The following is a 57065-nucleotide window of genomic DNA, read 5'->3' as shown; positions in this document are numbered from 1 at the left end:
CCAGACCCAGCGCCATTGCGGCGCTTGCCAAAAGTGTAGTGAATTTCATGTGTTACTCCCCAAGTTGGTTCAGTTGGCCTCGCCTAGTGCGAGGCATGGAAGGTCCGGCCCAATGCGGCAGGTGCGCTGCTCTTGTCGGCCGAAAGGATCACAAGCACAAGGATCGTGATGATGTAGGGCGACATTGCCAGATACTCGACAGGAATGGCAACGCCCGCTGCCTGCAAATTAAGCTGCAACACAGTGATGCCGCCGAACAAATAGGCGCCCAGCAAGACACGCCATGGTTTCCAGCTGGCAAAAACCACCAGCGCCAAGGCAATCCAGCCGACACCGGCAGTCATGCCCTCGGTCCACTGCGGCACGCGGATCAGGCTGATGTAGGCGCCGCCCAAGCCAGCGCAAGCACCACCAAACAGGATCGCCATGATGCGAATCTTGATGACTTTGTAGCCCAGCGCATGCGCCGCATCGTGGTTTTCGCCAACGGCGCGCAATATCAGGCCGATGCGTGTGTATTTCAGCGTGGCCCAGACGGCGGCCGTCAGGGCAATTCCGACGTAGAGGATCGGGTCGTGCTGAAACAGGATTGGTCCAATAACAGGGATATCGCTGATCACCGGGATATGGATTTCACCCATGCTGGGCGGCTTGATTCCTACGTAGCTCTGCCCCATCAGCGCGCTGAACCCGAGGCCGAACAATGTTAGGGCCAGGCCACTGGCAACTTGATTGGCCAGCGCCACCTGCGTCAGCAGCACAAACAACAGCGATAGCACCGCGCCACCGATTGCTGCCGCAATAAAGCCCAGCCAGGGCGAACCGGTCTCGACTGAGATTGCGAAGCCGCTGATTGCGCCCACGATCATCATGCCCTCGACACCGAGGTTCAGGACGCCTGCTTTTTCGACCACCAATTCTCCGATTGCGGCCAACAAAAGTGGGGTTGCGGCCACCATTAGCGAGGCGACCAGAAGGACGGGGTTAATTTCACCAAGGTCCATATCACGCTACCTCGCTACGGGCCGCACGGATGCGGTAGTTTGTCAGAAGATCGAATGCCAGCAGGAAGAACAGAAGCATCCCTTGGAATACCTGAATGGCTGCGGCGGGCAGACCCAGCTGAGATTGGGCGATTTCACCGCCAATATAAGTCAACGCCATCAGGCCTCCGGCCAGCAGGATGCCCACTGGATGCAAACGGCCAAGGAAAGCCACAATGATCGCGGTAAAGCCGTAACCGACGTTGAAATCGATGCTGACCACGCCAGCAGGGCCCGAGACTTCGAACATCCCCGCAAGACCGGCCAGCGCGCCGGCCAGACCCAAACAGAACAGGATCAGGCGGGCAGGGTTTACACCGGCGAACTTCGCCGCACGCGGGGCCTCACCTGTCAGGCGGATGTGGAAGCCCAGCATGTGCCGGTTCAGCAAGACATATGCAAAGATAACAGCGATCAGGGCAGTGACTACGCCCCAGTGCATGCCTGAACCCGCAATCAGCTCGGCATTATACGCGCTGTCGTAGGATTGCAGATTGCGCGAACCCGGAAAGCCGAACCCTTCGGGATTCTTCAGCAGGCCTAGCGAGACCGAGGCCAGCATCTGTTCGGCCACATAGACTAACATCAACGACACAAGGATTTCATTGGTACCGAAGCGCACTTTCAGGAAGGCTGGGATCATTGCCCATAGCCAGCCGCCAAACGCGCCTGCAATCACCATGATCGGAAAGATGTAGAATGCATCCAGCGGATAGAATGCCAGACCAGCGCCCGCACCGAAAATGGCCCCCATAATGTACTGACCCTCGGCCCCGATATTCCAGATACCGGCGCGGAAGCCCAAAGACAGGCCGATGGCGATCAAAACCAGCGGCGCCCCTTTAACCAGCAATTGCGGCCGATAATAGAAGGCGAACTCGCCAAACAGGGGTTCCCAGAAAATGGTTCCAATAGCCTCGACCGGGTTTTTGCCCAGAATGGCGAACAGGATGCCACCAAAAACCATCGTCGCCAGGACCGCGACCAGAGGGGTGGCATAAGACCACGCCTTGGACGGCTGAGGCCGTTTCTCCAACACAATCATTTGCTCATACCCCCGCGTTTCTCTTTTCTTTTAACTGTTTAGACATGGGCCACCTCCATGCCATGCGCGCCGCCCATCATCAGGCCGATCTCATCGACCGTCAGACCCGTAGTTTCACGCGGGGCGCTTAGTCGTCCTTCGTTCAAGGCGGCAAAGCTGTCTGAGATTTCCATCAGTTCATCGAGGTCTTGCGAGATACAGATGACCGCAGTTCCCTTGGCCGCCAGATCCAGAATGGCCTGCCGGATCGAGGCCGCCGCCGCTGCATCCACGCCCCAAGTCGGCTGGTTCACGACCAGAACATCCGGGTTTTGCAGCACTTCGCGACCAATCACGAACTTCTGCAGGTTCCCGCCCGACAGCGACCGGGCGGCATTTTCAGGACCCGGCGTACGCACGTCAAAGGCGCTAATGATCTTTTCGGCAAAGCTCTTGGTCTCGGACCACTTCAGAAAGCCGTTATTCTCTAGCCCCTCGCGGACCGACCCAGTCAGCAGAGCGTTTTCGGTCAGGCTCATATCAGGGGCAGCCGCGTGGCCCAGCCGTTCTTCGGGCGCGGTCAACACGCCCAGCTTACGCCGCGCGGTCGGGCCGAGTTTGCCGATGGGTTGACCGCTGAATTTGATCGCATCTGCGGTGGTCGGAATTTCGCCAGAAAGCACACCCAGCAATTCATCCTGACCGTTCCCCGCGACACCCCCGATCCCCAGAACCTCGCCCTTGCGGACGGTCATGTGGACGTTGCGAAGCGCGGTTCCGAATTCCGACGGCGACGGCACTGACAATCCGCTGACATCCAGCGCAACGTCACCGAACTCCCGGCCGGAACGTTCAGGTGTCTGCAGGGTCGAGCCCACCATCATCTCAGCCATATCGCGCGCTGAGGTTTCAGCTGGTACACATTCGCCCACATTCTTACCCAGCCGCAGAATCGTGGCGTGGTCGCATAGCGTTCGAATCTCTTCCAGCTTGTGCGAGATATACAGGATCGATGTCCCTTCCGAGCGCAATTTGTTCAGCGTTTTGAAAAGGATTTCAACCTCTTGCGGCGTCAGAACCGAGGTCGGCTCGTCCATGATCAGCAACTTTGGGTCCTGCAGTAAGCAGCGGATGATTTCGACCCGCTGACGCTCACCCGCAGACAGATCACCCACCGTACGGAAAGGATCCAAGGGCAAGCCGTAGGTTTCGGATACTTCGCGAATACGCGACGCCAGATCTCCCATCGGGGGTGGGTTCTCCATCCCCAGAGCGATATTCTCGGCGACGTTCAATGCATCGAACAGCGAAAAATGCTGGAACACCATCGCGATCCCGTCCGCACGTGCGGCGCGCGGTTCAGGCGGTGCATAGGGCTGCCCTCGCAGCAGCATCGTGCCGCTGTCGGGCTTCACCAGCCCGTAGATCATTTTGACAAGCGTGGATTTGCCTGCGCCGTTCTCGCCCAACAGTGCGTGAACTTCGCCTTCACCGATGTCAAAGGACACCTGATCATTGGCCACGACGCCGGGATAGGCTTTGGTCAGCCCTTGCAAGCTCAGAAGTGGAGTGGTCACGCGCTCAGGTCCTTCTTCAATTCGTTCTGTCGGGCGGGGCGTAACAGTTGCGCTGCCACCCCAACGGCGATCATCTGCGGGTGTTTGCCCAAGCCCGGATCGCCGATCGGACAGGTGATCCGGCTGATCCGCTCGGGCGGATGTCCAAGGGCCGCAAGCCGCGACCGGAATCGCGCCCATTTCGTAGCCGAGCCGATAAGCCCCGCAAAGAGGAAATTGTGCGAAAGCAGCCGGTTGCACAGTTCCAGATCCAGATTGTGCGAATAGGTCAGCACCAGATGCTCGGCATCGGTTGGCGCGTGGCGAACCAGCTCGGCGGGTTTTGCGGTCGGAACCGGGGTTACACCGGTTGGAACCACATCGGGAAACCGCTTGGGTCCGGTATCGACCCAGGTGATTGCCAGATCGGGTAGGGGGGACAAAACTTCCACCAGCGCTCGGCCTACATGGCCTGCGCCCCAGATCCACAGATTACGCGTCGGTTTGTGAACGGGTTCGACCATCCAACCTTCGATCAGTTGGGGCTTGGGTGCGACACCCTGTCCTCGCGCTGCCGCCAGCAGACGTTTGACCGATAGCGGCATCTCTCCGCCCGAGGCCGAACGCGCGATGACGGTATCGTCCAGTGCATTCAGCGTTTCATGATCAAATACTTCACTCAGCAATGAAACTGCACCACCGCAGCATTGCCCCATGTCGGGGCCAAGAGCGTGATGCGTTAGTCGGGTGGCGGTGGTTTGGGATCGCGCAGCTTCGGCTGCCTGATACTCCAACGTGCCTCCACCGATGGTGCCACTTTGCCCGTCCTTCCAGACTAGCATCGCGGCCCCCACTTCACGTGGAGACGACCCTTTGATGCCGGCGATGACCACCCGGACCACTGTTCCGTGGGTTTTGACCGCCTCCCTCAAAGCCTCCAAGTCAAATCCCATCAGATGCCTCCCTTCATCTTTTGGACGCCGCGCCAAACTTCTTCAGCCGTGGCTGGTGCATCAAGAGCGGGGTAGACCTCTCCACAGGCCGCGACCGCATTCGACAAGGCCAGCCATGCTGAAATACCCAGCATGAACGGAGGTTCGCCCACCGCTTTCGAACGATAGATCGTGTCCTCACGGTTTTCGGCATCCCAGAGTGCGACGTTGAATACGTCGGGTCGATCTGAGCAGGCGGGAATCTTGTAGGTCGAGGGTGCGTGTGTGCGCAGGTTGCCCGTGCCGTCCCAGACCAGTTCCTCGGTCGTTAGCCAGCCCGCGCCTTGCACATAACCTCCTTCGACCTGCCCGATATCCAACGCCGGGTTCAAGGAAGCACCGGCATCATGCAGGATATCGGTACGCAGAATGCGGTTCTCACCAGTCAGAGTGTCGACGGCCACTTCGGTGACCGACGCTCCGTAGGCGAAGTAGAAGAACGGACGGCCTCGTCCGGCGATCCGGTCCCATTCGATCTTGGGTGTCTTGTAAAAACCGGTCGCCGACAGGCTGATCCGACCCTGATAGACCAGCGCTGCAGCTTCAGCGAAGGTGTAGCGTTCTGCGCCAACCGAAACATGGCCATCAGAGAAGGTGACAGACGACGGATCGGCCTGATGCCGCTCGGCCAGATAGTCCGCCATTCGATCGCGGATCGTATCGCAGGCCGCCTTCACGGCCATACCATTCAGGTCACTGCCCGAGGATGCTGCCGTGGCCGAAGTGTTCGGTACCTTGGCCGTGTCTGTGGCGGTGATTTTGACCATCTCCAGCGGGATGCCAAAGCGCGAAGCCGCCACCTGCGCCACCTTTTGGAACAGGCCCTGACCCATCTCGGTACCGCCGTGGTTCAGATGGACCGAGCCATCCTGATACACATGCACCAAAGCGCCTGCCTGATTCAGGTGGGTCAGCGTGAAGGAAATCCCGAACTTGACCGGAGAAAAGGCAATGCCCTTCTTGATCACGCTGTTCTCGGCGTTCCATTTCGCAATGGCGGCCTTGCGCGTTTCGTAATCGCTGGATTTCAGTAGCGCCTGAGTCATCCCGTGTAATTCGAAATCGCTGACCTCCATTCCGTAGGGCGTGGTATTGCCGCCAGCGGGCAGAGGGCGCACGGGGGCGTCCCCGGTTTCGACCGCGCCGCGGCTTGTTAGGTCCTCATGCGGGTCGGGATGACCCAAAGGCCTCTCGGACGGCGTGATCTCGGCAATCGCATGGGCCGGTTCGTAATAGTTTCGGCGGCGCAGTTCCACCGGGTCCAGACCCAGCTCATACGCGGCGTGGTCCATCACGCGTTCGATGCCAACCATGCCCTGCGGGCCGCCGAAGCCGCGATAAGCGGTGGCGGATTGGGTGTTGGTCTTCAGCCGGTGGCTTTCGATCCGTGCATTTGGCAACAGATAGGCATTGTCCGAATGCAGCATCGCGCGGTCGGCGACGGGCAGGGACAAGTCCTGCGCCCAGCCGCAGATGGCGTAGTGGTGGAACGAGACGCCCTGAATATGGCCGTTTTCGTCAAATCCGGCCTTATAGGCGATGCGGAACGCGTGGCGTTTGCCGGTGATGTTCATATCATCGTCGCGGTCATAACGCATCTTGCACGCCTTGCCAGTTGCGCAAGCGGCGACCGCGCAAGCAACGGCCAGCGCATTGCCCTGGCTTTCCTTGCCGCCAAAACCGCCGCCCATACGGCGCGTCTCGACCCTGACGGCGTGCATCGGAACGCCTAACGCATCGGCCACCTTGTGTTGGATCTCGGTCGGGTGCTGGGTCGAGCTGTGAACCAGCATATCCGCGCCTTCATTCGGCACGGCCAAAGCGGCCTGACCTTCCAGATAGAAATGCTCCTGCCCGCCAAGCTCGAATGACCCTTCGATCACATGGGCGGATCCTGCAATAGCCGCATCAGCATTACCTTTGGCATAGATGCGCGGGCCGTCTTCGAACCGACTGTCGGCGGCCAGAGCCTCTTCGACGGTTAGGATCGGGGTTTCCTCGGCATAGTCGATCTTGCCCAAACGGGCCGCCTTGCGGGCGGCCAGATGGCTGCTGGCGATGACCAGAAACACCGGTTGACCGATATAGTGAACCGTGCCGTCCGACAGTAGCGGTTCATCATGGATCGAAGGCGATACGTCGTTGGCGAAGGGCAGATCATCCGCGGCCATAACCATCACGACGCCCTCGGCAGCCTTCACCGCAGACAGGTCCATTGCGGTGATCTTGCCTTTGGCAATCGGGCTGAGGCCAAAAGCCAGATGCAAACTGTCCCTGGGTGTTGGGATATCGTCCACATACCGCGCGGTTCCTGAAACGTGCAGCGGTGCTGCGTCGTGGGGGAGGGGTTTGGTCACGCTCATGCCGATACCTCCAGCACATTGGTCACTTCGCCCTGATCTTCCAGGAAGTATCTTTCGAGCATCGCTTTGGCGGTTTCCAGTCGATAGGTGGCCGAGGCGCGCATGTCCGTAAGTGGTGAATAATCGTCAGCAAAGGCAGGCAGCGCGGCGTCAATCGTCTCGCGCGCCCAAGGTTTACCGACCAATGCGGCCTCGACATGGGTTGCCCGTTTCGGGATGCCGGCCATGCCGCCGAACGCGATGCGCGCCTGCGTGACGATGCCGACCGAGACGGTGATGTTGAAACACCCGCAGACGGCCGAGATGTCCTGATCGAACCGCTTGCTGAGTTTATAGGCCTTCAGGCGATCCAGCTGACGTGGGAAACTGACAGCTTCGACGAATTCACCGGGAACGCGGTCCTGTTTGCCATAGTCGATAAAGAACTCTTCCAGCGGAACGGACCGGCGGGTGTCGCCTTTGCGCAGATGAAGGGTTGCGTCCAGAGCAATCAGCGCAGGCGGGTTGTCCCCAATGGGCGAGCCATTGGCGATGTTGCCGCCCACCGTTGCAGCATGGCGCACCTGAACACTGGCGTAGCGGCGGATCATTTCGGCGTAAGAGGGGTGAAGATCGGCCAGAGCCTCACCCATCCGATTCATGTCGACCATTGCGCCAAAGCGAATTTCGTCGTCGGTGATGGTGATTTGTTTGAGATCATCGCAACGGTTGAGGAAGATTACTGGATCCAGGTCGCGCAGTTGCTTTGTCACCCACAGGCCGACATCTGTTGCTCCGGCAACCAGCGTGGCATTCGGGTTTTCAGCATAAACAGCTGCCAGTTCATCGGAAGATTCAGGCAGCATGCGCGACGCAGCAGAAGATGCGAGTGGCTTGTCTTTGACCCAGACTGGCACGGGACGGTCCTCGACCGCTTTCGCAGCGCGAATAATCGGTGCATAGCCAGTGCAGCGGCAAAGGTTTCCGGCAAGCTGGGTGTCATGATCCGTGGCGCCCGTCGCATGACTGGCGACCATCGACATGACAAAACCCGGAGTGCAAAAACCGCATTGCGAACCGTGCAGGTCAACCATTGCCTGTTGAACGGGATGTGCTTCGCCATCCGGGCCGCTTGCCCCTTCGACTGTACGAACCGCTTTGCCATGCAGCTGGGGCAAGAACAGGATGCAGGAGTTCAGAGCTTTCGCACCCTCTTCGTCCGTCACCATGACCGTGCACGCGCCGCAATCGCCTTCGTTGCAGCCTTCTTTGGTGCCTGTCAGACCGCGATCTTCACGCAGCCAGTCCAGTAGGGTGGCCGTCGGATCGACATCCGGCAGCTCCACTGTCTCTCCGTTCAGAAGAAACGTGATGTTCATTCGAGAAACCCGTCGCGTTACCCGGTTGCGCCCGTTCGGCCCTCCTTCGATGCGACGTAGAAAGAGTGGCGGGCGGTAGCTTGCCGTCAGATGTTAGAAACAGCGCACCTTATCTGGCAAGAAAAACTGCCTATATGATACACCATTGCACCCGAGCGGCCCATGATTGTAGTGTATGTGTGAAACTTAATAAATTGAAAATAAACACTTTTTGGGAAGGTGTGCGTTCCTGCGCCCGAAGCACCTTCTGAAAAAGCCGAATAATCACCGATGATTTTTTCGGCATTCGATGGTGCCGGTTCCCGCTTTTGCAACGTCGCTGGCTGAGATAGCTTAGCCTGTATGAGCAGTTCCCCCCGATTCATTCACCTCCGCGTTCACACTGAATATTCGTTGCTGGAAGGCGCCGTGCGGCTGAAGAAGCTGCCGGACCTGTGCCAGAAGATGGAGATGCCCGCCGTCGCGGTGACGGATACCAATTCAATGTTCTCGGCCTTAGAGTTTTCGGTCACCGCCAGCGGGGCGGGTGTGCAACCGATCATGGGCTGTCAGGTCGATCTCAGTTACGTTCAGGCGCAGCCGGGAGAAAAGCCAAAAGCACCCGCGCCGCTGGTGCTGCTGGCACAATCCGAGGTGGGATATGAGAATCTGATGAAGCTCAGTTCCTGCCTGTATGTAGACAAAAGCGGGCAGTTGCCGCAGGTCACTTTGGACGAATTGGCGGAACGATCAGATGATTTGATCTGCTTAACCGGCGGTCCAGACGGGCCCGTAGGGTTGCTGTTACAGCAAGGTCAGCGCCCTGCTGCCGAGGCTTTGGTGGATCGTTTGTCCGCGATTTTCCCGGATCGCCTTTATGTTGAGTTGCAGCGTCACCCTGGCGAAGGAGGTCAACCTGAGGCCGAGCGCTTGACCGAGCGCGGTCATGTCGAGATGGCGTATGACAAGAACCTGCCGCTGGTGGCCACCAATGACGTCTATTTTCCGACTTCGGACATGTACGAGGCCCACGACGCGCTGATCTGTATCGCCGAGGGGGCTTATGTCGACCAGCAGGACGGTCGCCGACGTCTGACCGCGCAGCACTATTTCAAGTCGCAGCAGGAGATGGTGACGCTGTTCGCCGATCTGCCCGAAGCCGTCGAGAATACGGTTGAAATCGCGCAACGCTGCGCCTTCATGGCCTATCGCCGCGACCCGATCCTGCCGAAGTTTGCAGATGATGAGGTCGCCGAACTGCGTCGCATCGCCAACGAGGGTCTGCAAAAACGTCTGGCCGTGATCCCGCACGCCGTGACACCTGAAGAATATCAGGAACGGCTGGATTTCGAACTTGGCATCATCGAAGGGATGGGCTTCCCAGGCTATTTCCTGATCGTTGCCGACTTTATCCAATGGGCCAAGGATCATGACATTCCGGTGGGTCCGGGGCGAGGCTCGGGTGCGGGATCACTGGTGGCTTATGCGCTGACGATTACCGACCTTGATCCGCTGCGGTATTCGCTTCTGTTTGAACGGTTTCTGAACCCCGAGCGGGTTTCTATGCCCGACTTCGATATCGACTTCTGCATGGATCGCCGTGAAGAGGTTATCCGCTACGTGCAGCAGAAATACGGGCGCGACAAAGTGGGGCAGATCATCACCTTCGGTGCCTTGCTGTCGAAGGCGGCTGTGCGCGATATTGGGCGTGTATTGCAGATGCCATACGGGCAGGTTGATCGCCTGTCCAAGATGATCCCAGTCGAAGGCGTCAAACCCGTTTCCATCGAAAAGGCACTGAAGGATGAGCCGCGCCTGAGGGAAGAGGCACGCAATGAAGAGGTCGTTGACCGTCTGCTCACATATGGCCAGCAAGTCGAGGGGCTGCTGCGCAACGCCTCGACACACGCTGCCGGCGTGGTGATCGGAGATCGGCCGCTGGATGCACTGGTTCCAATATACCAGGACCCGCGTTCGGACATGCCTGCGACCCAATTCAACATGAAATGGGTTGAACAGGCCGGGCTCGTAAAGTTCGATTTTCTGGGTCTGAAAACACTGACCGTAATCCAGAACGCAATGGATTTGATCTTTAAGTCAGGCCGTGACCTTCACATAGCTCCCGATGGCACGGAACTCTATGAACCCGCCGAAGGGGCAATAAATCAGATCAACGCCATCCCGCTGGATGACGAGGCGACGTACAAACTCTATTCGGCGGCCAAGACGGTGGCGGTGTTCCAGGTGGAATCCTCGGGCATGATGGATGCGCTCAAGCGGATGAAGCCGGATTGTATCGAGGATATCATCGCCCTCGTCGCGCTTTATCGACCCGGCCCGATGGAGAACATCCCCAAGTTCTGCGAAGTCAAGAACAAGCTTAGCGAACGCGACACGCTGCACCCGTCCATCGACCATATCTTGGATGAGACGCAGGGCATCATCGTCTATCAGGAACAGGTGATGCAGATCGCGCAGGAAATGGCGGGTTACAGCCTTGGGGGCGCGGACTTGCTGCGCCGCGCGATGGGTAAGAAAATTCAGGAGGCGATGGATGCAGAGCGGCCCAAGTTCCTCAAAGGTGCTGCCGAAAACAATGTGGATGAGGCCAAGGCGACTGAAGTCTGGAACCTGCTGGACAAGTTCGCCAACTATGGCTTCAACAAATCCCACGCCGCCGCCTATGCGGTGGTCAGCTATCAAACCGGCTGGCTAAAGGCGAACCACCCGGTCGAGTTCATGGCAGGTGTCATGAACTGCGATATCCATCTGACCGACAAGCTCGCGATCTATTTTGAGGAAGTCCGCAAGGGACTGCAGCTGCCCTATGTTCCGCCGTGCGTGAATCGATCCCAAGCGACCTTTGATGTGGCCGATGGGCATTTGGTCTATGCGCTGGGCGCGCTCAAGAACGTAGGCGTCGAGGCAATGAATCTTGTGGTTGAGGGGCGTGGCGAAAAGCCTTTCGTAAACCTGTTCGACTTCGCCCGCCGTGTTGACCTGAAGAAGGTCGGCAAACGCCCGCTTGAGATGCTGGCTCGCGCCGGTGCCTTTGACGAGCTCGATAAAAATCGTCGCCGTGTGTTTGAAAGCCTTGATCCGTTGGTTCAGTATTCGGCGGCGATTCACGAGCAGAAGAATTCCAACCAAGTTTCCCTGTTTGGCGAGGCAGGCGATGACCTGCCCGAACCGCGTCTGTCCCCTTCGCCTGATTGGCTACCTGCCGAACGCCTGAGCGAGGAATTCAAGGCCATCGGATTCTACCTGTCCGGCCATCCGCTGGATGACTATATGCCGGCCCTGAAGCGCAAACAGGTACTGACACTGGATCAGGTGACTGAAAAGGCGCGCTCTGGCCCATTTATTGCCAAGATGGCAGGCGTCGTTGCCGGACGGCAAGAAAGGAAATCAGCGCGCGGCAATCGGTTCGCATTTGCCCAGCTCTCTGACCCCACCGGAGCATTCGAGGTCACGTTATTCTCGGAAACACTGGAGAAATCCCGAGAGTTTCTGGAAACCGGCGCACAGGTGGTACTGACGGCCGAAGCGACCATGGAGGCCGATCAGCTGAAACTGCTGGGCCGTTCCGTTGGTCCGGTTGATACAGTTGTGGCCGATGCGGGTGCAACGGGTTTGCGTGTGTTTGTCGAGGATTCGAAGGTTTTGCCGAACATGGCCACGGTACTGGAAGGCGCAGAGGCTTCAGCTAAAAGGGTGGCCAAGGGACCTGTTTATGTTTGTCTGTTCGATCCCGGACTGCCAGGCGAGGTCGAGATGGATCTGGGCCGGGAATTTCCGATCAACCCAGAAATCAAAGGCGCGCTGAAGTCGCTCGAGGGGATATCGGAGATCGAAGAAATCTGATCCCGAACCGTAATGTTGCCACACGCGATGGACCCCGCTAGGCTGGGTGAAGATCCTCAAAGGTCATTTCACAGGAGGGTACCGAAATGGCAAGTTCAGGCAATGTTTTCAGGATATTTACACTCGCTGCGGCATGTTCACTGGCATTGGCCACTGCGGTACATGCAGACGACAAAAAGAAGAAAAACACTCTTACCGGGGCCTTGGTCGGCGCGGGCGTTGGCGCGCTGGTAGGCGATGGTAAAGGGGCTGCGGTCGGTGGGGTGGCCGGTGCGATTATCGGACATAACTGGAAGTGATCATGATGTTGAAAAATCCCATCAAATCTTCCTTCTGCGCCATGCTGTTTGTTCTTCCGACGTTTGCTTTCGCGGATGAGGCTGCTGAGCAGATGGTGCAAGACGTCCTGCCTATGATGCACTATACATGCGCCTCGATCGCCGAAGAGGCCGACGGGGACGAAGCCTTTGTTGTCGAAGTCGTAGGAAAGATGACGGCCCTGTCACTTTACAACCGCCAGATTAATATCCAGGATCATGCAGCCTCTGACGAGGAAAAGGCCCAACTGCGCGAAGCCTTCATCGCCGCGCTGTCTGAAGGTTGTGCCGCAGATAAGAACGCCCTTCTGGGCGGGGTGGTCGACAATGCAGTGAAGTCGACGCTGGGGTTGTAAGCGAGCGCTTGGTCTTGCGAGCGCTAAAGCCTGCCCACTGGACAACGCACAAGGCCCCAGCCTCTGTCCATTTGGGCGTCTTTCAGGCCTGAGACGAGACGGTCGGACAAAAAGAGAAGGTTCGGAACTTTCGGGTCCAGCCAGATGTCCGGTCCACCAAGCGCTTCAGGTATGACTACCAGTTTAGATTCCTGATTGCTTCTAGGAAGGTAGCAGATTCCCTTGCCGATGTTGTCCAGCGGTGAACGGATATCGCCCTCTGGCCCCAAAACATCGTAGTTGCCCATGGATCGCTTGTTGCACACGTTCAGAAAATAATACCGCTCGGACGTGGTCAGGTGGTTTTCAGTCGAATCCATCAACGTCAGCGGATGAAATACCGTGCTCCCCAGATCGAACTGTTCCAGAACGGATTTGGCCGCTTCTGAAACCAGAGGATAGCCGCCGCCGCTGATAAACGGCGCAGTGTAGTATTCGGCTTTTGAGTTGTAGTACCACAGACTACCAATATGCGCTTTGGTCAGCAGCTCACCGCGTTTCCAGCCCAAGTCAGATTCCTGAACCATTCGCTTGGACCACTCAACATCCTCGGGCGACTGCCTTTCACGCCATTGAGGGGTGTATTCCTTTCGGATTACCGCTGAGATGACGTTGATGTTGTTCACCGTCGTGGCAATCCACACGCATTGCGCGTTGCTGTCCTCACTCGCCATCAGCTTGCCCTCAGTAATGCGGCGGGCGTTCGTCGCCGAACACAACGCCACCTGAGCCGTCCTGTGCGCGCTCTGCCTCGCGCTGCAGCAACATCTCAACACGGCGGGTCAGGCGGTCGATCTCGCTCTGTTGGTTTGTGACGACCGAGTTCAGCTCTTCAACCGTGCGGGTCAGATGGGCGATCTGCTCTTCCAGATGCTGCATGGGGCTCTCCTTATAGGCGTCTCATAGCGACCCTGTGACGCCCTGGCCAGAGAAACCCCGCCTTGCCCCGAAACAGACCATGGGATAGACCGCGCGCGGAACACTAAATCCCAAGGACGCCCCACATGGCCAAGCCCAAGAAACAGCCCCGCCCCAAGGCCGTAACGCCGAAAGGGTTCCGTGACTATTTCGGCGAGGAAGTCACGCAGCGCACCGAGATGCTGCGGACGATTGCAGGCGTCTATCATCGTTACGGGTTCGATGCCTTGGAGAGCAGCGCGGTTGAAACGGTTGAGGCGTTGGGCAAGTTCCTGCCCGACGTGGACCGCCCGAACGAGGGCGTATTTGCATGGCAGGAATTTGACGAAGGCGGCAATGGCGACTGGATGGCGCTGCGCTATGACCTGACTGCGCCTCTGGCCCGTGTCTATGCGCAGCACCGCAACGATCTGCCGACGCCTTATCGCCGCTATGCGATGGGTCCGGTCTGGCGGAACGAGAAGCCGGGGCCGGGGCGGTATCGCCAGTTTTATCAGTGCGATGCGGATACGGTGGGCACGGCCTCAATGGCTGCGGATGCCGAGATTTGCGCTATGCTGTCGGACACGCTGGAAACCGTTGGAATCCCGCGCGGTGACTATCTGGTGCGGGTCAACAACCGTAAGGTTCTGAATGGTGTGCTCGAAGCGATGGGTTTGGGTGAAGACGCCGCCGCCCGAGATAATGTTCTGCGCACGATCGACAAGTTCGACAAGGTGGGCGAGGCTGGTGTGCGTGAGCTTTTGACCAAAGGCCGATTGGATGCCTCTGGCGCTTTTATCGATGGTGTTGGTCTTAGCGGTGATCAGGCCGAGCCGGTGATTGCCTTCCTGACTTCTAAAGCTGCAGATACCGCCGGAACGCTGGCCAACCTGCGCGCCGCTGTGGGTGACAGCAAGATCGGTGCGGACGGGATCGCTGAGTTGGAGCAGATTGGTGCGCTGCTGGATGCAGGCGGGTATGGTTCGGACCGGATCGAGATTGATCCTTCGGTCGTGCGTGGCCTCGGCTATTACACCGGGCCGGTCTATGAGGCCGAACTGACCTTCGAAATATACGACGAGAAGGGCCGCAAGCGGCAATTCGGGTCGGTCTCGGGTGGTGGTCGTTATGACGATCTGGTCAAGCGGTTTACCGGACAGGAAGTACCCGCGACCGGCATCTCCATCGGTGTTGACCGATTGCTGGCCGCTTTGCGTGAAAAGGGGCGGATCGCGGCGCAAGCGACTGGCCCGGTGGTTGTGACAGTCATGGATCGCGACCGCATGGCGGATTACCAGACGATGGTCGCTGAACTGAGGAATGCAGGAGTCCGGGCCGAGGTCTACTTGGGCAACCCTAAGAACTTTGGAAATCAGCTGAAATATGCGGACAAGCGGAACTCTCCGATTGCGGTGATCGAAGGCGGTGACGAAAAGGCAAATGGGATCGTGCAGATCAAGGACCTGATCCTTGGCGCCAAGATTGCCGAAAGCGCCACGCTTGAGGAATGGAAAGAACGGCCCAGCCAGTTCGAAGTGCCCCGCGGAGATCTGGTTGCTAAGGTGCGCGAGATTCTGGACAATCGGGACTGACCCATGCCGAACCGTTCCCAAATACAGGCCCGCGCCGCCATGATGCGTGTCCGGTTCGAGGCGGCGGGCGCGCAGGTGGTTGATACGCCTCTGCTGCAGCCAGCCGGGACGCTGTTGGACCTCTATGGAGAAGATATCCGCGCCCGTGCTTACGTAACCTCGGACGCGCTGCGGGGTGAGCAGATGCTGCGCCCGGATTTCACCCTGCCGGTGGTGCAGATGCACATGTCCGACGGGGCTGAACCAGCAAGATACACCTATTCCGGCGAAGTGTTCCGCCGTCAGGAACACGATCCGGATCGTGCTAATGAGTATATCCAAGTCGGCTACGAAGTATTTGATCGCGAAGACCCCGCCGGAGCCGATGCCGAGGTGTTTTCGTTATTTGCCCTGCAATTGCGCGGGCTGCCTTTGCGGGCAGCGACAGGTGATATCGGTATTCTGATCGCCGCGGTCGGGGGTCTCAAGACCACTAGTCGTCGTAAGGCTGCATTGATGCGGCATCTCTGGCGGCCTCGCCGGTTCCGCGTTTTGCTGGACCGATATGCCGGACGCAAAGCTAGTCTCGAGGGGCGCGATGCTCTGCTTGACGCGGTCGACCCATTGGCGATTGACGTGCCCATGATAGGCAAGCGCCGCACGCCCGAAATTCTCGAACGGATTGATGCCCTGCGCGAAGACCGCGCTGCGCCGCCGATCTCGGACAATGAACTGGCCGGTTTGGAGACGCTACTTAATGTGCGAGAAACCATGCCTTTCGCGCTGGAACAACTGCGTGACATTGCGGTTGATCTGCCACAGATCACATCTGCTTTGGATCGTTTGGAGGCTCGTATCGCAGCCCTGCAAGCGCGGGGCGTAGATGTGGATACACTGGATTTTGAGGCGTCTTATGGCAGGACCTCGATGGAGTACTACGACGGGTTTGTATTCGGCTTTTATGCCGAAGGCCGCCCTGATCTGCCACCGGTTGCAACCGGTGGGCGCTATGATGCGCTGACCAGGCAATTGGGTGGTGGGGCCGAGATTCCGGCAATTGGCGGCGTGATCCGCCCGGACCTGATGCTCGAAATCGAGGAGGCTGCGCAATGAGCCTGAAACTCGGTGTGCCTTCGAAGGGCCGGTTGATGGACAAGACCTTCGCATGGTTTGAAAAGCGCGGCATTACACTGTCGCGCAGCGGATCAGACCGGGAATACGCGGGCAAGGTTGATGGGATTGGTGGCGTCTCGCTGATCCTATTGTCTGCAGGAGAGATTCCGCGCGAGCTGGCGGCGGGACGCATTCATTTGGGCGTGACCGGCATCGATCTTGTGCATGAAAAGCTGCCGCGCTGGGAACAGCAGGTGGAAGAGGTTGCACCTTTGGGGTTCGGCAAGGCGGACCTTATCATCGCAACCCCAGCCTGCTGGGTCGACGTGGACACTCTGGATGATTTGGATGCAGCGGCGGCAGGTTTTCGCAGGGCGCATGGCCATCGGCTGCGGATCGCTACCAAGTACCACCGTCTGGTCCGCGAATTCCTGACCGAAGCGGGGGTGGCCGATTACACGCTGGTCGACAGCCAGGGTGCAACCGAGGGGACGGTGGTGAATGAGACAGCCGAGGCGATTGCCGATATCACCTCGACCGGGGAAACACTGCGGGCGAACCACCTGAAAATCCTGTCGGATGGGCTGATCCTGCAATCGCAGGCCACGCTGTGGCGCAGCCGCGTGGCCAAATACGATGCGGCTGAAAAGACGGCTTTGAATGAGCTGCTGGACAGGTTGGCCTAAAGCACCCCAATTTCCGCTAATGCGCGGTTCAGATCGTCGGGCAGGGCATCGTCCTGCTCGCGATTTTTAGGCAAGTCGGCAGGGGTGTCCTCAGGCTTGAGATACCGCCAGCCCTGGAATGGACGCTTCAGAGCGTTCTGCGTTCTGTGTACCTCGGGGTCCAGGACGATGGCGCAGCGGCGGATGCCATCCTCACCACGGACTTCATCCAGCCGCAGGATGCGCTGGCGGCACTGGACCACACCTTTGATCACCCAATAGATCGACCCGCCATTCAGAATTTCAGCGTCGCGCTTGGGCCACATGCGGGTGACGTGGCGCGGGTATCCGTCCTCATAGAGTGGTTTGCGGCTGTCTTGCCATGCCATCAACGTGTCGACGCTTTCTGACCCAACCGAAAGTTTGATGAGGTTTACGTACTTATCCACAGCTTTCCCACAGAGTCGTCCCAAGGGTGATCCCTATATTGTAGCCCTCATGCGCTTGTCATCAAGGTGTTGTGGTTTAGATGTGATCTGGGCTAATCTGAATGCCTCTTTCAGTACAGGGAATCACCAATGAGCCGCTTTGCCGCCCCCATCGCCGAGCAGATCTGGGATATGAAATACCGCTTCAAACAGGCGGATGGTACGCCCATCGATCAGACAGTCGAGGACAGCTGGCGGCGCATAGCTCGTGATCTGGCGCGTGTGGAAGAAGACCCGGCGCATTGGGAAAAAAAATTCTATGAGGCGCTAGAGGATTTCAAATACCTTCCTGCTGGCCGCATCACCGCAGGGGCGGGCACCGCGCGACAGGTAACCCTATTCAACTGCTTTGTGATGGGGACGATCCCCGACAGCATGGGCGGTATCTTCGACATGCTGAAAGAGGCCGCGCTGACCATGCAGCAGGGCGGGGGGATCGGTTACGATTTCTCAACCATCCGTCCGCGCGGCGCCGATGTGAAAGGGGTCGCAGCGGATGCCTCGGGCCCGCTAAGCTTTATGGACGTCTGGGACGCCATGTGCCGCACGATCATGTCTGCAGGCTCGCGTCGTGGTGCGATGATGGCGACCATGCGCTGCGACCATCCGGATATCGAACAGTTCATCACCGCGAAATCCGACCCGGCGCGTTTGCGCATGTTCAACATGTCGGTTCTGGTCACCGATCCATTCATGGAGGCCGTCAAGGCCGATGGACCGTGGGATCTGGTATTTGACGGAAAGGTCTATCACACCGTTCAGGCGCGCGATCTTTGGAATAAGATCATGCAGGCCACCTATGATTATGCCGAGCCGGGCGTGATCTTTATCGACCGGATCAATCAGGCGAACAATCTGAATTACGTCGAGACGATCTCGGCGACCAACCCGTGCGGAGAACAACCTCTACCGCCTTATGGTGCCTGTTTGCTGGGCTCGATCAATCTGGCACGGTTGGTTGCCGAGCCGTTCGAGGATGCCGCGCATCTGGACGAGGAGGCCTTGCAAGAGCTGGTGGCCACCGCCGTTCGCATGATGGACAACGTGGTGGACGCGTCGAAATTCCCGCTGGCCGAACAAGAAGCCGAGGCGCAAGACAAGCGCCGCATCGGGCTGGGCGTGACTGGTCTGGCCGATGCGCTGTTGATGTTGGGTCTGCGCTACGGCTCGGACGAGGCGGCGCGTCAGACCGAGCGCTGGTTGCACGCAATCGCGCGCGCCGCGTATCTGGCTTCGGTCGATTTGGCGAGGGAAAAGGGCGCTTTCCCACTGTTTGACGCCGAGAAATATCTGGCCAGCGGCACCATGCAACAGATGGATGACGATGTGCGCGACGCAATCCGCGAACACGGCATCCGCAACGCGCTGCTGACCTCGATCGCGCCGACGGGTACGATTTCGCTGTATGCGGGCAACGTGTCTTCGGGGATCGAGCCGGTTTTTGCCTATGCCTATACGCGCAAGGTGCTGCAAAAGGACGGTTCGCGCACCGAAGAAGAGGTTGTGGACTATGCGGTGCAGATGTGGCGCGACAAGTTTGGCGACGCCGAATTGCCCGAGTATTTCGTGAATGCGCAAACACTAAGCCCGTCCCATCACGTGAAAATGCAGGCGGCGGCGCAAAAGTGGATCGATAGTTCGATATCGAAGACAATCAATTGCCCCGAAGATATCAGCTTTGATGCCTTCAAAGACGTCTACATGCAGGCCTGGGATCAGGGATGCAAAGGCTGCACAACCTATCGCCCCAATGATATCACCGGTTCGGTTCTGAGCGTATCGGAAAGCGACGACAAAGCGCCGGGTGAAAGCGCGGATGCCCCGCATGAGGTTGACGGGGGCGAGGTCGTTTATATGTCCGAACCGCTTGATCGCCCACAATCGCTTGAAGGGTCGACTTACAAGCTGAAATGGCCGGACAGCGAGCACGCAATTTATCTGACAATCAACGATATCGTCATTGGCGGACGCCGCCGTCCCTTCGAGGTGTTCATTAACTCGAAGAATATGGAGCATTATGCTTGGACGCTGGCTTTGACCCGGATGATATCGGCCGTGTTCCGACGCGGTGGCGATGTGTCCTTTGTGGTCGAGGAACTGAAAGCTGTGTTCGACCCGCGCGGCGGGGCCTGGGTCAAAGGCAAGTACATTCCGTCCATTCTGGCCGCGATTGGCGGCGTGATCGAGCAACACATGGTCAATATCGGCTTCCTTGAGGGCGAAGGCATGGGCCTGAAATCCGATCCTCAGGCGCAGGTGGTCAACATGGACGCCCCGCGTGGCAAGACTTGCCCATCCTGTGGTCAGTTCGACATGGTGATGATCGAAGGCTGCATGACCTGCCGCAGCTGCGGTCATTCTAAGTGTGGCTGATTTGGCGTAAAAGCTATCTGCAATCAATCAAAGTCGGCTATCTTCGCGGACTTCGGATCGAAGCGAACTTAGCGCGGTGCGCCAGACGTTCACCAACATTCGACGAAAAGTATCAATATGAGGCTGTTCTTTAGCAACATTTTCGTGATTGCTACATTTCGGTCTCTTTTCCGCCCATTTTTTCGTTGATACACAAGCACAGTTACTTGTGGGATGAGTAAAAGTGCGGGCGGACAGATGAGAACCGGTTATAACGGTCGAATAGCAATATTTTGGACACAGACGGAAGTTGACGGGCTTGAGGCGGCGCCTTTGGCCCACTTGTGCGTTGGTAGCTCTTGGTCCTGGAGGGGGCGAGGGGTCCAACTCGCCGCAAGTGCTGACCAAGTTGCGCTGCACGCAGGCTCCACCGGTCTTGGATCTATATTGGCGGCCAGAGCCAGTTTCGCCAACCCCGGCGAGATCAACGAAAGTGCCAAGATCGAGTTGTCAAACGGGGCTCAGACTTTCGTTGCCGAGCTGGTGCGTGAGGTGAACGAAGCGTCTCTGGTGCTTGTGTTTGAGGATGGATGCCCTGAGCCTGATCAAGATTTCTGGGTCAGTTCGGCAGCTTCGCATATTGAACCTGTTGAGATTGACAGCGGTTATGACGACAAGGTTGTCGTGTTCCCGGCGGCTCGCGCAAATGCAAGTTCAGTGCCGGTAAGTCTATCAAATACTGCCGGTTGGGCCGCTGAATAACGGATACTTCTCAGAAAGATTCCAACTCTAAGCAGAAATCCTACCCTTTGCTTGCTGTGGCGTGTTGACTCTGGCCGAAGCAGGGATATAAGCGCGGCTTCATTGGTGTTGGTGGCCCCCGCGAGGGGATGCCTGTCATGGGGGAAACCTCAAGAGGACAACGCCCTTCATAGTGGCCCATCGGGGCCTCGATCTAAAGAAGGAGATCAGCCGTGACCAAACGCACGTCTGCCAAGTACAAAATCGACCGCCGGATGGGCGAAAACATCTGGGGTCGTCCGAAATCCCCGGTTAATCGTCGTGAATACGGCCCCGGCCAGCATGGCCAGCGCCGCAAGGGCAAACTGTCTGACTTCGGTCTGCAGCTGCGTGCCAAGCAGAAGCTGAAAGGCTACTACGGCGACCTGACCGAGAAGCAGTTCCGCCGCATCTATGCAGAAGCCGAACGTGTCAAAGGTGACACCGGTGAAAACCTGATCGGTCTGCTGGAACGCCGTCTGGACGCCGTTGTTTACCGCGCCAAGTTTGTTCCGACCGTGTTCGCCGCACGTCAGTTCGTGAACCACGGCCACGTTAAAGTGAACGGCAAGCGGGTCAACATCCCGTCCTACCGCGTCAAAGAAGGCGACGTTATCGAAGTGCGTGACAAGTCCAAGCAGTTGGCCGTTGTCCTGGAAGCTGTCGGCTTGGCCGAGCGTGATGTGCCTGACTACATCGACGCCGACCACTCGAAAATGACCGCGACTTTCGTGCGTGCACCGGGCCTGAGCGATGTGCCTTACCCGGTTATGATGGAACCGAACCTGGTCGTCGAATTCTACGCGAAGAACTAATCTTCGCCGACCTGTTGAGTTTAAGGGCCGCGCTTTCAGCGCGGTCTTTTTTGTTTTGATGGGGCTCTGCCCCAGTCGCTGCGCGACTCCCCCGAGATATATTTGGCCAGATGAAGAGGCGGATCAGATAGGAAGCGGGCGACTTTCGGCAATGGCCTCCATTGCGAAATAGGAGGTGACGCTGTCCAGTTCGATCTTATCGATGAGGCGTTGATAGACTTTGTCGTAAGAGGCCATATCTTCTGTAACGACCTTGAGTTGATAGTCATAGTCGCCGCCAATGCGATGGAAATCGACCACTTCAGGAATGGTCAGGACATGACTGCGAAAGGCCTGCAACCATTGGGCAGAGTGGTGGCGCGTGCGTAGCATGACGAAAACCACCAGATTCAGCCCAAGCTTTTCACGCGCGATGCGCGCCGTAGAACCTTGCAGGACACCCGCGTCGTTCAAGGCCTTTATTCTTCGCCAGCAGGCATTTTGGGACAGGCCGACCCTATCTGCCAATTCTCGCTGGGAAAGTGTTGCGTCTTTTTGCAGTTCCTTCAGAAGACGCGTGTCAATTTGATCTAATTTTTTCTCCATATAAACTCATATGACACAAAACTCGGACATATAAAGCATAAAATTGTGAGGTTTCCACAGGATGGATCAATCATATTGGAGTTAGCAATATGGAGCCTGTGTTATGACCTTGTCCAACTTTCGCGCAGAAATTCAATCTGCTGCTCACGGAAATACTCTGCGTGATGGGCTGATCGGTGAGGGGGTACTCATCCCGGGTCTGCATGGGGACGTGCCGCTTGTGTATGCGGACTACGTTGCCTCGGGTCGCGCGTTGCGACAGGTCGAAAATTTCGTGGCTGAGCATGTGTTGCCGTTCTATGCCAACAGCCACACCGAAGCCTCCTATTGCGGTTCCTATATAACCCGTTTGCGCCGCGAGGCGCGGGCCGAGATCGCCTGCATAGTTGGCGCCAAGGAAGAGGACGCGGTGATCTTTACCGGGTCTGGCGCTACAGCGGGTCTTAACCGGCTGGTTAGTCTGCTGGGAGTGCAAGAGGCTAATCAGCCGGTCGTTTTGATTGGTCCGTATGAGCATCATTCGAACATTCTGCCGTGGCGTGAAAGCAAGGCGCGGGTGATCGAGATTCCAGAAGCCGTTGACGGCGGTCCCGATATGCAGGCGCTAAAGGCGGCACTGGTAGAGCACGCAGATTCCGATCTTGTGATTGGGTCATTCTCAGCGGCGTCAAACGTCACCGGCATCATCACCGACCCTGATCCAGTGACGCGGATGCTGAAAGAGCATGGTGCGCTTGCGGTATGGGACTATGCGGGTGGTGGACCTTATTTGCCAATGGACATGGGGCCGGAAGATGCGCGGAAGGACGCGATCGTTGTCTCTCCGCATAAGTTTCCGGGTGGGCCGGGGGCGTCGGGTGTTCTGGTCGTTAACCAATGCGCTGTGAAGCGGACGTGTCCGAGTTGGCCCGGCGGTGGGACTGTCAGCTTTGTCTCGCCTTGGCGGCACGACTACAGCGCCGATCTCGCGACACGGGAAGAGGCGGGTACACCAAATGTGATCGGAGACATTCGTGCGGCCCTGGCCTTCATTGTCAAGGATGCGGTCGGAACGGATGAAATCGCACAGCGTGAGGCGCAGTGTAACCGCATGGCGTTGGATGGGTGGTCCGACAACCCACATCTGACATTGCTAGGTGCCGAGAATGCACACCGCCTGCCGATATTCTCGTTCCTCGTGTGTGATCGGAATGGGCAGCCGGTGCATCAGCAGCTGTTTACCCGGATGCTCAGCGATATCTACGGCATCCAGGCACGTGGCGGCTGTGCCTGTGCCGGACCCTATGCGCATCGTTTGCTGGGTATTGATCGGGCAACGTCGGAAGAATTGCATGCGGCCCTGTCGGAGGGTGAGGAAATGAAGAAACCGGGTTGGGTGCGGTTGAATTTCTCTTACCTCATGAGCGAAGAGACCGTTCAGTTCATTATCGACAGCGTTAACGAGCTGTCGCGCCGGACCGAGGAATTCGTCCCATTCTACAATGCCGATCCGGCGACGGCGCGCTTCAAAGCGGCGTAAGATAATTGCCGCTTTTCTCAACCCGTTGAGAAAGGTATGAGGGGCCAAGCTAGTGGAGCCCCTCATGAACCAGATCACACCTCAACCCGGCATAATGGACATCGCGCTGTATCAGGGCGGACAGTCGCATGTTGACGGTGTTGCGGATGTCATCAAGCTGAGTTCCAACGAAAACCCGTTTGGGCCAAGTCCCAAGGCGATCGAAGCGGTGCGCGAAAGTGCCGTTTCGCTGCATCGTTATCCCAGCACCGATCATTCCAGCCTGCGCGCCGCAATTTCTGAACGGCACGGACTAGATTCCAATCGGATCATCTGCGGTGTAGGCAGTGATGAAGTGTTGCAGTTCGTGGCGCAGGCCTATGCTGGTCCGGGTGATGAGGTGATATATACCGAGCATGGATTCTCCATGTATCCGATCATCGCGCGAATGGCGGGCGCGACCCCGGTCATGGTGCCCGAGAGAGATCGCCGTGTAGATGTAGATAGCATCCTTGCTGCGGTCACTGGGCAGACACGTATTATCTTTGTGACCAATCCGGGAAATCCTACTTCAACCATGATCTCTGACGCCGAATTGCAGAGGTTGGCAGGCGCATTGCCAGCCGATTGCCTGATGGTGCTGGATGGTGCCTATGCCGAATTTGTCGATGGTTTCGATGGAGGCGCAGGGCTGGTGGACCGGTTTAGCAATGTCATCATGACCCGGACGTTTTCGAAAGTGTACGGTCTAGGTGGGATGCGCGTTGGCTGGGGCTATGCGGCGAAAGAGATTATTGATGTGCTGAACCGCGTTCGTCAGCCGTTCAACCTTTCGCTGACGGCTCTTGCGGCGGCCGAGGCCGCCGTGCGGGATGAGGAATATCTGCGGTTCTGCCTATCTGAAAATGCACGCCTCCGGATTTGGTTGTCTGATGAACTGGCGAAGGTTGGCGTCGCATCCGATGTGTCATGCACGAATTTCATCCTCGCCCGCTTTGCTGACAGGGCCGAGGCGGAAGCCTGCGATGATTATTTGAAAACGCAGGGTTTGATCGTGCGGCGGGTCGCGGGCTACAACCTGCCAAACGCGCTGCGGATCACCGTAGGTGACGAATTCGCCTGCGGCCGCGTGGTTGCAGCGATTACTGCGTTCAAAGGGGGCGCTGCATGAGCCAGATTTACGACCGTGTTGCGCTGATCGGGTTGGGCCTGATTGCATCGTCCATGTTCTGGGCGATCAAACGGGCTGGGCTTGCGGGGGAAGTGACGGGCTATGCGCGATCCGAGGCAACCCGCGAGACGGCGCGCCAGATCGGCCTTTGTGACCGGGTTTGCGAGACCGCGGAAGAGGCGGTCGAAGGTGCTGATCTAGTGGTTTTGTGTGTCCCCGTTGGTGCAATGGGACCTGTGGCGCAGCAGATTGCGCCGGTTCTGAAATCCGGTGCCACCGTTTCAGACGTGGGGTCGGTAAAGCGTCACGTGATTGACGCCGTCTCACCCCACATACCCGATAGCGTTCATTTCATTCCGGCACACCCTCTGGCCGGGACCGAGCATTCCGGGCCTGAATCGGGATTCGCCGAACTGTTCGACAACCGTTGGTGCCTGTTGGTGCCGGTCGAAGATTCCGATCCGGATGCGATCGCTCGCCTGCGGGCTTTGTGGGAGGGTCTGGGATCGAATGTTGATGAAATGGACGCTGCGCATCATGATTTGGTGCTGGCGGTCACCTCGCACGCACCTCACCTGATTGCCTATACGATGGTGGGTGTTGCGGATGATCTCCGGCGGGTTACAGACACCGAAGTCATCAAGTATTCGGCAGCTGGTTTCCGCGATTTCACCCGCATCGCGGCTTCGGACCCGACGATGTGGCGTGATGTGTTTCTGACCAACAAAGACGCAACGCTGGAGATTCTGGGCCGGTTCACGGAAGAGCTCTTTGCGCTACAGCGGGCCATCCGAACAGGTGACGGAGAGCAATTGTTCGACTACTTTACGCGCACACGGGCGATCCGCCGCGGCATCATTGATGCGGGCCAGGATACGGATGCGCCAGATTTCGGGCGGGGAAAAACATCGACATGAGAAAGATCGGTTGCAGCCATTTGATTTTCTGCGTTGCTTTGGCGGCAACGACTGCAAATGCGGCGGCGCCTGAGACTTCTATTGTGCCGTTGACGCGCCCGGAAACCACCCAAGCGATGGTGGCAATCGTCACCCCCAACATCCGGCCGGTGCTACGGCCCGCTTCGCCGCAGGTAACGGCCGCTGCAGCCCGTCCCGCTGAATTACCATTGCTCGGGCCCGAGAATTCGATCCGTCCGTTTGTGCGCCCGGAAGCGCTGGAACAGCGAGTCTTTCTTAAGAAACGCAAGCTGCGCAAGGGTTCAGTGTGTGGCGATATCGATATTCAGGGTAAGCCGGTTGGACGTGTGAAGGGCAAGATCAAAGCCTGCGGGATTAAGGATGCAGTGCAAATCACCTCAATATCGGGGGTCGGGCTGAGCCGCCCAGCGACGATGGATTGCGGCACTGCACAGGCGCTGAATAATTGGGTCGACAAAACTGTAAAGCCCACGTTCAAACGCCGAGGTCCGGTGGTCGAGCTACAGGTCGCCGCGCATTACGCCTGCAGAACACGTAACAACCGTAAAGGGGCGCGGATTTCTGAGCATGGTAAAGGGCGCGCCATCGACATTTCGGGCTTCAAGATGGCCGATGGTGAGGTGGTGACTGTTCTGAATGGCTGGCGCAAAAATCCGTCCAAGAAGCAACTGACCAAGGTATGGCGCGGCGCGTGTGGGCCATTTGGCACGGTTCTCGGACCAAACTCTGATCGCTACCATCGGGATCATTTCCACCTAGACACCGCGCGCTACCGCAGCGGCACCTATTGCCGTTAACGCAGCACCAGTCTGGGGGCAGGACCAAGGGGCAACGGACCTAAGGCGACGAACCCATCTCTGAAATTCAGCTGTAAATCCAGCGCATTTGGGTTGCCACCCAGTCCAGCCATGAAGCCCAATGCGCGGGTCACAGGATCGACTGCCTGATCCGGCAGCGCACCTGCGGCGTTTGCCATCGCGATCATGTCGCGCCAGTTTTCGGCTTTCATCGCAATTTCACCCGTTGGAATGCCCTGTTCGTCAACTTCCAGTTCGCCGGTGGCGAACAGACGCAGCTCACCCCATTTCATTTCTGCCAAACGCAGATCAATCGCAACGGGTTGGGGGCGACGCTGCTCAAGTGCGGTGCGGTCCCAGGGTTTGTCGAAAGTGACAAACATATCCATTTCCAGCGTTTCGAACGATTGCGGCAGGGTCGATGCTGAACGCATCAGGCGTCTCAGATCATCGCCGGGGGTAAATCCGTCGATCTTCGCGGTAATCCCATAGCTTTCGGGCGCTCCAGATTGCTCCATCACAAGGCTCAGCGACTGGCCTCCGGCTTGCGGATCACCTTCGGTTGTCAGCAGCCAGCGCATTGAGGTCAGCGCCATTTTCTCGAGCAACAGCGCGACACCGGGTTGGAGCTGCAATTCGGCTTGTAGCGCTTCGGCCTGAACGGTCGTGGTCTGGTCGAAATAGGAAAGGCGCTGCGGCGTACTGGCAAAGCGCAGCATCTGGCGGCCGGGCCAGACTGCTGGGCTTTGGAACTCGACCCAGTCCGCACTCCACGCCGTTCCGTTGACCGGATCGGCCAAAGCGGGATTATTTAGGCGTGTGATGTGCTGAAATGGATATCCTGCCGTCGACACGTCCGAGAATTCGGCCTGCCAGCCCAGTTCTTGCTGCCGGTCAAACCAACCGGTCAGGGCGTTTCGCAGACCATAACCGGCGACAAACCAGTAGGCGCTCCACGCGAGGGCGATAAATACGAAAACGCGTATCAGACGGCGCATGATGAATGGCCCTTTTTCCTGCCTCGGATTTGATGTTTATAGGGCCAAACGGGCAAGGACCAGTGCAATGACGATGTGGGTATTCGGATATGGATCGCTGCTGTGGAACCCGGGCTTTCCGGTGGCACGCAGCGAACGCGCTAAGTTGCACGGATATGCGCGGTCGTTTTGCATGCGCTCTATCCACCATCGCGGCACGGAAGAAGACCCCGGTTTGGTATTGGCGCTGGACGAACAGCCAGACGCGCATTGCACTGGATTGGCGCTTGCTGTCGAGGCAGGTCACGAAGAGCGCACTTTGGCTGAATTGCGTGAGCGTGAGCTGATCTCGTCAGCCTATCTGGAGCGGATGCTGGACGTGCATCTGGATTGCGGGCAGATCGTAAATGCAGTGACTTACGTCATCGATGCTCACCACGTTCAGTATTGCGGCGGTCTTCCATTGGAAGAGCAGGCTCAGATCATCGCCCACGCGGTTGGCGGACGTGGGCCAAATACCGAATATCTCTACAATACTGCCTCGCACTTGACCGAGATCGGACTGCACGACCCTGATCTTGAGTGGTTGTCGCAACGGGTGCGGACAATCAGCGCATAAACTCTTGGCGTCACGGGGCGAACTTCGATAGGTTCAGCCCAGAGCAGACAATACCAGGAGCCACGCGCATGGCGCAGGCACAACAGGGCGTGAGACCACATTTCTCACAACCGATCCGTCAGATTTTGATGATGCTGATCGCAATAGGGCTGTCAGGACTTGGCGTGTTCATGGCGTTGCCATATGTGCTGCCGGTTATTCAGGCCAATCTGTATCTTAACGGGTTCATTTTGCTGGTTTTTGTCATCGGTGTCGCTGCCTGTTTTCTGCAAGTCACACAGCTGATCGGATCGGTTCGTTGGATCGAAGCCTTTGCCGGAGGGGTCGAACGTGACGATGTGCGCCCGCCGCAACTGCTTGCCCCACTGGCGTCGTTGTTGAGGGAACGCGGGGCGCGGTCTCAGATCAGCTCTAGCTCTACCCGATCGATCCTCGATTCCGTCGCCGAACGGGTCGAAGAAGAGCGCGAGATCACCCGCTACATCACCAACGTGCTGATCTACCTTGGCCTACTGGGGACATTTTTTGGTTTGGCCACCACTGTCCCCGCCATCGTTGATACGATCCGCAGCCTGAACCCGCAGGAAGGTGAAGAAGGTCTGGCCGTCTTCAACCGTCTGATGACAGGATTGGAAGCGCAGCTGCAGGGCATGGGCGTTGCTTTTGGGTCGTCATTGCTGGGTCTGGCCGGATCCTTGATCGTCGGTTTGCTGGAACTATTCGCGGGCCATGGCCAGAACCGGTTCTATCGCGAATTGGAAGAATGGTTGTCCTCAATCACCCGCGTTGGCTTTGCTGCGGGCGATGAGGGCGGCGCGGAACTGGCCGTGCTGACCCCAGTACTGGACGCCATGTCTGAACAAATGGATGCACTGCAGGACATGTTCTCGGCGCAAGAAGTTGATCGCACGAACGTCTCGACCAAACTGGGACATTTGGTCGATGTCATCGGGGAAATGAACCAGCGGCAGGCCCAGACCGAAGGTGTTACGGCTGCGCTTGAACGTGTGGCGCTGGGGCAGGACGCTTTGTTGGATCACATGCGCGAACATGGCGCGGGCGAGGGGATCGATGCGGAAAGCCGCATGCGCCTGCGGTCGATGGATGTTCAGTTGCTGCGTATACTCGAAGAAATCTCCGCTGGTCGTCAGGACAGCATGAACGAACTGCGCAAGGATTTTGAGTTACTGGTCAAAGCGTTGACCTTGCCACGGGGCGCCGTACGCACCCCCCCGGAAGGAGAGTAACCCATGGCGCTGTCCCGCCGCACAGGTCAACGATTTTCGGGCTCGGTCTGGCCCGGCTTCGTGGATGCGATGACGGGACTGTTGATGGTGCTGACCTTTGTGCTGACCATCTTCATGGTCGTGCAATTTGTGCTGCGCGAAACCATTTCGGGGCAAGAGGATGAACTGACTGCGCTGTCCGACGAAATCGCCGCGCTGGCCGGGGCGCTGGGGCTGGAAGAGCGGGAAAACAGCCGTCTTCAAGCGCGTCTTGGGAACTTGAATGCAACGCTTAATCAGGTCGAAGATGATCTGGCGCAGGCACAAACCCGCATAACCGACTTTGAAGCACAGGTCGCGGCTTTGCTGGCTGATCAGGCGCGTGCGCAGGGGGATATCGCCGCGCTAGAAACGCAACGCGATGAGTTGCTAAATGAACAAGATGCCTTGAATTTGGCACTTGCTCAAAGCAGACAAGAAATCGACGCACAGGCTGAAGCCGCCCGCCTTGCCGCGGCTCGACGCGAAGCACTTGAAGCTCTCGTCGCCGAACTTGAAACCAGCGAAGATGCACAGGCAGCTCAGATATCCGAGCTAGAACAGCAACTGACCGAGGAAGAAGCCGCGCGTCTGGCCGAAGCCGCCGCTGCTGAGGCGTTGCGTGATCGATTGCAGAATGCAGATGCCGAACTGACAGCGATGACCTTGGCGCTGGAAGCGCAGCGAAAGGAAGCAGAGGATACCCTGACTTTGCTAGCTGCGGCACAGGCTGCCAAGGCAGAGCTTGAGCGTCAGTTCGGTGAGATCAATGCCGAAGAACTGAGGGAACAACTGCAGGCGGCGCTGGATGCCCAAACCCAAGCACAAGCAAATGAAGCTGAACAAAGGTCGCTGGCCGAGGAGCGCGCGGCGCTGCTGGCGCTCGCCCGAGAGGCGCTTGCATCGGAACAGGAAATCTCGACCGAAGCGCAACGTCAGACCGCGCTGCTTAATCAGCAGATGGCAGCCCTGCGCAGCCAGTTGGGATCGCTGCAGGCTTTGTTAGACGATTACGAAGAACGTAATACCGCCGCCGAGATCCAGATACAGACGCTGGGCCAGGATCTGAATGCCGCTCTAGCGCGCGCAGCCTCGGAAGAACGCCGTCGCCGACTGCTGGAAGAGGCTGAACGTATTCGGCTGGAAGCCGAGGCCGAGAAACTGGCGGGCCAAAATCAGGAACTAGCCGCACAGGCCGAGGATTTGCAGCGCTATCGCTCGGAATTCTTCGGGCGGCTGCGCGATGTGCTGGGTGATCAGGATGGCGTGCGCATCGAAGGTGACCGTTTCGTGTTCTCGTCTGAGGTGTTGTTTGCCACCGGGTCCGCAAACCTGTCTGCGGAAGGTCGTCAGGAGGTTGCCAAAGTTGCCAATATCCTGCGAGGCGTTGCCGCAGAAATACCCGAAGGGTTGAACTGGGTCATCCGTGTCGATGGTCACACCGACAATGTGCCACTTGCAGGAAGCGGACGATATCGCGACAACTGGGAGCTCAGCCAGGGTCGTGCCCTTTCTGTGGTGCGCTACATGGTTGATGCGCTGGGCATTCCACCTGATCGTTTGGCGGCAAACGGGTTCGGAGAATTCCAGCCCGTTAATCCCGCCGACACACCCGAGGCGCGCGCCCAAAACCGTCGGATCGAGTTGAAGCTGACAGAGCGGTAAGGCTGGTTCGAACCGCTGTGGATTACCTGCCAAACAAGAAAAACGCCCACCGAAAAGGCGGGCGTTTTTCGTTATAGAAGCCGTGGGTTAGTCCGCTGTCAAAAGCGGGGGCTTGTCGCCCGGAATGCGGGGCTGATCGGGGCCCAGGATTTCCAGGTTCAGCTCGCCCTTCTTCATCGAGACACGGACCACGCCGCCTTTGGCCAGTTTGCCGAATAGCAGTTCCTCGGCGAGAGGTTTCTTGATGTGCTCCTGAATGACACGGCCTAGAGGACGCGCACCCATCTTGTCATCATAGCCCTTGTCGGCCAGCCATTCGGCGGCACGCGGTGTCAGATCGATGGTCACGCCACGATCCAGCAACTGTGCTTCCAGCTGCAAGACAAACTTCTCAACGACCTGCAAAATGACCTCTTTCGGCAGCGGCGCGAATGAGATCACGGCGTCCAGGCGGTTGCGGAACTCCGGCGTGAACATACGTTCGATCGCTGCGGTATCCTCACCTTCGCGCCGGTCGCGGCCAAAGCCAATGGCAGCCTTAGCCTGTTCCTGTGCACCCGCGTTTGAGGTCATGATCAGGACCACGTTGCGGAAATTCACCGTCCGGCCATTGTGGTCGGTCAATTCGCCGTGATCCATCACCTGCAACAGGATATTGAACACGTCAGGGTGCGCTTTTTCGATCTCATCAAGCAACAAGACGCAATGTGGGTGCTGGTCGACACCGTCGGTCAGCAAACCACCCTGATCAAACCCGACATAACCCGGAGGCGCACCGATCAGACGGCTGACCGCGTGCTTCTCCATGTATTCCGACATGTCGAAGCGCAGCAGTTCAACACCAAGCGTGTCAGCCAACTGTTTCGCCACCTCTGTTTTGCCAACACCGGTGGGGCCAGCGAACAGATAGTTGCCGATGGGTTTTTCGGGCTCACGCAGACCGGCGCGCGCCAGTTTGATCGCACTGGACAGCGCTTCGATCGCTTCATCTTGACCAAACACCACGCGTTTCAGCGAGGTTTCGAGATCTTTGAGAACCTCAGCATCATCCTTGGTGACGTTCTTGGGTGGGATACGCGCAATCTTGGCAACCACCGCCTCGATCTCTTTGACGCCGATGGTCTTGCGACGTTTGCTTTCGGCCAGCAGGTGTTGCGCTGCCCCGGCCTCATCGATCACGTCGATGGCCTTGTCGGGCAGTTTGCGGTCGTTGATATAGCGCGCCGACAATTCGACAGCTGTCTTGATCGCGTCGGCAGTATATTTGATCGAGTGATGCTCTTCGAAATACGGTTTCAGACCGCGCAGAATTTTGACACTGTCCTCGACCGACGGCTCGTTCACGTCGATTTTCTGGAATCGGCGGCTAAGCGCGCGGTCTTTTTCGAAATGCTGACGGAACTCTTTATACGTGGTCGAGCCCATGGTGCGCAGTTTGCCACCCTGAAGCGCTGGCTTCAGCAGGTTCGACGCATCCATCGCACCGCCCGAGGTTGCACCCGCTCCGATCACAGTGTGAATCTCGTCGATGAAGAGAACCGCATCAGGGTGCTCTTCCAATTCGGTCACAACCGCTTTCAGACGCTCTTCGAAATCGCCGCGATAGCGAGTTCCCGCAAGCAGGGCGCCCATATCGAGCGAGTAGATAGTGGTTTCCGACAACACGTCCGGGGCCTCGCCCGCAACGATCTTATGCGCCAGACCTTCGGCGATGGCGGTTTTGCCGACACCGGGGTCACCTACCAGCAGCGGGTTGTTCTTGCGCCGGCGACACAGCACCTGAATACAGCGTTCAACCTCGTCCGAGCGTCCGATCAGCGGATCTACATCACCGGCGCGTGATTTGGCGTTCAGATCAACGCAATATTTGCCAAGCGCACTTTCTTTTTGCTCGGCGTCACCAGATGTCGTCTGAGCCTCTTCTTCGGCTTCATCAGCACCCGTTACAGGACGATTCTCTCCATAGGCCGGGTCTTTGGCCACACCATGTGCGATGAAGTTTACCGCGTCATAACGGGTCATGTCCTGCTCTTGCAGGAAATAGGCTGCGTTGCTTTCACGTTCGGCGAAGATGGCCACCAGTACATTGGCCCCGGTCACCTCTGTGCGGCCAGAGCTTTGAACGTGGATCGCGGCGCGCTGAATGACACGCTGGAAGGCTGCAGTCGGTACTGCTTCTGACCCGTCGATATCAGTGACGAGGTTTGACAGATCTTCGTCGATGAATTCGACCAAGGTGCTGCGTAACTCGTCCAGATCGACGCTGCACGCTTTCATGACGCGCACCGCATCGGGTTCTTCCAACAGCGCCAGCAGCAGATGCTCTAGCGTTGCGAATTCATGTCGCCGTTCATTCGCCGCCGCAAGGGCCGCGTGGATGGCTTGTTCAAGTGTGCTCGAGAATGAAGGCACGCGGGTGCTCCTCTGTATTGGGCCGGAAGGGGGCGGGCTGCAGGCCGGATCCCCATCCCAACCATGTCCTCATACTATTAGAGTTTGGTTGATCCCGCCCCGGCTTCAAGGGTTTTCTTTCACTTGACAGTCACATTTGTTGTGACCGTGGCCGTGATTGGGGCTTGAAATAGGTTAAAAGCTGTCTTTTTGGGCTCGAATTTCGGCGAATACGGACACGGGATCAGAGTTTTCCATGCCCAGATGGGCCTGAATCGCCGGATCAGTGGCCCTTAGAAACGGATTTGTCGCCTTTTCCAGGCCTAAAAGCGAAGGCACAGTAGGTTCTCCAGCAGCGCGGGCGCGATTAATATCGGCCACGCGGTCAAGCAAGGCTGGGTTGTCGGGATCGATGGTCAGGGCGAACTTGGCGTTTGCCTGTGTGTATTCGTGGCCTGAGCACACGATTGTTTCATCGGGCAGGGCCGCCAACTTGCTGAGAGAGGCCCACATTTGCGCAGGCGTGCCCTCGAACAATCGTCCACATCCCAGCGCCATCAGGCTGTCAGCGGTGAATACAACGCCAGTTTGGGGCATGTAGAATGCAATGTGCCCAATTGTATGACCGGACACATCAAGAACCTCGACCGGCTCACCGCCGATATAAAAAGTGTCACCTTCAACCACCGCCTGATCAAGTTTTGGCAAGCGATGCTCATCTGCTTTTGCGCCGATCACACGCGCGGGCTGTTTCGCTAGAATGCCGCTCAGCCCGTCCACATGATCCCAATGATGATGTGTCAACAACACATGGCTTAGCTGCCAGCCGCGCGAATCCAGTTCGGCCAGAATCGGAGCTGCCTCTGGCGCATCGATCAAGGCAGTCTCACCGCTGGCCGGATCATGGGCGAGAAAGGCGTAATTATCGCTGAGGCAAGGAATGGTGACGATCTCAAGAGGCATGGCCTTTTGCCCTTTCATTGCTAGACTGCGCCCAGCTAAGCCGATTGACCGGGTGTCCGCAATGCATCTTGATGTGCAGGATCTGAGGAATTTCTACTATCGCAGCACCCTGGGGCGCGCGGCCCAGGCAGCGATCCGTGGTCGGTTGGTGGATCTTTGGCCCGAAGCCAAGGGGCAAACTGTGGTCGGATTTGGTTTTGCCGTACCTTTATTGCGGCCTTACCTCAAAGATGCGCGCCGTGTGATTGGTCTTATGCCTGGTCCGCAGGGTGTAATGCCATGGCCTGCGGGGATGCCCAATGTTTCCGTTCTGACCGAAGAGACGATGTGGCCAATCGAAACTGGCCATGTGGATAAACTCGTGGTGATGCATGGTTTGGAAACTTCAAACCGACCCAGCCAATTGCTGGAAGAATGCTGGCGCGTTCTGGGGCCCGGAGGGCGTGTGCTATTTGTCGTACCGAACCGGGCCGGGCTTTGGTCGCGCTCAGACCGGACGCCGTTTGGCTTTGGGCAGCCCTATTCAACTACCCAATTGGAAAACCAATTGCGCGCGCACCACTTCGTCCCTGAAAACCATTGCTCGGCGCTTTACCTGCCGCCTTCGTTCCGTCGGTTCTGGCTAAAATCAGGTAGCCTGATCGAGAAGACTGGACAACGCATCCCAACCGTCATGGCCGGAGGCGTGCTTATGGTTGAGGCCAGTAAACTCATTCGCCCGCCTAGCGGGAGCGTTACCAAAGACACAGCGAAGCGCCCGATCAAAGCGTTGGATGGTTTGTTAAAGCCTGCGTGACAGTCCGGCGCATTTTGAACGGAAAAAATGCGGGAAAAAGGTCACAGGAATCGCAAAAACCTGCATATTCGTAACATTTTTCAACTGCCCCAATCGGTCCAAAGGGTCGCAGTTGGGTTAAGTGTATGAAAAATAATAATTTGTGGATAAAACTGTTACCGCTATAGCGTATTGCTTGGTTGGAACACCTCTGCTACATCCCCGGTGATTTTGATCCCCGCCCTAAATGGACGGGGTTTCCTCACGCCCCAAGGTAGCGGCCGCTACTCAAAATCGGGGCCTCAAATATCGGAAGGGTGGACGTGTCCGAACCAGCTTCGATTTCCACTGGCATCGCCGAGCGCTATGCCACCGCGATCTTCGAGATCGCCAAAGAGAATAATGACCTTGCAGGTCTGGAAAGCGGAATCAACGATCTGGCAGCCGCATTGGGTGATAGCGCAGAATTGCGCGACCTGATCGCATCGCCTTTGGTTTCGCGCGCCGAACAGGAAAGCGCAATCACTGCTGTTGCTGACAAGATGGGCCTACATGCTATCCTGCGCAATACGTTGGGTCTGATGGCGCAGAAACGTCGTCTGTTCGTTGTACCGCAACTGGTGCAGGTTTTGCGCGACATGCTGGCTGACGAGCGTGGCGAGGTGACCGCCGATGTCGCCTCGGCCAAGGCGCTCACCAAGACCCAAATGGATAAACTGTCCAAGACGCTGTCCGAGCGTGTGGGCAAGACCGTGACAATCAATGCGACCGTTGATGAAAGCCTCATCGGCGGTCTTGTCGTTAAAGTGGGCTCGAAAATGATCGATAGCTCGATCCGTTCGAAGCTGAACTCCCTACAGAATGCAATGAAAGAGGTCGGATAAATGGGAATCCAAGCTGCAGAGATTTCTGCAATCCTGAAGGACCAGATCAAGAATTTTGGTCAGGAAGCCGAAGTGGCCGAGATCGGCCGCGTGCTGAGCGTCGGTGACGGGATTGCCCGTGTATACGGCCTGGACAATGTGCAAGCCGGTGAGATGGTCGAATTCCCCGGTGGCATCATGGGCATGGCCCTGAACCTGGAAAGCGACAACGTTGGTGTCGTTATCTTCGGTTCTGACCGTGACATCAAAGAAGGTGACACTGTTAAGCGCACCAACTCGATCGTGGACGTTCCGATCGGTGACGAGTTGCTGGGCCGCGTTGTTGACGGTCTGGGCAACCCGCTGGACGGCAAAGGCCCGATCAACGCGACCAAGCGTGGCGTTGCAGACGTTAAAGCGCCGGGCATCATTCCGCGTAAATCGGTTCACGAGCCGATGGCAACGGGCCTGAAATCGGTTGACGCAATGATCCCAATCGGCCGTGGCCAGCGTGAGCTGATCATTGGTGACCGTCAGACCGGTAAAACCGCCGTTGCTCTGGACGCGATCCTGAACCAGAAAGTTTACAACGACGCAGCAGGCGAAGACGAGTCGAAGAAGCTGTACTGCGTGTACGTTGCGATCGGTCAGAAGCGTTCGACCGTTGCTCAGCTGGTGAAGAAACTGGAAGAGTCCGGCGCGATCGACTACTCGATCGTTGTGGCGGCAACCGCGTCCGACCCGGCACCGATGCAGTTCCTTGCACCTTACGCCGCAACCGCGATGGCCGAATACTTCCGCGACAACGGCCGCCATGCGCTGATCATCTATGATGACCTGTCGAAGCAGGCTGTGTCCTATCGTCAGATGTCGCTGCTGCTGCGCCGTCCGCCCGGACGTGAAGCCTATCCTGGCGACGTTTTCTACCTCCACTCGCGTCTGTTGGAACGTTCGGCAAAGCTGAACGAAGACTTCGGTGCGGGCTCGCTGACTGCTCTGCCGGTTATCGAAACTCAAGGTGGTGACGTTTCGGCGTTTATTCCGACCAACGTGATCTCGATCACCGACGGCCAGATCTTCCTGGAAACCGAACTGTTCTATCAGGGTATCCGCCCCGCCGTGAACACCGGTCTGTCGGTTTCGCGTGTGGGCTCCTCGGCTCAGACCAACTCGATGAAGTCGGTTGCCGGTCCAGTTAAGTTGGAACTGGCTCAGTACCGCGAAATGGCTGCCTTTGCGCAGTTTGGTTCTGACCTCGACGCCGCGACCCAGCAGCTGCTGAACCGTGGTGCGCGTCTGACCGAGCTGATGAAACAGCCGCAGTACTCGCCGCTGACCAACGCTGAAATCGTCTGCGTAATTTTCGCCGGTACCAATGGTTACCTCGATAAGATCGACGTGTCCGATGTTGGTCGTTACGAAGCTGGCCTGCTGGCGCATCTGCGTGGCAAGCACGCGGATCTGCTTCAGTGGATCACGGACGAAGATCCCAAGATCAAGGGTGACGCTTCCGACAAGATCAAGGCTGCGCTGGACGAATACGCCGCAACCTTCGCTTAAGGGAGAGGCGGGCATATGCCAAATCTTAAGGACCTTAAAAACAGGATCGAGTCGGTCAAATCGACCCGCAAGATCACCAAGGCCATGCAGATGGTCGCGGCTGCAAAACTGCGTCGCGCCCAGGAATCTGCCGAAGCCTCGCGTCCCTATGCCGAGCGGTTCAATGCCGTGATGGCGGGGCTGGCGGCTTCGGTCGGGGGCAGCGACAGCGCCCCCAAGCTGCTCCGTGGCACGGGCAGTGATGATGTCCATCTGCTGGTTGTCATGACGGCTGAACGCGGCCTGTGTGGCGGCTTCAACTCGAACATCGCCAAGCTCGCTCGCCAAAAGGCGGACGAGTTGCGCGCCAAAGGCAAGACGGTCAAGGTTTTGACCGTCGGCAAAAAAGGCCGCGACGCGCTCAAGCGTGATTTTAGCGATCTGTTCGTTGGACATATCGACCTGAGCGAGGTCAAGCGTCTGGGGTATTCCAACGCGCAAGACATCGCCAAGGACGTCCTGTCTCGTTTCGACGGGGGTGAGTTCGACGTTGCCACGATCTTCTACTCGAAGTTCGTCAACGTTGTGACCCAGATCCCGACGGCACAGCAGGTCATCCCCGCCTCGTTCGAAGACGAAGCGACGGGTGACGACAGCGGTGCGGTATTCGACTACGAGCCCAGCGAAGAGGCCATCCTGGCCGACCTGCTGCCCAAGGGGGTTGCCACCGCGATCTTCTCGGCTCTGCTCGAAAACGGAGCGTCTGAACAGGGTGCACGGATGTCCGCAATGGACAACGCGACACGCAACGCGGGTGAGATGATCGACAAGCTGACGATCCAGTTCAACCGCTCGCGTCAGGCCGTGATCACCAACGAGCTGATTGAAATTATTTCCGGCGCCGAAGCGCTGTAGAGACATACCGGAGACGAAACATGGCGAATGCAAAAGGCAAAGTCACACAGATCATCGGGGCCGTCGTCGACGTGCACTTCGAAGATCAGCTGCCTGAAATTCTGAACGCGCTGGAAACCACCAACAACGGCAAGCGCCTGGTGTTGGAAGTTGCTCAGCACCTGGGTGAAAACACCGTCCGCACCATCGCGATGGACGCGACCGAAGGTCTGGTTCGTGGCGAGGCAGTCACCGACACCGGCGCACCGATCTCGGTTCCGGTTGGTAACGCCACCCTGGGCCGCATCCTGAACGTGGTTGGCGAGCCGATCGACGAAAAAGGCCCGGTTGAAGCAACCGAAGCCCGTGCGATCCACCAGCCCGCACCGACTTTTGACGAACAGTCGACCGAGTCGGAAGTTCTGGTAACCGGCATCAAGGTTGTTGACCTGCTGGCCCCATACGCCAAAGGCGGTAAGATCGGCCTGTTCGGCGGCGCCGGCGTTGGTAAAACCGTTCTGATCATGGAACTGATCAACAACATCGCAAAAGTGCACTCGGGCTTTTCGGTGTTCGCGGGTGTTGGTGAACGGACTCGTGAAGGGAACGACCTGTATCACGAGATGATCGAATCGAACGTTATTAAGCCGGACAACCTGTCGGAATCGCAGGTGGCCCTGGTTTACGGTCAGATGAACGAACCTCCCGGAGCACGTGCACGTGTTGCGCTGACCGGTCTGACGCTGGCCGAACAGTTCCGCGACCAGTCCGGTACCGACGTTCTGTTCTTCGTCGACAACATCTTCCGTTTCACGCAGGCGGGTTCTGAGGTTTCGGCTCTGCTGGGTCGTATTCCTTCGGCTGTGGGCTATCAGCCGACGCTGGCGACTGACATGGGCGCTCTGCAGGAACGCATCACCTCGACCAAGTCGGGCTCGATCACGTCCGTGCAGGCCATTTATGTTCCTGCGGACGACCTTACCGACCCTGCGCCAGCAACCTCGTTTGCTCACTTGGACGCGACCACCGTTCTTAACCGTGCGATCTCGGAAAAGGGTATCTACCCTGCGGTTGACCCGCTCGACTCGACCTCGCGTCTGCTCGACCCGGCCATCGTTGGTGAAGAGCACTACAAGGTTGCGACCGACGTTCAGCAGATCCTCCAGCGCTACAAGTCACTGCAGGACATCATCGCCATCCTCGGCATGGACGAACTGTCGGAAGAGGACAAACTGACCGTGGCACGTGCCCGTAAGATCGAGCGCTTCCTGTCGCAGCCGTTCGACGTGGCCGAAGTCTTCACCGGCTCGCCGGGCGTTCAGGTTCCTCTGGATGTGACCATCGCGTCGTTCAAAGCGGTTGTCGCTGGCGAATACGATCACCTGCCCGAAGCGGCCTTCCTGATGGTTGGCGGCATCGAAGAAGTGATCGCCAAAGCGGAGAAGATGGCCGCAGAAGCCGCCTAAGGAGTATCCCTGATGGCAAACACGATGCAATTCGACCTCGTCAGCCCTGAGCGGAGCCTTGCTTCGCTTAGCGCGACGGCGGTCCAGATTCCCGGCGCGGACGGGGACATGACGGCAATGCCCGATCATGCCCCCACAATTACAACTCTGCGCCCGGGCATCCTGAAGGTCGAAGCACCCGAAGGGGCCAGTGAATACCTGGTCACCGGCGGGTTTGCTCAGATCAATGGCGATGGCCTGTCGGTTCTGGCCGAAAAGGCCATTCCGGTTGCTGAAGTAACACGTTCGCATCTGGACGATCTGATCGCTGACGCCCGCGCCTCGCACGAGGCAGCCAAGGCCGGTGACGATCAGACCATCGTCGACGATGCTGCAAAGTTGCTGGCTGACATGGAAGCTCTAGGAACGCATATGAGCCTGTAAGGGTTCATGACATTCTGATCACTTGGAACGGCCCCGTATACGCGGGGCCGTTTTTTTGTCGTGATTTTGCCATTCGCTGAAGTTAAGCTGCAGGAATTGAACAATAAAAGACGATAGATGAAAAAGTTTCAAACCCATCCCATCGGCATTGATCAGGGCGAGGAGGTCTTGTTTTCCGATTTCGCCGATGGTGGCGTGATGTGGACTGGTGAGGGCCCGCGTGAGCGTCGCGTAAGCGTCCGTTTTTCAGAAGTGTTCCGCTCTGTGCCAATCGTCCAGATAGGCGTGGTGCTTTGGGATGTGGATACGTCTTCCGCTTTACGCGCTGAAGTTCAGGCCGAAGATATAACGTCGGAAGGATTCAATGCGGTGTTTCGCACCTGGTCCGATACGCGTATCGCCAGAATTCGGGTGAATTGGACCGCAATTGGAGATGTTTCGCATGAAGACGATTGGGATATCTCGTGAAGCAGGCCTGTTCGTGAGATAAGATTGCGCACCTTCGCGCGTCGTCCCATAAAGAAGACTGTCCACCCCAAATAGCGGCTAACGCAACCGGAGGATCTTACAGGTGTTTGCACGAGATCATATCGAATACGAAGCCTTGGATCTTCCGGATCGTATGGACTTGTCTGATGAAGAAATGCTGACCGAAGCGCGAGCGTTCTACGACAAGATGAAACGCCGCCATACCGTGCGTGATTATTCGGACCGGCCCGTCGAGCGCACGGTCATCGAAGAGTGCATTCGCGCAGCCGGAACAGCGCCCTCAGGGGCCAATCATCAGCCCTGGCACTTTGTGGCCATCTCGAACCCTGAGATGAAACGCCGTATTCGGGAAGAGGCAGAAGCTGAGGAGCGCAGGTTTTATGAAGGCGGTGCCGGAGATGAATGGCTGAAGGCGCTTGAACCAATCGGGACTAACGATCAGAAGCCGCATCTGGAAGACGCACCGTGGCTGATAGTGATTTTCGCCCAACGTTGGGGTCATTTCGATGATGGAGATCGGTTCAAAAACTACTACGTGCCTGAAAGCACGGGCATTGCCACGGGCTTTTTGTTGACGGCGCTGCACCATGCAGGGCTGGTTTCACTGACCCACACACCCAACCCGATGAAGTTCCTGAATAAACTGCTAAACCGCCCTGATCATGAAAAGCCTATTATGATCGTAGCTGTAGGCCACCCGCAAGACGACGCGAAGGTGCCAAAAGTTGCAAAGATGAAAAAACCGTTGGAAGAAATCATGACGGTCGCCGAATAGGTAGGCCGTCATGAATTCAGACATTATCTATGGTAGCCAGCAGTTTTTTCGATCAATCCATATGATAAAGTGACTCGTAGATCGGCGTCAGTGTCTTGTCTTCGAACAAAGATGACACGCTGGTGCCATTCCAAATGTTCAGGATCGCCTGCGTAAAGATCGGCGCGGTGGGCACGATGCGGATATTGGCGGCCTTGTTGATCTCAGCCGTAGGCTGGATCGTGTCCGATAGGACCAGAGATTTCATCACCGAATTGGTCACACGTTCAACCGCCGGTCCACTCATGACACCGTGGGTGATGTAAGAGTGTACTTCCTTGGCGCCGTTATCCATCAGCACCTGGGCAGCTTTGCACAGAGTGCCAGCGGTATCGCAAATGTCATCGACAATCAGGCAGATTTTGTCTTTCACGTCACCAATGACAGTCATCTCGGCCACTTCGCCTGCCTTTTCGCGGCGTTTGTCAACGATCGAAAGGGGCGCATTGATGCGTTTGGCCAATTCACGGGCACGTGCAACACCGCCGACATCCGGCGAGACCACCATCAGGTCGTCCATCTGATCCTTGAATTGTTTCTTCACATCCAGGGCAAAGATCGGAGAGGCATAAAGGTTGTCCACCGGCATGTCGAAAAAGCCCTGAATCTGGGCTGCGTGCAGATCCATGGTTAGAATCCGTTCGATACCCGCACCAGTCAGCATGTTTGCCACCAGCTTGGCGCTGATTGGTGTGCGCGCCTTGGTGCGGCGGTCCTGACGGGCGTACCCGAAATACGGAATGACAGCGGTGATCCTGGCTGCGGATGAACGGCGCAGGGCATCTGCGATGATCAGCAGCTCCATCAGATTGTCATTGGCGGGGTTCGAGGTTGGTTGAACGATAAACATATCCTCACCGCGCACATTCTCGAAAACCTCGACGAAAATCTCTCCGTCGTTGAACCGTTCGACCCGTGCATCGACCAGCCCCTGGTCAACGCCGCGATGCAGGCTCATGCGACGTGCAATGGTTTCGGCAAGCGGAAGATTGGCGTTCCCAGCGATAAGCTTGGGTTCGTGAAGTGTCGGCATCGGCTGATTTTCCCCGGGCAGCAGTGGCAATGTGACAGATTCGTGATGTTGACACCGCTTAGCATGGGTCTACCGTCCCGCAAAGATAACGCAGCGGAGAAAGTGAACATGGCCCAGATTGACTACTTTTTTGCGACACTCTCGCCCTATTCCTATCTGGCGGGAATGCGCCTTGAAGAGATCGCGGCAAAACACGGTGCGACGATCAACTATAAACCATTGGATATTGTTGCCCTGTTCGGCCGGACAGGTGGAACACCACCAAAAGACCGACATATATCTCGCATCGAATACCGCGCGCAGGAATTGGTGCGCCAAGCGCGTAATCTGGATATGCCGTTGAACCTGCAGCCTGCGCACTGGCCGACGAACATGGCACCGTCCTCTTACGCTGTGATCGCAGCAGTACAGGATGGATCAGGTGATGTGGGTAAACTTTGCCATTCCTTCTTGCGTGCCTGCTGGGCAGAAGAAAAGGACATCTCTGATGATGGCGTGATCCGGGATTGCTTGGAACAGGCAGGATTTAGTCCAAATCTAGCTGATAGTGGCCTGTTGGTAGGTGCGGAAACCTACGCCGCAAATCTGGAAGAAGCCGTGGACCGGGGTGTTTTCGGGGCACCTTTCTACATCACACCGGACGATCAGAGGTTCTGGGGACAGGACCGTCTTGATGATCTGGACAAGCATCTGGCTGAGATGAAATAGCCGGGGCAGGGAGGCACGGCTACAAGAGGTTCAGAAACCGATCGATCTGGTCGGTTTCGATGGACCAGTCACAGACAAGGCGGCAGGCCAGCATCTCGTCTTCGTCGACACCGTCCAACGTATCGCCCCACAGGTGATAAACGGCGCCGGCCTCGTGCAGGCGCTTGTGTTGGCTGCGAGGAAAGCTTGCGAAAATCATGTTTGCCTGGGGTTCATGCAGGAATTCTGCCCCGACTGCCCGCAGACCACCCGCCAATCGCGCGCAATTGGCATTCGCTTTGCGAGCTGATTTCAGCCACAGGTCATCCTGCAGATAAGCAGCCATCTGGGCCGACAGATAACGGTGCTTGGAAAACAGGTGCGCCCCGCGCTTGCGCCGCAGCTCGAACTCCCAAGCTTTGCTTTCGTCGAAGAAGATTACGGCCTCGACACCCATCAGCCCGTTTTTGGTGCCGCCAAAGCTGACTGCGTCAACACCAGATTTCCACGTCATCTCTGCCGGTGAGCAATTCAAAGCGACCAGAGCGTTAGTGAAGCGTGCACCATCCATATGCACCGGCAACCCATACTTCTTGGCAACGCCACACAAGGCTTGAAGTTCGGCAAGCGAGTAAACCGAGCCACGCTCGGTCACCTGAGTGATCGAGACAGGCCCGCGCTGCGGACCATGCACGCCGCGGGTTTCTTCCCCCTCAATGGACTTGGTCAATGCTTCGGGGGTCATCTTGTCGCCACCCGGCACCAGAGTCAGTTTCGCGCCGGTGTAGAATTCGGGGGCATTGCACTCATCCTCATGGATATGAGCAACGGGTGAACAGAACACGGTTTCCCACGGCTTGCTCAGCGTTGCCAACGCCAGTGAATTCGCTGCCGTTCCCGTAGCGACCAGATAAACTGCCGCACCCGGTGCTTCGAAAATGCCGCGGATTTGGTCGCGCACTTCGTTCATCAAGGTGTCGGCGCCATAAGCCATCTGATAGCCCTGATTGGCTTCGGCCAATGCGGCCAGAACTTCGGGATGAACAGGCCCGGAATTATCAGAGGCAAAATGCATTAATTCGGCTCCTCGATGATGTAGTCTTCCCACTCTTCCATGGGCGTTTCGAATTCAGATACGGTTCGCCGCTGCACGGAGACTCCGGCGGTGTGAACGCTTTCAGGCGTACCTGATAGCAAAGGGTGCCAGTCGTAAAGCGGTTTGCCTTCCCAGAGCAGTCGATAGGCGCAAGTCTGGGGCAGCCAATAGGCATGGTTGTCGATGTTATCGGGTGTCATGACGATGCATTCGGGCACGAATTGGTGGCGGATATCATATTGGGTGCACCGGCAAGTTTCGTCATCCAGCAGGCGACAGGCAACACAGGTCAATGCGACCTCGCCCGTATCTTCGTCTTCCAGCTTGTTAAGACAGCATTTGCCGCAACCATCACACAGGGCCTCCCACTCACGCTGGTTCATCTTGCGCAGCGGCTTGCGTTCCCAGAATCGGGGCGCGAGGCCAGCTCGATCGATTGGATCCGTAGTCATGTACTGGCCAGTATCTCTCTCGCGCGCGCGCAATCGGCATCCATCTGCGAGATCAACCCGTCAAGGCCGTCGAATGTCATTTCGGGCCGCAGATAGTCGACCAGACCAACGGACAGCGTGGCACCGTAAAGATCACCTGAGAAATTGAACAGAAATGTCTCGATGTTAGGAACCTCGCCTTGGAACATGGGCCGGGTCCCGACCGATGCCGCCCCGTGATAGCTGCCCTGATGCGGGCCATCCAGGACGTCGACCAAAACTGCATAAACGCCGAATCTCGGAGGGTGTAGTCCTTCGATCGACATATTGGCTGTCGGGTACCCCAACTCTCGTCCGCGTTGCTCGCCTCCGACGACCTCACCCTCGATCCGGTGCCAGTGCCCCAGCATTGTTGCCGCATCGCGCGGGCGCCCCTCTGACAGAGCTGTCCGGATCGCAGTCGACGAAACCACATTCTCGGTGCGCTCCAACAGGGGCGCGATTGTCACACCGAACCCCATCTCTTCGCCAAAGCGAACCAGGTCCTGAGGGTTACCGCTGCGCCCTTTGCCAAAACAAAAATCGGCACCCACGACAACATGAGAAAGCCCCAGACCATCGCATATGACATTTCTCGCAAAAGCTTCGGGCGTCATACCCGCGAGCGTTGAATTAAAAGGCAGTTCATAAAGCTTCTGCACGCCGAGTTTTTCCAGCCGGTGCGCGCGTGCATTGCCGCGCATCAGACGAAAGGGCGGTGCCTCTGGGGAAAAATACTCTCGTGGATGCGGCTCAAATGTCATGACCCCCAGCGGCGCGTTCAATTCAGCATTGCGCGCCAACTCGATGACGGATTGATGGCCAAGATGAACACCGTCAAAGTTCCCGATGGCGACACTTGCGCCTCGGTCTTCTGGTTCAACAAACTGGAAGTCCCGGATGATATGCATGCGGCTTGCCTAGCGGGACTGCCCGTCAGGTTCAAGCCGCAGTTCGGTTAAGGTGGATTATCAGTCGAACTTGCGGCTCGGAGCCAGCACCATGGCCTCACCCACCAACACTTTCTTTCCGTCAACTGCGCAGTGGCAATCCAGTTTCACCCGACGTTTGGCAAAATCGATATCGATCACCTTGACCTCGGCATAAACCATGTCGCCCGGACGCACCGGCGCCAGAAATTTAAGCGATTGTCCCATGTACACGGTTCCATGTCCGGGCAGCTGCTCTCCGATCACGGCAGAGATCAGGCCGGCGGTCAGCATGCCATGCGCAATGCGCCCTTCGAAAATCGTATCGCGGGCATAGTCATCATCCAGATGAACCGGATTCCGGTCGGTCGATACTTGAGCGAACATCTCGATATCTTCATCGGTCACGACTTTGCGCAAGTGCCGTGACATGCCCATTTCGATGTCTTCGATGCAAATCGTTCCGCGCGGAAGGTTGTCCAACATGCTGCCCTCATTCGAGATCGAAAGAGCAACAAAAGACCATCATCTGCCGCTCGTCGGCAACTTTATTACTTCGCAGTTGCAGAAAATCAAGTCTTTTTTGCTATCTCAGGCGACCAATCGAATAGGTTGGATTGATCTGTTCCTTCTCGTTATGAGCTTTCAACGCGTCTTCGTCTGGATGATGTGATGTTTTGGTTTCTGCGGCTGCCAAACCGCCGGTGATGAAGAGGGTTTCAATGCCTTCCCCCATGCCTCCAGCGATATCTGTTTGCGGCCCGTCCCCTATGGCAAGTATTTCAGAATCCGACACATCAACCCCAATCGCCTGCAACCTGCGCCGGGCCAGATCGTAGATCGGCGGGTGTGGCTTACCGAAATATAGGCTTTCACCACCCATCTCGGTATAAAGTCGGGCCAAAGCACCTGCGCACCATTCGCGCGTTTCGCCTCGGTCCACCACGATGTCCGGATTTGCGCAGAGCAGTTTCATCCCTTTCTGCTTGGCATAAAGAAAGTCGGGCCGGTTCACATCTGGGTCCGCCATCGGGTCGAACGGGCCGCAACATACGATGCCTTCGGCCGCGTCCAGCGGAACGCGTTCAATGTGGATCGGATGATCCAGCAGTTTCAGGGGTTCAAAAAAACCGGCATCCCGCTGCCATTCCCCCATGAAGTAGACTTTTTCGCCAATCGCCCCGCGAAACATCGCTGAACGCGCCGAATCACCGCTGGTTGCAATCGTGTCATAGGAATCTGCCGGCACATTGAAATGTAAAAGCTGCTCGGCAACCCCGGCCCGAGGCTTGGGGGAATTGGTTAAAAGAACCACCGTGCCACCACGTTGACGATAAGCTTGCAGTGCCGCGACGGCCTCTGGGTAGGCAGTTATCCCATTATGAACGCAACCCCACAAATCAACAAACAGCGCTTTGTAGCGGTCAGAGATTTCATCGAGTGAAGAAACGATCTGGGTCATGGCGCGCCTCGTGCAGCAGGGAATGCGAGATGTCAAAGCCTATGGCAGAGCGTGGCGCAATTGGCCAGAGGTGCAGCCCAAGGCGGAGCGGCCGAAATCAACCCCCCCTTGTTCATCTGGCCAAAAATATCTCGGAGCACGAGGCAGAGCCTCGCAAAAAAAAGCGCCCGGTTTCGGGCGCCTTTGATGATCTAAATTCAAACCTTGAGGTTCGGAATGATCTGCTTTTTCCGGCTCATCACGCCGGGCAACACAACCGCGTCACCGTCCACGGTTGCGCCAAAGCTCTTCTCAGCGACGCTTTTCACCAGATCATTTGGAACCAATAGCGTCGCTTCTTCGTTCAAAATATCGACCACGAACAGCAACACCTGATCAACGCCGTCTTCCTTGGCCACATCAGCCATCGAGCTTACGATGCTGTCCTTGCGATCCAGCACGACACCGGGGGCAGTGGTTTCCAGAACCGAGACCCGGAACTTGGTGCCGTCGACTTCGTATTCTTTGCTGTCCATGCGGATCAGTTCGGCGTCCGAGAATGACGATACATCCGATTTTGCTGCAAACATGTCGGCGGCGTAGGCCGAGACATCCAGACCAAGTTCAGCCGCCAGTTTCTCAGCCACGGCGCGGTCGTGCGCGGTGGTTGTGGGTGAGCGGAATTCCAGTGTGTCCGACAGGATGCAGGTCAGCGCGGCACCTTTGATCGCGTCGGGCATCTTGGCGGCGTCGTCACCCATCAGGTCGACCATGATGGTTGCCGTGCAGGCCAGCGGGCGCACAGTGATGTCGATGGGGCCTTTGGTTTCAAGCCCGCCAACCAGTTTGTGGTGGTCGATTATGGCGCGGATATCGGCGCTGTTGATGCTGGCGGGCAGCTCGGCCGGATTGTTGGTGTCGACGATGACAACCGGTGCATCCTCGGCCACGTCCTCGATGATTTGCGGCTTGGGCAGGTCCCAACGCTCAAGCATAAAGGCGGCTTCGGTGTTGGGTTCGCCTAGCAAAACGGGCTGTGCCTGTTCACCTTTCACTTCGTTCAGATACCACGACCACAGGATTGGAGAGCCGGTGGAATCGGTGTCGGGAGATTTGTGGCCAAAAACTAGCGTTGTCATGTCTCGTGTCCTGAAGAATATGGATTTGCGCGCCTTATAGGGTGGTCAAACACGGTTGTCACCCGGAAGCAAACTTGCTGCGACCCTTGGTCTGAAAACCTAGAATTCAGCGCGTTCCAGTGTATATCCGGCTTGATGTAGCTGGTTCAGTAAGCCGTAGTCGTTGCTCAGATGTCCGGCCCCGACAGCGATCACCGCGGTCTGATCCTTCAGGTCCAGAATCTTTTCCATCCAGTTGGCGTTGCGTTGCACCAGAAGCTGATCCTCGAACCCTTTCCATTCGGCGTTAAACTCTTCTGGTGTCATCCCTGAAGCTTCAAGTCCCTGAATTTTCGCAAGCTCAATGATCGCGGCGTGCTGCTCTTCGATATAGGCGTTCGCCATGGTGATCATTTGGTCGTCCCCGGCCTGCAGCGCCCCGGCCAGCCTGGTCAGTGACGCCACTTGTTCCTCCAGAGGATGGCTGTCGAACATGGCGATCAGATCCTCGATCCGCTCTAGCGAATACTGGGGTATCCCGTGTTGTTCGGCCAGTTCCGTCAGGCGCGTGTCCATGCCGCGATCAAAGTCTGGGGTATTCATCAGGCAAGGCGGAATGCCCAACATCATGCTTAGAAACCAAGGGCGCATCTTGGCGGCCATCCAGGCGGGAATGCCACGCTCGGCCAGAGTCGCGGACAGCGCTGTCCAATCTTCTTCCGACATCAGGTCAATCAAAGTGGGGCCGGACGTAATCAGGACCGGGCTGAAATCATCGGCCAGATCTTTTTCGAACGCGTCCATTTCGTCCTGCGTGACCTCGAAGAAAAACGCGTCGGCCTGACTCAGAGCTGGCTCCAAGCGCTCGACCACGGGTGCCATGCGGGGGTCGCTGGTGTGTAGGGTGCCGATCAGGTGCAAGACGGTCCCGTCTTTTGTCGCGATCCAGTGGTTGCCCTCCGGAAACGGAATGTCACTGATTGTCTTCTCGAGATCAGCTTGACTTTCGGCCGACAGGTCAAGCCTAAGATCTCTCCCTTCGCAGGCCGCATGGGCGGTAATCGGAAGCAAAAGGCCGAGACAAAAGCTGAGCAAGCGCATATGGAACCTTCCGGAAATGGCGAATATGACCAAGACGTACTCCTGCCTTCTTGTAAGTTGCAATGTAGTTTGTCTTCAAACCGTGGCTGGCAATCCGCGCGAAACTACATAGCATAGCGTTATGAAGCTCGAGCAGGATCTCTATCCACCCATCAAAGCCTTGTTGGAACGTCAGGGATACACCGTGAAAGGTGAGGTTGGCGCCGCCGATATTGTTGCTCTGCGGGATGGGCAGGAGCCGGTGATCGTGGAACTCAAGCTGCGCTTCAGTCTCGCGCTGTTTCATCAGGCCATCACACGACTGAAAATAACCGATCAGGTCTATATTGGGGTCTGTAAACCAAAAGGCCGGGCAGCGAGACGGGCGTTGAAGGATAATCTGGCGCTGTGCCGCCGCCTGGGATTGGGCCTGATCACCGTGCGCTCTGATGGAGCGGTCGAGGTTCAATGCGATCCCGGCCCCTATGCGCCGCGCAAGGATAAGGTCAGGGCTAAGCGATTGCTGCGCGAGTTTGAAAGGTTGCAGGGCGATCCCAATGCGGGCGGTGCCACGCGTCATGGGATCGTAACGGCCTATCGGCAAGATGCGCTAAAATGCGCGGCCCATCTGGCAGAGAACGGAGCGGGCAAGGGGGCCGATGTCGCAAAGGCCACTGGCGTAAGTGCGGCGACACGTTTGATGTACGACAATCATTACGGCTGGTTCGAAAAAGTGGAAAAGGGCGTCTACGCGCTGTCTGAGGCAGGGCAAGAAGGTCTGAAACACTGGGCGTACAGCTGGGATCAGCCAGACTAGGTGCCTTGTTCTTGCCTGCTTATCGCGCCAGGCAAAAAAATCTTTCACATATTGTTGACTCGCTTCCTGCAACTCCCTAGCTATGCGTCGTTATCACTCATGAGACCCGAGTGCTAACGCCTCGTCAGTCGGCGAGGGGAGGATAACAAACTTTGAGCCCAAGGAGCTGCAAAGATGGCATTGAAACCGCTTCATGACCGTGTGCTGGTTCGTCGCGTAGAAAGCGAAGAGAAAACCGCAGGCGGACTGATCATTCCCGACAGTGCAAAAGAAAAGCCCAGCGAAGGCGAAGTCGTTGCAACCGGTGAAGGCGCGCGCAAGGACAGCGGCGAACTGATCGCGATGGCTGTAAAAGCTGGCGACAAGATCCTGTTCGGCAAATGGTCGGGCACCGAGGTTCAGGTCAACGGCGAAGAGCTGCTGATGATGAAAGAAAGCGACATCATGGGGATCATCGAGTAAGCGCACCCGCTTTCTCTGATCTTCATTTCAACAGATATTCTCAAGGAGAGACAACATGTCTGCAAAGGACGTCAAGTTTGACACCGATGCCCGTAACCGCATGCTGGCCGGTGTAAATGTTCTGGCCGATGCTGTTAAAGTGACCCTGGGCCCGAAAGGCCGCAACGTGGTTCTGGACAAATCCTTTGGCGCGCCGCGCATCACCAAAGACGGTGTTTCGGTTGCCAAGGAAATCGAACTGGAAGACAAGTTCGAAAACATGGGCGCGCAGATGGTGAAAGAAGTCGCCAGCCGCACCAATGACGAAGCCGGCGACGGCACCACCACCGCAACCGTTCTAGCCCAAGCCATCGTTCGCGAAGGTCTGAAGCAGGTTGCTGCTGGCCTGAACCCGATGGACCTGAAGCGCGGCATCGACCTGGCAACTGCCAAGGTTGTCGAAGGCATCAAAGACGCTTCGCGTGAAGTCAAAGACTCGGCAGAAGTTGCTCAGGTTGGCACCATCTCGGCCAACGGCGAAGCCGAAATCGGCCAGCAGATCGCAGACGCGATGCAGAAGGTTGGCAACGAAGGCGTTATCACCGTCGAAGAAAACAAAGGTCTGGAAACCGAGACCGATGTTGTCGAAGGTATGCAGTTCGACCGTGGCTACCTGTCGCCTTACTTCGTCACCAACGCAGACAAGATGATCGCAGAACTCGACGACTGCATGATCCTGCTGCACGAAAAGAAACTGTCCTCGCTGCAGCCGATGGTTCCGCTGCTCGAGCAGGTGATCCAGTCGCAGAAGCCGCTGCTGATCATCGCGGAAGACGTTGAAGGCGAAGCGCTGGCGACCCTCGTGGTCAACAAACTGCGCGGCGGCCTGAAAATTGCTGCTGTCAAAGCACCGGGCTTCGGCGACCGCCGCAAAGCCATGCTGCAGGACATCGCGATCCTGACCGGCGGTCAGGTGATCTCGGAAGATCTGGGCATGAAGCTCGAGTCTGTCACCATGGACATGCTGGGCACCGCCAAGAAAATCGAAATCACCAAAGACGAAACCACCATCGTGGACGGTGCTGGCGAGAAAGCCGAGATCGAAGCACGTGTTGCTCAGATCCGCACTCAGATCGAAGAAACCTCGTCGGATTACGACCGTGAGAAGCTGCAAGAGCGCGTTGCCAAACTGGCAGGCGGTGTTGCCGTTATCCGCGTTGGCGGCATGACCGAAGTTGAAGTGAAAGAGCGTAAGGACCGTGTGGACGATGCTCTGAACGCAACCCGCGCTGCTGTACAAGAAGGCGTTGTTGTGGGCGGTGGTGTTGCTCTGGTTCAGGCCGGTAAAGCACTGGAAACTCTGGAAGGTGCAAACGCCGACCAGAACGCAGGTATCAACATCGTTCGTAAGGCAATCGAAGCGCCTCTGCGCCAGATCGCCGAGAACGCTGGTGTCGACGGTGCGGTTGTTGCTGGCAAAGTTCGCGAAAGCGACGACGCAGCATTCGGCTTCAACGCTCAGACCGAAGAATATGGCGACATGTTCTCGTTCGGTGTGATCGACCCGGCCAAAGTTGTCCGTACCGCTCTGGAAGATGCGGCATCGGTTGCGGGCCTGCTGGTCACCACCGAAGCAATGGTTGCCGATAAGCCCGCCAAAGAAGGCGCGGCACCTGCCGGCGGCATGCCCGACATGGGCGGCATGGGCGGCATGATGTAAGCTGCTTAAGCCTTAGTGCTTATTTATGGGGTCGCCTTTGGGCGGCCCCGTTTTTTTGTTCGGAACACCGCTGTGCCTTCGTACCATCGGCGACAGAACGTTCTGATCCGAGGAGGATCGGGATTGGTTTGGCAATCGGGAATGTAGTGTGCAAATCCCTTTGAAACGGCTATGCGGTTGATATGCGACTGTTTCTTCTGACCGCTTTAACCATGTGCGCGTTCGCTGCGAATTCGATCCTGAACCGCCTTGCTATCGACATTGGCGCAAGTGATCCGGCGGGATTTGCCATCATCCGGGTTTTGGCTGGTGCCTTGGTTTTAACGGTATTGGTGGCGCTTCGGGGCAGCTCGATCCCTGTTTTTAATCGTCGACGTATTGTTGGGGCCGGGTCACTGTCGCTTTATATGATCGGGTTTTCAGTAGCTTATCTGACGCTTGATGCCGGGCTTGGTGCGCTGATCCTGTTCGGGGTTGTGCAAATTACCATGTTTGCGATTGGTGCTATGACCGGTTCTGCACCCACGTTGAGACAGATATTGGGTGCCGGTATTGCGCTTGGTGGACTGGCGTTTGTTCTTTGGCCTGCTGGGACGGTTCAGGTCGACCCGACAGGGGCCGGCTTAATGACGGCTGCCGGGGTCGGGTGGGCCATATATTCCATCGCGGGCCGGTCCGAACCAGATGCATTGTCGGGAACTGCAGCAAATTTCATCATGGCGTTGCCCGTCACGGGATTTGCCCTGTTCCTGCTGGGAAGCAATTGGCAAATGTCTCCGCTTGGCTATGGGCTGGCTGCGCTTTCCGGAGGCGTCACGTCCGGTCTCGGCTATGCGCTATGGTACCGTGTCGTGCCACAGCTTTCACCGGCGGTGGCCGCGATCGTGCAACTCAGCGTTCCAGTTATCGCAATTGCTGCCGGGGTCATCCTGTTAGCCGAGATGGCAAGTCTAAGGCTTCTGCTCGGCGCCGGATTTGTACTCGGCGGCATCGCACTGGCGGTGCTGCGCCGGAACCGTGGCTAGGGGTTCCCTCGGCCTGGGTTAGGCCTTATCTGGCGTGTATGAAATTTCTTGCTGTTCTCCTCTTGTGCCTTATGCCTGCGGTGGCCAATGCGAAATGCGTGGTCCTTCTGCACGGCCTCGCGCGCACAGAGGCCTCGTTTACCGTCATGGAACAGCTATTTCATGCGCATGGTTACACTGTGGTTCGTCCCGGTTACCCTTCGACAGACCTACCAATACCAGACCTCGCCAACCAGACTTTACCAGCTGCGTTCGCCGCCTGCGGGGAGGATACGGTTAACGTTGTAGCGCATTCGATGGGGGGCATTCTGCTGCGCTATTGGTTGCAGGACAACGACCCCGAGAATCTGGGTCGCGTTGTCATGCTCGGACCTCCTAATCAGGGCAGCCAACTGGTGGACGAGCTTGGCGCCTGGGAGGTTTTCGGCTTTCTGAATGGCCCTGCAGGGCTTGCGTTGGGAACCGGACCAGAGGGTATTCCACGCCGCCTGCCGCCCGTGGACTTCGATTTGGGGGTGATTGCAGGCGAGAACTCATTGAACCCATTGTTCTCGTCTCTGATCGATGGTCCAGATGACGGCAAGGTATCGATAGAGACCACAAAGGTTGAGGGTATGGCTGATCACATCGTCTTGCCGGTGACGCATACGTTCATGATGAACAACCCGCGGGTCATGGCGCAGACCCTGCATTTCATCGAATTCGGACAGTTCGATCCACAAATCACCTGGCTTGACGGGGTGATGGATATCATCGACCAGATCTGTCTTGGGGAAGATTGCTCGGAACCGGACTCGGAGCCCACTCAATGAACTCATTGGAACTGACATTGACCGGCGCGAATGTTCTGTTGCCCGGCGAAGGGGTGTCGCGTGCTGAACTGACGATCGCCGAAGGTACCATTCAATCCGATAGGGCAGGGCGGCAGATTGATTTGTCAGGATACCTCATCCTGCCTGGCATCATTGATTTGCATGGCGACGGTTTTGAACGTCACATCGCGCCCCGGCGCGGTGCCATGAAGCAGATGGCAGAGGGCATTTTATCGGTCGAGGCGGAACTGGCCGCGAATGGAATAACCACAGCTGTTCTGGCGCAGTTCCACAGTTGGGAAGGCGGCGTGCGCGGGCCCGAGTTTGCTGGTCAGGTTTTTGACGCCATCGCTGCGGTTCGGGATGATGTTGTAACCCAACTGATCCCTCAACTGCGCTTCGAAACCCATATGCTGGACGACTATGACGGGCTGCCCGAACGTATCGCGGATTGGCAGGTGCCTTATGTGGTTCTGAATGATCATCTACCTCATGACCGGCTGGCTGAGGGGCGAAAACCACCCCGCTTGACGGGGCAGGCACTGAAGGCGGGACGGAATCCCGAAGTGCATTTTGAGATGCTGAAGGCAATGCACAACCGCAGCGCCGAGGTGCCAGCAGCACTGGACAGCCTTTGCACTGTCCTTGCGAACCGAGGAATTCGGCTCGGCAGCCATGATGATACAACGCCGCAGGATCGTGCTGAGTGGCGCGAGCGCAGGGTGATGATCTCGGAATTTCCGGAAACGCTGGAAGCCGCCGAATGTGCCCGGGCGGGCGGAGATCACATCATCCTCGGCTCACCCAATGTTGTCCGGGGCGGCTCACATAAGGGAAATGCCAGCGCGGTGGATCTGATCTCGATGGGTTTGTGTGATGCATTGGCATCGGATTACCACTACCCCAGCCCGCGCCGCGCTGCGCTGATGTTGGTAAAATCTGGCCTGCTGGATTTTGCGGGCGCCTGGGCGCTTGTCTCGTCCGGTCCCGCGCGGGTTTTAGGCCTGAAGGATCGCGGAACGCTACAGCTCGGAAATCGTGCTGATCTGGTGATACTGGATGCGGTAACCCACCAAGTCGCTGCCACACTGTCAGGCGGGTGTGTCAGCTATATGTCCGGTAGTATCGCAACACGTTTCTTGAGCTGATCCCGGCTTTATCTGGCTAAAAATACCTCCGCCGGAGGCATCGCGCGTAAGCGCGATTACCTCATCGCGAAATCCGATTGAAATGCCCCATCTTGCGGCCGGCCTTGACCTCGGCCTTGCCATAGAGATGCAGTGCTAGGTCCCGTTCGCGTGAAAGCTCGGGTACGCGGTCCATGTCATGCCCGATCAAATTCTCCATCACGACGTCCGAATGGCGCTGACCGTCGCCCAAAGGCCAACCGGCGACGGCGCGAATATGTTGTTCAAACTGATCCACGGCGCAGCCGTTCTGGGTCCAGTGACCCGAGTTATGAACGCGCGGCGCGATTTCATTCACGATTAATCCTTGTGGCGTCACAAACAATTCGACACCCATGACGCCGACATAATCCAGCGCGTTGAGAATGTTGGCGGCCAGCAATACCGCATCTGTCCGCTGCGCCGGAGACAGGCGTGCCGGTATTGTGGTCGTGTGCAGGATGCCATCGCGATGGACATTCTCGCCCGGATCGAAACAGGCAACTTGCCCGTCCAGACCGCGTGCTGCGATGACCGAAACCTCGTGGCTGAAGTCCACAAACCCTTCCAGTATGGACGGCGCGCCCGCCATATCGGCCAGTGCCGCCCCGGCATCTTCGGGTGCGCGCAGCCGAGTCTGACCTTTGCCGTCATAGCCGAATCGGCGGGTTTTCAGGATGGCGGGGGTGCCAATGTCATCAATTGCTGCGCGCAAGCTGTCCAAATCGGAGATGTCTGCAAAGGGCGCGGTTTGCAGGCCTAAGCTTTGTAGAAATGTCTTTTCGGTCAAGCGGTCCTGACTGACCCGCAACGCCTCTCGACCCGGGTGAATGGGGCGGTGTGCCTCAAGCAGATCCAGCGCCTGGGTGGGGATGTTTTCAAACTCGTAGGTGATCACGTCCACCGACTCCGCAAAGGCCTTCAATGCGTCGGCGTCATCATAGGCGGCGGTCGTGACCTGATTTGCAACTTGACCGGCCGGAGGATTTGCGCCCGGCTCGAATATGTGGGACTTGAACCCCAACCGTGCAGCCGCGATCGAGAGCATCCTGCCCAGCTGACCGCCCCCCAATATCCCGATTGTCGCACCGGGCGTAAGCATATCTGACATCGTCATGTCTCCAATCTCTTGCCAATCGCACTCAGTGCAGCACGCAAGGCATCATGCGCGCCCTCGGATTGCAAAATATCCGTCATCTGAAGGCTCAGTGTGCCCTCGGTCGCAAGCGCGTCACGCTCGGCTGCCAGTTGGCCCGCATGCTCTTTGTGCATTGATGTCAGAAACCCTGACACAAGCTGCGTGGTGTAGAATTCGGCCCGGTCTTTGTCGCCGGTCTGATCAGCCAACCAGTCGGTGCCTGTTGCCATAAGATCCAGGATACCTGGCACCATGGCGCAGATGGCGAAGTGGGCGTTCAACGCGGCCTCATTGGCAACCTTCACCACAGGGTTTTCAGGCTCAAACAAATCAGCCAAGAGGCGATCGTTGCCGTAAGCGGCCAGCGGGCAACCCCCTGTCTGAA

55 protein-coding genes (2 of these 55 running past the window's edge) are annotated in these 57065 nt (G+C 57.4%); 31 read left to right on the top strand and 24 right to left on the bottom strand.

The genetic code is table 11. The features are described 5' to 3' along the window. The 7 genes in view from ACR0MJ_RS13470 to xdhA are tightly spaced (at most 38 nt apart) and all read right to left on the bottom strand, a layout consistent with a single transcriptional unit that may run on beyond the window. Positions 1–49, bottom strand: partial view of a BMP family ABC transporter substrate-binding protein gene (locus ACR0MJ_RS13470; protein WP_170392494.1) — the 5' end (the start) only. It extends 1025 nt beyond the left edge of the window; only the first 49 of its 1074 coding nucleotides appear in the window; its start codon is at positions 47–49; its stop codon lies off the left edge, out of view. Positions 50–83: 34 nt separating this feature from the next. Then, complete coding sequence (locus ACR0MJ_RS13465; RefSeq protein WP_170392493.1) at positions 84–1004, bottom strand: ABC transporter permease; 921 nt, start codon at positions 1002–1004, stop codon at positions 84–86. A gap of 1 nt (position 1005) precedes the next feature. Beyond that, positions 1006–2088 carry an ABC transporter permease gene (locus ACR0MJ_RS13460; RefSeq protein WP_170392492.1) on the bottom strand — a complete coding sequence of 361 codons (1083 nt, stop codon included), beginning with the start codon at positions 2086–2088 and terminating at the stop codon, positions 1006–1008. A 38-nt stretch (positions 2089–2126) separates the two neighbouring features. After that, a complete protein-coding gene (locus ACR0MJ_RS13455; RefSeq protein WP_170636097.1) occupies positions 2127–3644 on the bottom strand; it encodes an ABC transporter ATP-binding protein in 1518 nt (505 codons plus the stop codon). Next, on the bottom strand, positions 3641–4576 hold the full coding sequence (gene xdhC / locus ACR0MJ_RS13450; RefSeq protein ID WP_480761308.1) for a xanthine dehydrogenase accessory protein XdhC: 936 nt from the start codon (positions 4574–4576) through the stop codon (positions 3641–3643). The genes ACR0MJ_RS13455 and xdhC overlap by 4 nt, the downstream gene beginning before the upstream one ends. Next, on the bottom strand, positions 4576–6978 hold the full coding sequence (xdhB, locus tag ACR0MJ_RS13445) for a xanthine dehydrogenase molybdopterin binding subunit (RefSeq protein ID WP_480761306.1): 2403 nt from the start codon (positions 6976–6978) through the stop codon (positions 4576–4578). Before xdhB ends, xdhC begins: the two co-directional genes overlap by 1 nt. Then, a complete protein-coding gene (gene xdhA / locus ACR0MJ_RS13440; RefSeq protein WP_480761305.1) occupies positions 6975–8336 on the bottom strand; it encodes a xanthine dehydrogenase small subunit in 1362 nt (453 codons plus the stop codon). Before xdhA ends, xdhB begins: the two co-directional genes overlap by 4 nt. A 342-nt stretch (positions 8337–8678) precedes the next feature. Between xdhA and dnaE the strand changes: the two genes are divergently transcribed. From dnaE to ACR0MJ_RS13425, 3 genes are all read left to right on the top strand, one after another. Further along, entirely contained in the window at positions 8679–12179 is a 3501-nt protein-coding gene (gene dnaE / locus ACR0MJ_RS13435; protein WP_170564231.1) for a DNA polymerase III subunit alpha, read from the top strand. Between the two features lie 86 nt (positions 12180–12265). Beyond that, complete coding sequence (locus ACR0MJ_RS13430) at positions 12266–12478, top strand: YMGG-like glycine zipper-containing protein (RefSeq protein ID WP_170392486.1); 213 nt, start codon at positions 12266–12268, stop codon at positions 12476–12478. 2 nt (positions 12479–12480) lie between these two features. After that, positions 12481–12852: a YmgD family protein gene (locus ACR0MJ_RS13425; protein ID WP_170401919.1), complete on the top strand. Its 372-nt coding sequence runs from the start codon at positions 12481–12483 to the stop codon at positions 12850–12852. Positions 12853–12875: 23 nt separating this feature from the next. Here the strand turns inward: ACR0MJ_RS13425 and ACR0MJ_RS13420 are convergent, their stop codons facing one another. Both ACR0MJ_RS13420 and ACR0MJ_RS13415 read right to left on the bottom strand, forming a co-directional pair. Next, positions 12876–13565, bottom strand: a complete 690-nt coding sequence (locus ACR0MJ_RS13420; protein WP_480761302.1) for an imm11 family protein — start codon at positions 13563–13565, stop codon at positions 12876–12878. A 10-nt stretch (positions 13566–13575) separates the two neighbouring features. Continuing rightward, the gene (locus ACR0MJ_RS13415) at positions 13576–13770 is read right to left on the bottom strand and encodes a SlyX family protein (RefSeq protein WP_480761301.1); all 195 of its coding nucleotides are present in this window, start codon (positions 13768–13770) and stop codon (positions 13576–13578) included. 125 nt (positions 13771–13895) lie between these two features. On the opposite strand from ACR0MJ_RS13415, the gene hisS reads away from it, so the two are divergent. Genes hisS through hisG form a run of 3 tightly spaced genes read left to right on the top strand, consistent with a single transcriptional unit; the run spans position 13896 to position 17161 of the window. Next, a complete protein-coding gene (gene hisS, locus ACR0MJ_RS13410; RefSeq protein ID WP_480761299.1) occupies positions 13896–15383 on the top strand; it encodes a histidine--tRNA ligase in 1488 nt (495 codons plus the stop codon). 3 nt (positions 15384–15386) lie between these two features. After that, entirely contained in the window at positions 15387–16475 is a 1089-nt protein-coding gene (locus ACR0MJ_RS13405; protein WP_170392482.1) for an ATP phosphoribosyltransferase regulatory subunit, read from the top strand. Next, entirely contained in the window at positions 16472–17161 is a 690-nt protein-coding gene (hisG, locus tag ACR0MJ_RS13400; RefSeq protein WP_170401909.1) for an ATP phosphoribosyltransferase, read from the top strand. Before ACR0MJ_RS13405 ends, hisG begins: the two co-directional genes overlap by 4 nt. On the opposite strand, the gene ACR0MJ_RS13395 is transcribed toward hisG, so the two are convergent. Then, positions 17158–17589 (bottom strand): DUF1489 family protein, encoded by a 432-nt coding sequence (locus tag ACR0MJ_RS13395; RefSeq protein ID WP_170392480.1) that lies wholly within the window; start codon positions 17587–17589, stop codon positions 17158–17160. The genes hisG and ACR0MJ_RS13395 overlap by 4 nt on opposite strands. Before the next feature lie 129 nt (positions 17590–17718). Between ACR0MJ_RS13395 and ACR0MJ_RS13390 the strand changes: the two genes are divergently transcribed. The 3 genes from ACR0MJ_RS13390 (at position 17719) to rpsD (ending at position 21575) form a co-directional block, all read left to right on the top strand. Continuing rightward, a complete protein-coding gene (locus ACR0MJ_RS13390; RefSeq protein ID WP_170401907.1) occupies positions 17719–20001 on the top strand; it encodes an adenosylcobalamin-dependent ribonucleoside-diphosphate reductase in 2283 nt (760 codons plus the stop codon). Between the two features lie 426 nt (positions 20002–20427). Next, a complete protein-coding gene (locus tag ACR0MJ_RS13385) occupies positions 20428–20742 on the top strand; it encodes a hypothetical protein (protein WP_480761297.1) in 315 nt (104 codons plus the stop codon). Positions 20743–20954: 212 nt separating this feature from the next. Further along, complete coding sequence (rpsD, locus tag ACR0MJ_RS13380) at positions 20955–21575, top strand: 30S ribosomal protein S4 (RefSeq protein ID WP_170392466.1); 621 nt, start codon at positions 20955–20957, stop codon at positions 21573–21575. A gap of 123 nt (positions 21576–21698) precedes the next feature. Here rpsD and ACR0MJ_RS13375 read toward each other — a convergent pair whose 3' ends face one another. Further along, entirely contained in the window at positions 21699–22160 is a 462-nt protein-coding gene (locus ACR0MJ_RS13375; RefSeq protein WP_170392465.1) for an Lrp/AsnC family transcriptional regulator, read from the bottom strand. Between the two features lie 103 nt (positions 22161–22263). Between ACR0MJ_RS13375 and ACR0MJ_RS13370 the strand changes: the two genes are divergently transcribed. From ACR0MJ_RS13370 to ACR0MJ_RS13355, 4 genes are all read left to right on the top strand, one after another. Then, positions 22264–23679 (top strand): aminotransferase class V-fold PLP-dependent enzyme, encoded by a 1416-nt coding sequence (locus ACR0MJ_RS13370; RefSeq protein WP_480761296.1) that lies wholly within the window; start codon positions 22264–22266, stop codon positions 23677–23679. Positions 23680–23743: 64 nt separating this feature from the next. Next, the gene (hisC, locus tag ACR0MJ_RS13365; protein WP_480761294.1) at positions 23744–24829 is read left to right on the top strand and encodes a histidinol-phosphate transaminase; all 1086 of its coding nucleotides are present in this window, start codon (positions 23744–23746) and stop codon (positions 24827–24829) included. After that, entirely contained in the window at positions 24826–25746 is a 921-nt protein-coding gene (locus tag ACR0MJ_RS13360) for a prephenate/arogenate dehydrogenase family protein (RefSeq protein ID WP_170392462.1), read from the top strand. Before hisC ends, ACR0MJ_RS13360 begins: the two co-directional genes overlap by 4 nt. Continuing rightward, positions 25743–26564 (top strand): extensin-like domain-containing protein, encoded by an 822-nt coding sequence (locus ACR0MJ_RS13355; protein ID WP_480761292.1) that lies wholly within the window; start codon positions 25743–25745, stop codon positions 26562–26564. Before ACR0MJ_RS13360 ends, ACR0MJ_RS13355 begins: the two co-directional genes overlap by 4 nt. Here the strand turns inward: ACR0MJ_RS13355 and ACR0MJ_RS13350 are convergent. Beyond that, positions 26561–27562, bottom strand: a complete 1002-nt coding sequence (locus ACR0MJ_RS13350; protein ID WP_480761290.1) for a DUF2125 domain-containing protein — start codon at positions 27560–27562, stop codon at positions 26561–26563. The genes ACR0MJ_RS13355 and ACR0MJ_RS13350 overlap by 4 nt on opposite strands. A 67-nt stretch (positions 27563–27629) precedes the next feature. On the opposite strand from ACR0MJ_RS13350, the gene ACR0MJ_RS13345 reads away from it, so the two are divergent. From ACR0MJ_RS13345 to ACR0MJ_RS13335, 3 genes are all read left to right on the top strand, one after another. Further along, positions 27630–28160 carry a gamma-glutamylcyclotransferase gene (locus ACR0MJ_RS13345; RefSeq protein WP_170392457.1) on the top strand — a complete coding sequence of 177 codons (531 nt, stop codon included), beginning with the start codon at positions 27630–27632 and terminating at the stop codon, positions 28158–28160. Between the two features lie 68 nt (positions 28161–28228). Beyond that, on the top strand, positions 28229–29407 hold the full coding sequence (locus tag ACR0MJ_RS13340; RefSeq protein ID WP_170392455.1) for a biopolymer transporter ExbB: 1179 nt from the start codon (positions 28229–28231) through the stop codon (positions 29405–29407). 3 nt (positions 29408–29410) lie between these two features. Beyond that, complete coding sequence (locus ACR0MJ_RS13335) at positions 29411–31090, top strand: peptidoglycan -binding protein (RefSeq protein WP_170401890.1); 1680 nt, start codon at positions 29411–29413, stop codon at positions 31088–31090. 87 nt (positions 31091–31177) lie between these two features. Here ACR0MJ_RS13335 and clpA read toward each other — a convergent pair whose 3' ends face one another. Further along, complete coding sequence (clpA, locus tag ACR0MJ_RS13330; RefSeq protein ID WP_170401887.1) at positions 31178–33502, bottom strand: ATP-dependent Clp protease ATP-binding subunit ClpA; 2325 nt, start codon at positions 33500–33502, stop codon at positions 31178–31180. Positions 33503–33676: 174 nt separating this feature from the next. After that, complete coding sequence (gene gloB, locus ACR0MJ_RS13325) at positions 33677–34444, bottom strand: hydroxyacylglutathione hydrolase (protein WP_480459604.1); 768 nt, start codon at positions 34442–34444, stop codon at positions 33677–33679. Between the two features lie 61 nt (positions 34445–34505). Between gloB and ACR0MJ_RS13320 the strand changes: the two genes are divergently transcribed. From ACR0MJ_RS13320 to ACR0MJ_RS13285, 8 genes are all read left to right on the top strand, one after another. Next, the gene (locus ACR0MJ_RS13320) at positions 34506–35240 is read left to right on the top strand and encodes a methyltransferase domain-containing protein (RefSeq protein ID WP_170401881.1); all 735 of its coding nucleotides are present in this window, start codon (positions 34506–34508) and stop codon (positions 35238–35240) included. Between the two features lie 302 nt (positions 35241–35542). Beyond that, on the top strand, positions 35543–36103 hold the full coding sequence (locus tag ACR0MJ_RS13315; protein WP_170564161.1) for a F0F1 ATP synthase subunit delta: 561 nt from the start codon (positions 35543–35545) through the stop codon (positions 36101–36103). Further along, positions 36104–37642: a F0F1 ATP synthase subunit alpha gene (gene atpA, locus ACR0MJ_RS13310; protein ID WP_480761288.1), complete on the top strand. Its 1539-nt coding sequence runs from the start codon at positions 36104–36106 to the stop codon at positions 37640–37642. Positions 37643–37657: 15 nt separating this feature from the next. Then, a complete protein-coding gene (locus ACR0MJ_RS13305; RefSeq protein ID WP_170392441.1) occupies positions 37658–38536 on the top strand; it encodes a F0F1 ATP synthase subunit gamma in 879 nt (292 codons plus the stop codon). 20 nt (positions 38537–38556) lie between these two features. After that, positions 38557–39981 (top strand): F0F1 ATP synthase subunit beta, encoded by a 1425-nt coding sequence (gene atpD, locus ACR0MJ_RS13300; protein WP_039537698.1) that lies wholly within the window; start codon positions 38557–38559, stop codon positions 39979–39981. A 12-nt stretch (positions 39982–39993) separates the two neighbouring features. Then, entirely contained in the window at positions 39994–40404 is a 411-nt protein-coding gene (locus ACR0MJ_RS13295) for a F0F1 ATP synthase subunit epsilon (protein WP_170609502.1), read from the top strand. A gap of 117 nt (positions 40405–40521) precedes the next feature. Further along, on the top strand, positions 40522–40872 hold the full coding sequence (locus tag ACR0MJ_RS13290; RefSeq protein WP_170636077.1) for an H-type lectin domain-containing protein: 351 nt from the start codon (positions 40522–40524) through the stop codon (positions 40870–40872). A gap of 103 nt (positions 40873–40975) precedes the next feature. Further along, on the top strand, positions 40976–41668 hold the full coding sequence (locus tag ACR0MJ_RS13285) for a nitroreductase family protein (protein WP_480761285.1): 693 nt from the start codon (positions 40976–40978) through the stop codon (positions 41666–41668). A gap of 52 nt (positions 41669–41720) precedes the next feature. Here ACR0MJ_RS13285 and ACR0MJ_RS13280 read toward each other — a convergent pair whose 3' ends face one another. Then, the gene (locus ACR0MJ_RS13280; RefSeq protein WP_170392433.1) at positions 41721–42740 is read right to left on the bottom strand and encodes a ribose-phosphate pyrophosphokinase; all 1020 of its coding nucleotides are present in this window, start codon (positions 42738–42740) and stop codon (positions 41721–41723) included. Between the two features lie 108 nt (positions 42741–42848). Here ACR0MJ_RS13280 and ACR0MJ_RS13275 point away from each other — a divergent pair, with 108 nt between their 5' ends. Then, positions 42849–43448 carry a DsbA family protein gene (locus ACR0MJ_RS13275; RefSeq protein ID WP_480562438.1) on the top strand — a complete coding sequence of 200 codons (600 nt, stop codon included), beginning with the start codon at positions 42849–42851 and terminating at the stop codon, positions 43446–43448. Positions 43449–43467: 19 nt separating this feature from the next. On the opposite strand, the gene ACR0MJ_RS13270 is transcribed toward ACR0MJ_RS13275, so the two are convergent. The 7 genes from ACR0MJ_RS13270 to ACR0MJ_RS13240 form a co-directional block, all read right to left on the bottom strand. After that, complete coding sequence (locus ACR0MJ_RS13270) at positions 43468–44502, bottom strand: threonine aldolase family protein (RefSeq protein ID WP_170401858.1); 1035 nt, start codon at positions 44500–44502, stop codon at positions 43468–43470. Beyond that, on the bottom strand, positions 44502–44975 hold the full coding sequence (locus tag ACR0MJ_RS13265) for a YcgN family cysteine cluster protein (RefSeq protein WP_170512517.1): 474 nt from the start codon (positions 44973–44975) through the stop codon (positions 44502–44504). Before ACR0MJ_RS13265 ends, ACR0MJ_RS13270 begins: the two co-directional genes overlap by 1 nt. Beyond that, on the bottom strand, positions 44972–45904 hold the full coding sequence (locus tag ACR0MJ_RS13260; RefSeq protein WP_170392424.1) for a bifunctional riboflavin kinase/FAD synthetase: 933 nt from the start codon (positions 45902–45904) through the stop codon (positions 44972–44974). Before ACR0MJ_RS13260 ends, ACR0MJ_RS13265 begins: the two co-directional genes overlap by 4 nt. 60 nt (positions 45905–45964) lie before the next feature. Next, complete coding sequence (locus ACR0MJ_RS13255) at positions 45965–46408, bottom strand: MaoC family dehydratase (RefSeq protein WP_074736482.1); 444 nt, start codon at positions 46406–46408, stop codon at positions 45965–45967. Positions 46409–46508: 100 nt separating this feature from the next. Next, the gene (locus ACR0MJ_RS13250; protein ID WP_480761281.1) at positions 46509–47384 is read right to left on the bottom strand and encodes a TIGR01459 family HAD-type hydrolase; all 876 of its coding nucleotides are present in this window, start codon (positions 47382–47384) and stop codon (positions 46509–46511) included. Between the two features lie 197 nt (positions 47385–47581). Beyond that, positions 47582–48502, bottom strand: coding sequence for a manganese-dependent inorganic pyrophosphatase (locus ACR0MJ_RS13245; protein WP_170420563.1), 921 nt, complete (start codon positions 48500–48502; stop codon positions 47582–47584). A gap of 99 nt (positions 48503–48601) precedes the next feature. Next, complete coding sequence (locus tag ACR0MJ_RS13240; protein WP_170401850.1) at positions 48602–49582, bottom strand: TraB/GumN family protein; 981 nt, start codon at positions 49580–49582, stop codon at positions 48602–48604. 121 nt (positions 49583–49703) lie between these two features. Between ACR0MJ_RS13240 and ACR0MJ_RS13235 the strand changes: the two genes are divergently transcribed. The 6 genes from ACR0MJ_RS13235 to ACR0MJ_RS13210 all read left to right on the top strand — a co-directional run bounded on the left by ACR0MJ_RS13235 (position 49704) and on the right by ACR0MJ_RS13210 (position 55524). Beyond that, positions 49704–50378, top strand: a complete 675-nt coding sequence (locus ACR0MJ_RS13235) for a DUF2161 family putative PD-(D/E)XK-type phosphodiesterase (RefSeq protein ID WP_170594561.1) — start codon at positions 49704–49706, stop codon at positions 50376–50378. Positions 50379–50552: 174 nt separating this feature from the next. Beyond that, positions 50553–50840, top strand: a complete 288-nt coding sequence (gene groES, locus ACR0MJ_RS13230) for a co-chaperone GroES (RefSeq protein ID WP_010441779.1) — start codon at positions 50553–50555, stop codon at positions 50838–50840. A 55-nt stretch (positions 50841–50895) separates the two neighbouring features. Beyond that, positions 50896–52539, top strand: a complete 1644-nt coding sequence (groL, locus tag ACR0MJ_RS13225) for a chaperonin GroEL (protein ID WP_170392413.1) — start codon at positions 50896–50898, stop codon at positions 52537–52539. A 182-nt stretch (positions 52540–52721) separates the two neighbouring features. Beyond that, entirely contained in the window at positions 52722–53564 is an 843-nt protein-coding gene (locus ACR0MJ_RS13220; protein WP_480761279.1) for a DMT family transporter, read from the top strand. Between the two features lie 38 nt (positions 53565–53602). Continuing rightward, positions 53603–54376, top strand: a complete 774-nt coding sequence (locus ACR0MJ_RS13215; RefSeq protein WP_170392407.1) for an alpha/beta fold hydrolase — start codon at positions 53603–53605, stop codon at positions 54374–54376. Then, positions 54373–55524 (top strand): alpha-D-ribose 1-methylphosphonate 5-triphosphate diphosphatase, encoded by a 1152-nt coding sequence (locus ACR0MJ_RS13210; RefSeq protein ID WP_480761278.1) that lies wholly within the window; start codon positions 54373–54375, stop codon positions 55522–55524. The genes ACR0MJ_RS13215 and ACR0MJ_RS13210 overlap by 4 nt, the downstream gene beginning before the upstream one ends. A gap of 61 nt (positions 55525–55585) precedes the next feature. On the opposite strand, the gene ACR0MJ_RS13205 is transcribed toward ACR0MJ_RS13210, so the two are convergent. Then, a complete protein-coding gene (locus ACR0MJ_RS13205) occupies positions 55586–56653 on the bottom strand; it encodes a 5-(carboxyamino)imidazole ribonucleotide synthase (RefSeq protein WP_480761276.1) in 1068 nt (355 codons plus the stop codon). A gap of 2 nt (positions 56654–56655) precedes the next feature. Next, a protein-coding gene (locus tag ACR0MJ_RS13200; RefSeq protein WP_480761275.1) for an NAD(P)-binding domain-containing protein crosses the window boundary here: on the bottom strand, positions 56656–57065 show its 3' portion. 346 nt of this gene lie beyond the right edge of the window; only the last 410 of its 756 coding nucleotides appear in the window; its start codon lies beyond the right edge, outside the window; its stop codon occupies positions 56656–56658.

The organism is Ruegeria sp. C6, from assembly GCF_056537625.1.
Note: the sequence above shows the minus strand (reverse complement) of the source record. Positions and strands in the feature narration are given on the sequence as shown.

Coding starts and splice junctions, on each gene's coding strand:
- ACR0MJ_RS13465 (WP_170392493.1), bottom strand. CDS start 1,004: ATGGACCTTGGTGAAATTAACCCCGTCCTTCTGGTCGCCTCGCTAATG.
- ACR0MJ_RS13460 (WP_170392492.1), bottom strand. CDS start 2,088: ATGATTGTGTTGGAGAAACGGCCTCAGCCGTCCAAGGCGTGGTCTTAT.
- xdhC (WP_480761308.1), bottom strand. CDS start 4,576: ATGGGATTTGACTTGGAGGCTTTGAGGGAGGCGGTCAAAACCCACGGA.
- xdhB (WP_480761306.1), bottom strand. CDS start 6,978: ATGAGCGTGACCAAACCCCTCCCCCACGACGCAGCACCGCTGCACGTT.
- xdhA (WP_480761305.1), bottom strand. CDS start 8,336: ATGAACATCACGTTTCTTCTGAACGGAGAGACAGTGGAGCTGCCGGAT.
- dnaE (WP_170564231.1), top strand. CDS start 8,679: ATGAGCAGTTCCCCCCGATTCATTCACCTCCGCGTTCACACTGAATAT.
- ACR0MJ_RS13430 (WP_170392486.1), top strand. CDS start 12,266: ATGGCAAGTTCAGGCAATGTTTTCAGGATATTTACACTCGCTGCGGCA.
- ACR0MJ_RS13425 (WP_170401919.1), top strand. CDS start 12,481: ATGATGTTGAAAAATCCCATCAAATCTTCCTTCTGCGCCATGCTGTTT.
- ACR0MJ_RS13420 (WP_480761302.1), bottom strand. CDS start 13,565: ATGGCGAGTGAGGACAGCAACGCGCAATGCGTGTGGATTGCCACGACG.
- ACR0MJ_RS13415 (WP_480761301.1), bottom strand. CDS start 13,770: ATGCAGCATCTGGAAGAGCAGATCGCCCATCTGACCCGCACGGTTGAA.
- hisS (WP_480761299.1), top strand. CDS start 13,896: ATGGCCAAGCCCAAGAAACAGCCCCGCCCCAAGGCCGTAACGCCGAAA.
- ACR0MJ_RS13405 (WP_170392482.1), top strand. CDS start 15,387: ATGCCGAACCGTTCCCAAATACAGGCCCGCGCCGCCATGATGCGTGTC.
- hisG (WP_170401909.1), top strand. CDS start 16,472: ATGAGCCTGAAACTCGGTGTGCCTTCGAAGGGCCGGTTGATGGACAAG.
- ACR0MJ_RS13390 (WP_170401907.1), top strand. CDS start 17,719: ATGAGCCGCTTTGCCGCCCCCATCGCCGAGCAGATCTGGGATATGAAA.
- ACR0MJ_RS13375 (WP_170392465.1), bottom strand. CDS start 22,160: ATGGAGAAAAAATTAGATCAAATTGACACGCGTCTTCTGAAGGAACTG.
- ACR0MJ_RS13370 (WP_480761296.1), top strand. CDS start 22,264: ATGACCTTGTCCAACTTTCGCGCAGAAATTCAATCTGCTGCTCACGGA.
- hisC (WP_480761294.1), top strand. CDS start 23,744: ATGAACCAGATCACACCTCAACCCGGCATAATGGACATCGCGCTGTAT.
- ACR0MJ_RS13360 (WP_170392462.1), top strand. CDS start 24,826: ATGAGCCAGATTTACGACCGTGTTGCGCTGATCGGGTTGGGCCTGATT.
- ACR0MJ_RS13355 (WP_480761292.1), top strand. CDS start 25,743: ATGAGAAAGATCGGTTGCAGCCATTTGATTTTCTGCGTTGCTTTGGCG.
- ACR0MJ_RS13350 (WP_480761290.1), bottom strand. CDS start 27,562: ATGCGCCGTCTGATACGCGTTTTCGTATTTATCGCCCTCGCGTGGAGC.
- ACR0MJ_RS13345 (WP_170392457.1), top strand. CDS start 27,630: ATGACGATGTGGGTATTCGGATATGGATCGCTGCTGTGGAACCCGGGC.
- ACR0MJ_RS13340 (WP_170392455.1), top strand. CDS start 28,229: ATGGCGCAGGCACAACAGGGCGTGAGACCACATTTCTCACAACCGATC.
- ACR0MJ_RS13335 (WP_170401890.1), top strand. CDS start 29,411: ATGGCGCTGTCCCGCCGCACAGGTCAACGATTTTCGGGCTCGGTCTGG.
- gloB (WP_480459604.1), bottom strand. CDS start 34,444: ATGCCTCTTGAGATCGTCACCATTCCTTGCCTCAGCGATAATTACGCC.
- ACR0MJ_RS13320 (WP_170401881.1), top strand. CDS start 34,506: ATGCATCTTGATGTGCAGGATCTGAGGAATTTCTACTATCGCAGCACC.
- atpA (WP_480761288.1), top strand. CDS start 36,104: ATGGGAATCCAAGCTGCAGAGATTTCTGCAATCCTGAAGGACCAGATC.
- ACR0MJ_RS13305 (WP_170392441.1), top strand. CDS start 37,658: ATGCCAAATCTTAAGGACCTTAAAAACAGGATCGAGTCGGTCAAATCG.
- atpD (WP_039537698.1), top strand. CDS start 38,557: ATGGCGAATGCAAAAGGCAAAGTCACACAGATCATCGGGGCCGTCGTC.
- ACR0MJ_RS13295 (WP_170609502.1), top strand. CDS start 39,994: ATGGCAAACACGATGCAATTCGACCTCGTCAGCCCTGAGCGGAGCCTT.
- ACR0MJ_RS13290 (WP_170636077.1), top strand. CDS start 40,522: ATGAAAAAGTTTCAAACCCATCCCATCGGCATTGATCAGGGCGAGGAG.
- ACR0MJ_RS13280 (WP_170392433.1), bottom strand. CDS start 42,740: ATGCCGACACTTCACGAACCCAAGCTTATCGCTGGGAACGCCAATCTT.
- ACR0MJ_RS13275 (WP_480562438.1), top strand. CDS start 42,849: ATGGCCCAGATTGACTACTTTTTTGCGACACTCTCGCCCTATTCCTAT.
- ACR0MJ_RS13270 (WP_170401858.1), bottom strand. CDS start 44,502: ATGCATTTTGCCTCTGATAATTCCGGGCCTGTTCATCCCGAAGTTCTG.
- ACR0MJ_RS13265 (WP_170512517.1), bottom strand. CDS start 44,975: ATGACTACGGATCCAATCGATCGAGCTGGCCTCGCGCCCCGATTCTGG.
- ACR0MJ_RS13260 (WP_170392424.1), bottom strand. CDS start 45,904: ATGCATATCATCCGGGACTTCCAGTTTGTTGAACCAGAAGACCGAGGC.
- ACR0MJ_RS13255 (WP_074736482.1), bottom strand. CDS start 46,408: ATGTTGGACAACCTTCCGCGCGGAACGATTTGCATCGAAGACATCGAA.
- ACR0MJ_RS13250 (WP_480761281.1), bottom strand. CDS start 47,384: ATGACCCAGATCGTTTCTTCACTCGATGAAATCTCTGACCGCTACAAA.
- ACR0MJ_RS13245 (WP_170420563.1), bottom strand. CDS start 48,502: ATGACAACGCTAGTTTTTGGCCACAAATCTCCCGACACCGATTCCACC.
- ACR0MJ_RS13240 (WP_170401850.1), bottom strand. CDS start 49,582: ATGCGCTTGCTCAGCTTTTGTCTCGGCCTTTTGCTTCCGATTACCGCC.
- ACR0MJ_RS13235 (WP_170594561.1), top strand. CDS start 49,704: ATGAAGCTCGAGCAGGATCTCTATCCACCCATCAAAGCCTTGTTGGAA.
- groES (WP_010441779.1), top strand. CDS start 50,553: ATGGCATTGAAACCGCTTCATGACCGTGTGCTGGTTCGTCGCGTAGAA.
- groL (WP_170392413.1), top strand. CDS start 50,896: ATGTCTGCAAAGGACGTCAAGTTTGACACCGATGCCCGTAACCGCATG.
- ACR0MJ_RS13220 (WP_480761279.1), top strand. CDS start 52,722: ATGCGACTGTTTCTTCTGACCGCTTTAACCATGTGCGCGTTCGCTGCG.
- ACR0MJ_RS13215 (WP_170392407.1), top strand. CDS start 53,603: ATGAAATTTCTTGCTGTTCTCCTCTTGTGCCTTATGCCTGCGGTGGCC.
- ACR0MJ_RS13210 (WP_480761278.1), top strand. CDS start 54,373: ATGAACTCATTGGAACTGACATTGACCGGCGCGAATGTTCTGTTGCCC.
- ACR0MJ_RS13205 (WP_480761276.1), bottom strand. CDS start 56,653: ATGTCAGATATGCTTACGCCCGGTGCGACAATCGGGATATTGGGGGGC.